Source organism: Roseateles paludis (assembly GCF_039872745.1).
Lineage (GTDB): Bacteria > Pseudomonadota > Gammaproteobacteria > Burkholderiales > Burkholderiaceae_C > Pelomonas > Pelomonas paludis.
Genome location: NZ_JBDPZD010000010.1, coordinates 1 through 55,230 on the forward strand (window position 1 = coordinate 1; position 55,230 = coordinate 55,230).

54 protein-coding genes and 1 riboswitch (1 of these 55 only partly in view) are annotated in these 55,230 nt (G+C 67.8%); of the genes, 20 read left to right on the top strand and 34 right to left on the bottom strand.

The genetic code is table 11. The features are described 5' to 3' along the window. The 4 genes from ABDJ85_RS19670 to ABDJ85_RS19685 all read left to right on the top strand — a co-directional run. On the top strand, positions 1-295 hold a 295-nt coding region (locus ABDJ85_RS19670; RefSeq protein ID WP_347706514.1), incomplete at its 5' end, for a hypothetical protein. 154 nt (positions 296-449) lie between these two features. Then, positions 450-695, top strand: a complete 246-nt coding sequence (locus tag ABDJ85_RS19675; RefSeq protein WP_347706515.1) for a hypothetical protein — start codon at positions 450-452, stop codon at positions 693-695. A gap of 423 nt (positions 696-1,118) precedes the next feature. Continuing rightward, a complete protein-coding gene (locus ABDJ85_RS19680) occupies positions 1,119-1,976 on the top strand; it encodes a methyl-accepting chemotaxis protein (protein ID WP_347706516.1) in 858 nt (285 codons plus the stop codon). Positions 1,977-2,056: 80 nt separating this feature from the next. Beyond that, entirely contained in the window at positions 2,057-2,584 is a 528-nt protein-coding gene (locus tag ABDJ85_RS19685) for a PaaI family thioesterase (RefSeq protein ID WP_347706517.1), read from the top strand. A gap of 137 nt (positions 2,585-2,721) precedes the next feature. Here ABDJ85_RS19685 and eda read toward each other — a convergent pair whose 3' ends face one another. Together eda and edd are read right to left on the bottom strand one after the other, a co-directional pair. Then, positions 2,722-3,342: a bifunctional 4-hydroxy-2-oxoglutarate aldolase/2-dehydro-3-deoxy-phosphogluconate aldolase gene (eda, locus tag ABDJ85_RS19690; RefSeq protein ID WP_347706518.1), complete on the bottom strand. Its 621-nt coding sequence runs from the start codon at positions 3,340-3,342 to the stop codon at positions 2,722-2,724. A 51-nt stretch (positions 3,343-3,393) separates the two neighbouring features. Then, positions 3,394-5,223, bottom strand: a complete 1,830-nt coding sequence (gene edd, locus ABDJ85_RS19695) for a phosphogluconate dehydratase (protein ID WP_347706519.1) — start codon at positions 5,221-5,223, stop codon at positions 3,394-3,396. Positions 5,224-5,345: 122 nt separating this feature from the next. Here edd and ABDJ85_RS19700 point away from each other — a divergent pair, with 122 nt between their 5' ends. Then, complete coding sequence (locus ABDJ85_RS19700; protein ID WP_347706520.1) at positions 5,346-5,936, top strand: gamma-glutamylcyclotransferase; 591 nt, start codon at positions 5,346-5,348, stop codon at positions 5,934-5,936. A 9-nt stretch (positions 5,937-5,945) separates the two neighbouring features. On the opposite strand, the gene ABDJ85_RS19705 is transcribed toward ABDJ85_RS19700, so the two are convergent. Then, on the bottom strand, positions 5,946-6,569 hold the full coding sequence (locus ABDJ85_RS19705) for a nucleotidyltransferase family protein (protein ID WP_347706521.1): 624 nt from the start codon (positions 6,567-6,569) through the stop codon (positions 5,946-5,948). 117 nt (positions 6,570-6,686) lie between these two features. On the opposite strand from ABDJ85_RS19705, the gene pdxH reads away from it, so the two are divergent. After that, positions 6,687-7,325, top strand: a complete 639-nt coding sequence (gene pdxH / locus ABDJ85_RS19710) for a pyridoxamine 5'-phosphate oxidase (RefSeq protein ID WP_347706522.1) — start codon at positions 6,687-6,689, stop codon at positions 7,323-7,325. A 1-nt stretch (position 7,326) separates the two neighbouring features. Here pdxH and ABDJ85_RS19715 read toward each other — a convergent pair whose 3' ends face one another. From ABDJ85_RS19715 to msrA, 4 genes are all read right to left on the bottom strand, one after another. After that, positions 7,327-7,770, bottom strand: coding sequence for a DUF3299 domain-containing protein (locus ABDJ85_RS19715; RefSeq protein ID WP_347706523.1), 444 nt, complete (start codon positions 7,768-7,770; stop codon positions 7,327-7,329). 96 nt (positions 7,771-7,866) lie between these two features. Next, positions 7,867-9,051 carry an ABC transporter permease gene (locus tag ABDJ85_RS19720; RefSeq protein ID WP_347706524.1) on the bottom strand — a complete coding sequence of 395 codons (1,185 nt, stop codon included), beginning with the start codon at positions 9,049-9,051 and terminating at the stop codon, positions 7,867-7,869. Beyond that, the gene (locus tag ABDJ85_RS19725) at positions 9,048-9,695 is read right to left on the bottom strand and encodes an ABC transporter ATP-binding protein (protein ID WP_347706525.1); all 648 of its coding nucleotides are present in this window, start codon (positions 9,693-9,695) and stop codon (positions 9,048-9,050) included. Before ABDJ85_RS19725 ends, ABDJ85_RS19720 begins: the two co-directional genes overlap by 4 nt. Then, the gene (gene msrA, locus ABDJ85_RS19730) at positions 9,692-10,222 is read right to left on the bottom strand and encodes a peptide-methionine (S)-S-oxide reductase MsrA (RefSeq protein WP_347706526.1); all 531 of its coding nucleotides are present in this window, start codon (positions 10,220-10,222) and stop codon (positions 9,692-9,694) included. Before msrA ends, ABDJ85_RS19725 begins: the two co-directional genes overlap by 4 nt. Positions 10,223-10,368: 146 nt before the next feature. Here msrA and ABDJ85_RS19735 point away from each other — a divergent pair, with 146 nt between their 5' ends. Further along, entirely contained in the window at positions 10,369-12,375 is a 2,007-nt protein-coding gene (locus ABDJ85_RS19735; RefSeq protein WP_347706527.1) for a S9 family peptidase, read from the top strand. A 12-nt stretch (positions 12,376-12,387) separates the two neighbouring features. On the opposite strand, the gene ABDJ85_RS19740 is transcribed toward ABDJ85_RS19735, so the two are convergent. The 6 genes from ABDJ85_RS19740 to rpsP form a co-directional block, all read right to left on the bottom strand. Next, positions 12,388-13,377, bottom strand: coding sequence for a CobD/CbiB family protein (locus tag ABDJ85_RS19740; protein ID WP_347706528.1), 990 nt, complete (start codon positions 13,375-13,377; stop codon positions 12,388-12,390). Between the two features lie 37 nt (positions 13,378-13,414). Beyond that, entirely contained in the window at positions 13,415-14,095 is a 681-nt protein-coding gene (locus ABDJ85_RS19745) for a CoA pyrophosphatase (protein ID WP_347706529.1), read from the bottom strand. Between the two features lie 71 nt (positions 14,096-14,166). Next, positions 14,167-14,520, bottom strand: a complete 354-nt coding sequence (gene rplS / locus ABDJ85_RS19750) for a 50S ribosomal protein L19 (protein WP_347706530.1) — start codon at positions 14,518-14,520, stop codon at positions 14,167-14,169. 84 nt (positions 14,521-14,604) lie between these two features. Further along, the gene (trmD, locus tag ABDJ85_RS19755) at positions 14,605-15,360 is read right to left on the bottom strand and encodes a tRNA (guanosine(37)-N1)-methyltransferase TrmD (RefSeq protein WP_347706531.1); all 756 of its coding nucleotides are present in this window, start codon (positions 15,358-15,360) and stop codon (positions 14,605-14,607) included. Then, on the bottom strand, positions 15,360-15,950 hold the full coding sequence (rimM, locus tag ABDJ85_RS19760) for a ribosome maturation factor RimM (protein WP_430765574.1): 591 nt from the start codon (positions 15,948-15,950) through the stop codon (positions 15,360-15,362). The genes trmD and rimM overlap by 1 nt, the downstream gene beginning before the upstream one ends. A gap of 7 nt (positions 15,951-15,957) precedes the next feature. Continuing rightward, on the bottom strand, positions 15,958-16,209 hold the full coding sequence (rpsP, locus tag ABDJ85_RS19765) for a 30S ribosomal protein S16 (protein WP_347706533.1): 252 nt from the start codon (positions 16,207-16,209) through the stop codon (positions 15,958-15,960). A gap of 201 nt (positions 16,210-16,410) precedes the next feature. Here rpsP and ABDJ85_RS19770 point away from each other — a divergent pair, with 201 nt between their 5' ends. Next, on the top strand, positions 16,411-16,956 hold the full coding sequence (locus ABDJ85_RS19770; RefSeq protein WP_347706534.1) for a GNAT family N-acetyltransferase: 546 nt from the start codon (positions 16,411-16,413) through the stop codon (positions 16,954-16,956). A 5-nt stretch (positions 16,957-16,961) separates the two neighbouring features. Next, positions 16,962-17,390 carry an NINE protein gene (locus tag ABDJ85_RS19775; protein ID WP_347706535.1) on the top strand — a complete coding sequence of 143 codons (429 nt, stop codon included), beginning with the start codon at positions 16,962-16,964 and terminating at the stop codon, positions 17,388-17,390. Between the two features lie 6 nt (positions 17,391-17,396). On the opposite strand, the gene ABDJ85_RS19780 is transcribed toward ABDJ85_RS19775, so the two are convergent. The 10 genes from ABDJ85_RS19780 to murJ form a co-directional block, all read right to left on the bottom strand. Then, positions 17,397-18,407, bottom strand: a complete 1,011-nt coding sequence (locus ABDJ85_RS19780) for an inorganic phosphate transporter (RefSeq protein WP_347706536.1) — start codon at positions 18,405-18,407, stop codon at positions 17,397-17,399. A 13-nt stretch (positions 18,408-18,420) separates the two neighbouring features. Further along, on the bottom strand, positions 18,421-19,071 hold the full coding sequence (locus ABDJ85_RS19785; RefSeq protein WP_347706537.1) for a DUF47 domain-containing protein: 651 nt from the start codon (positions 19,069-19,071) through the stop codon (positions 18,421-18,423). A 323-nt stretch (positions 19,072-19,394) separates the two neighbouring features. After that, on the bottom strand, positions 19,395-19,748 hold the full coding sequence (locus ABDJ85_RS19790) for a DMT family protein (RefSeq protein WP_347706538.1): 354 nt from the start codon (positions 19,746-19,748) through the stop codon (positions 19,395-19,397). 15 nt (positions 19,749-19,763) lie between these two features. Beyond that, positions 19,764-20,246, bottom strand: coding sequence for a 2-amino-4-hydroxy-6-hydroxymethyldihydropteridine diphosphokinase (gene folK / locus ABDJ85_RS19795; protein ID WP_347706539.1), 483 nt, complete (start codon positions 20,244-20,246; stop codon positions 19,764-19,766). Beyond that, entirely contained in the window at positions 20,243-21,790 is a 1,548-nt protein-coding gene (pcnB, locus tag ABDJ85_RS19800; protein ID WP_347706540.1) for a polynucleotide adenylyltransferase PcnB, read from the bottom strand. The genes folK and pcnB overlap by 4 nt, the downstream gene beginning before the upstream one ends. After that, entirely contained in the window at positions 21,787-22,455 is a 669-nt protein-coding gene (locus tag ABDJ85_RS19805) for a histidinol-phosphatase (protein WP_347706541.1), read from the bottom strand. The genes pcnB and ABDJ85_RS19805 overlap by 4 nt, the downstream gene beginning before the upstream one ends. After that, positions 22,452-23,150, bottom strand: a complete 699-nt coding sequence (locus ABDJ85_RS19810) for an HdaA/DnaA family protein (protein ID WP_347706542.1) — start codon at positions 23,148-23,150, stop codon at positions 22,452-22,454. Before ABDJ85_RS19810 ends, ABDJ85_RS19805 begins: the two co-directional genes overlap by 4 nt. Beyond that, complete coding sequence (locus ABDJ85_RS19815) at positions 23,147-24,211, bottom strand: AI-2E family transporter (protein WP_347706543.1); 1,065 nt, start codon at positions 24,209-24,211, stop codon at positions 23,147-23,149. The genes ABDJ85_RS19810 and ABDJ85_RS19815 overlap by 4 nt, the downstream gene beginning before the upstream one ends. 20 nt (positions 24,212-24,231) lie before the next feature. Beyond that, on the bottom strand, positions 24,232-25,089 hold the full coding sequence (locus tag ABDJ85_RS19820; protein ID WP_347706544.1) for a SirB1 family protein: 858 nt from the start codon (positions 25,087-25,089) through the stop codon (positions 24,232-24,234). Continuing rightward, the gene (gene murJ, locus ABDJ85_RS19825; RefSeq protein ID WP_347706545.1) at positions 25,089-26,651 is read right to left on the bottom strand and encodes a murein biosynthesis integral membrane protein MurJ; all 1,563 of its coding nucleotides are present in this window, start codon (positions 26,649-26,651) and stop codon (positions 25,089-25,091) included. Before murJ ends, ABDJ85_RS19820 begins: the two co-directional genes overlap by 1 nt. Before the next feature lie 124 nt (positions 26,652-26,775). Between murJ and rpsT the strand changes: the two genes are divergently transcribed. Continuing rightward, positions 26,776-27,072: a 30S ribosomal protein S20 gene (rpsT, locus tag ABDJ85_RS19830; protein WP_347706546.1), complete on the top strand. Its 297-nt coding sequence runs from the start codon at positions 26,776-26,778 to the stop codon at positions 27,070-27,072. 74 nt (positions 27,073-27,146) lie between these two features. On the opposite strand, the gene ABDJ85_RS19835 is transcribed toward rpsT, so the two are convergent. Both ABDJ85_RS19835 and ABDJ85_RS19840 read right to left on the bottom strand, forming a co-directional pair. Beyond that, the gene (locus tag ABDJ85_RS19835; RefSeq protein ID WP_347706547.1) at positions 27,147-27,947 is read right to left on the bottom strand and encodes an alpha/beta fold hydrolase; all 801 of its coding nucleotides are present in this window, start codon (positions 27,945-27,947) and stop codon (positions 27,147-27,149) included. 135 nt (positions 27,948-28,082) lie between these two features. Continuing rightward, the gene (locus tag ABDJ85_RS19840) at positions 28,083-28,415 is read right to left on the bottom strand and encodes a DUF3579 domain-containing protein (RefSeq protein ID WP_347706548.1); all 333 of its coding nucleotides are present in this window, start codon (positions 28,413-28,415) and stop codon (positions 28,083-28,085) included. Positions 28,416-28,532: 117 nt separating this feature from the next. On the opposite strand from ABDJ85_RS19840, the gene ABDJ85_RS19845 reads away from it, so the two are divergent. The 4 genes from ABDJ85_RS19845 to ABDJ85_RS19860 are packed head-to-tail and all read left to right on the top strand — an operon-like array spanning position 28,533 to position 32,996. Next, the gene (locus ABDJ85_RS19845) at positions 28,533-29,738 is read left to right on the top strand and encodes an aspartate aminotransferase family protein (RefSeq protein ID WP_430765575.1); all 1,206 of its coding nucleotides are present in this window, start codon (positions 28,533-28,535) and stop codon (positions 29,736-29,738) included. Next, positions 29,735-30,697, top strand: a complete 963-nt coding sequence (gene argF / locus ABDJ85_RS19850; protein WP_347706550.1) for an ornithine carbamoyltransferase — start codon at positions 29,735-29,737, stop codon at positions 30,695-30,697. Before ABDJ85_RS19845 ends, argF begins: the two co-directional genes overlap by 4 nt. A gap of 57 nt (positions 30,698-30,754) precedes the next feature. Continuing rightward, entirely contained in the window at positions 30,755-31,534 is a 780-nt protein-coding gene (locus ABDJ85_RS19855; RefSeq protein ID WP_347706551.1) for a metallophosphoesterase family protein, read from the top strand. Position 31,535: 1 nt separating this feature from the next. Further along, positions 31,536-32,996, top strand: a complete 1,461-nt coding sequence (locus ABDJ85_RS19860) for a protein kinase domain-containing protein (protein ID WP_347706552.1) — start codon at positions 31,536-31,538, stop codon at positions 32,994-32,996. Here the strand turns inward: ABDJ85_RS19860 and ABDJ85_RS19865 are convergent. Beyond that, on the bottom strand, positions 32,990-33,652 hold the full coding sequence (locus ABDJ85_RS19865; RefSeq protein ID WP_347706553.1) for a cupredoxin domain-containing protein: 663 nt from the start codon (positions 33,650-33,652) through the stop codon (positions 32,990-32,992). The two genes, ABDJ85_RS19860 and ABDJ85_RS19865, sit on opposite strands and share 7 nt — an antisense overlap. Before the next feature lie 72 nt (positions 33,653-33,724). Between ABDJ85_RS19865 and ABDJ85_RS19870 the strand changes: the two genes are divergently transcribed. Then, positions 33,725-34,063: a YkgJ family cysteine cluster protein gene (locus tag ABDJ85_RS19870; RefSeq protein ID WP_347706554.1), complete on the top strand. Its 339-nt coding sequence runs from the start codon at positions 33,725-33,727 to the stop codon at positions 34,061-34,063. Here ABDJ85_RS19870 and ABDJ85_RS19875 read toward each other — a convergent pair whose 3' ends face one another. From ABDJ85_RS19875 to ABDJ85_RS19895, 5 genes are all read right to left on the bottom strand, one after another. Beyond that, positions 34,064-35,284, bottom strand: a complete 1,221-nt coding sequence (locus tag ABDJ85_RS19875) for a tetratricopeptide repeat protein (RefSeq protein WP_347706555.1) — start codon at positions 35,282-35,284, stop codon at positions 34,064-34,066. A gap of 65 nt (positions 35,285-35,349) precedes the next feature. Next, positions 35,350-36,861, bottom strand: a complete 1,512-nt coding sequence (malQ, locus tag ABDJ85_RS19880) for a 4-alpha-glucanotransferase (RefSeq protein ID WP_347706556.1) — start codon at positions 36,859-36,861, stop codon at positions 35,350-35,352. 29 nt (positions 36,862-36,890) lie between these two features. After that, entirely contained in the window at positions 36,891-38,975 is a 2,085-nt protein-coding gene (gene glgX, locus ABDJ85_RS19885) for a glycogen debranching protein GlgX (protein ID WP_347706557.1), read from the bottom strand. A gap of 5 nt (positions 38,976-38,980) precedes the next feature. Then, positions 38,981-41,164 carry a 1,4-alpha-glucan branching protein GlgB gene (gene glgB, locus ABDJ85_RS19890; protein ID WP_347706558.1) on the bottom strand — a complete coding sequence of 728 codons (2,184 nt, stop codon included), beginning with the start codon at positions 41,162-41,164 and terminating at the stop codon, positions 38,981-38,983. Then, positions 41,164-43,662: a glycogen/starch/alpha-glucan phosphorylase gene (locus ABDJ85_RS19895; RefSeq protein WP_347706559.1), complete on the bottom strand. Its 2,499-nt coding sequence runs from the start codon at positions 43,660-43,662 to the stop codon at positions 41,164-41,166. Before ABDJ85_RS19895 ends, glgB begins: the two co-directional genes overlap by 1 nt. A 252-nt stretch (positions 43,663-43,914) precedes the next feature. Between ABDJ85_RS19895 and ABDJ85_RS19900 the strand changes: the two genes are divergently transcribed. Continuing rightward, a complete protein-coding gene (locus tag ABDJ85_RS19900; protein WP_347706560.1) occupies positions 43,915-45,033 on the top strand; it encodes an ABC transporter ATP-binding protein in 1,119 nt (372 codons plus the stop codon). A 4-nt stretch (positions 45,034-45,037) separates the two neighbouring features. Here the strand turns inward: ABDJ85_RS19900 and glk (ABDJ85_RS19905) are convergent, their stop codons facing one another. Continuing rightward, the gene (glk, locus tag ABDJ85_RS19905; RefSeq protein ID WP_347706561.1) at positions 45,038-46,045 is read right to left on the bottom strand and encodes a glucokinase; all 1,008 of its coding nucleotides are present in this window, start codon (positions 46,043-46,045) and stop codon (positions 45,038-45,040) included. A 236-nt stretch (positions 46,046-46,281) separates the two neighbouring features. Here glk (ABDJ85_RS19905) and glk (ABDJ85_RS19910) point away from each other — a divergent pair, with 236 nt between their 5' ends. Further along, positions 46,282-48,129, top strand: a complete 1,848-nt coding sequence (glk, locus tag ABDJ85_RS19910; RefSeq protein ID WP_347706562.1) for a glucokinase — start codon at positions 46,282-46,284, stop codon at positions 48,127-48,129. Positions 48,130-48,153: 24 nt separating this feature from the next. On the opposite strand, the gene ABDJ85_RS19915 is transcribed toward glk (ABDJ85_RS19910), so the two are convergent. Beyond that, a complete protein-coding gene (locus ABDJ85_RS19915) occupies positions 48,154-50,820 on the bottom strand; it encodes a glycosyl hydrolase 115 family protein (RefSeq protein WP_347706563.1) in 2,667 nt (888 codons plus the stop codon). A 141-nt stretch (positions 50,821-50,961) separates the two neighbouring features. Between ABDJ85_RS19915 and ABDJ85_RS19920 the strand changes: the two genes are divergently transcribed. After that, positions 50,962-51,729, top strand: a complete 768-nt coding sequence (locus ABDJ85_RS19920) for a YdcF family protein (RefSeq protein WP_347706564.1) — start codon at positions 50,962-50,964, stop codon at positions 51,727-51,729. Positions 51,730-51,895: 166 nt separating this feature from the next. Here ABDJ85_RS19920 and ubiD read toward each other — a convergent pair whose 3' ends face one another. Next, entirely contained in the window at positions 51,896-53,467 is a 1,572-nt protein-coding gene (ubiD, locus tag ABDJ85_RS19925; RefSeq protein WP_347706565.1) for a 4-hydroxy-3-polyprenylbenzoate decarboxylase, read from the bottom strand. A gap of 171 nt (positions 53,468-53,638) precedes the next feature. Here ubiD and ABDJ85_RS19930 point away from each other — a divergent pair, with 171 nt between their 5' ends. Then, positions 53,639-54,493 carry a lytic transglycosylase domain-containing protein gene (locus ABDJ85_RS19930; protein ID WP_347706566.1) on the top strand — a complete coding sequence of 285 codons (855 nt, stop codon included), beginning with the start codon at positions 53,639-53,641 and terminating at the stop codon, positions 54,491-54,493. Between the two features lie 20 nt (positions 54,494-54,513). Continuing rightward, a riboswitch (ZMP/ZTP riboswitch) is annotated at positions 54,514-54,638 on the top strand. Between the two features lie 66 nt (positions 54,639-54,704). After that, positions 54,705-55,230 carry the 5' end (the start) of a serine hydroxymethyltransferase gene (gene glyA / locus ABDJ85_RS19935; protein ID WP_347706567.1) on the top strand. Its footprint extends 725 nt past the window's final position, so the window shows 526 of its 1,251 coding nt (coding positions 1-526); its start codon is at positions 54,705-54,707; the stop codon falls past the right edge of the window.

Here is a 55,230-nt window from a genome sequence, read left to right on the forward strand (position 1 = left end):
ATGGCGCCGCTCGGGTACGTCCCGCCAGCTGAGTTTGAAGCCAACTACCATCGTCAACGCGCTGGTCAGGCCGCGCCCGTCTGACTTAAACCAACGGGCCTCCGCAATACCCGGGGCGCTTCATCGACGCGTCTTTCCAGTCGATGTACAGCTCGACCCCTTGCTCGGCGAGCAGCGCTTGCAACCCTTCCGCGAGCTTGTCGTCACGGTGGCTATGGCAGAGGAATGCCGTCTTTTGCAGGCCGGCACGGACCTGCGACTTGAGAAGCGGTCGCCGCTGACCGGCCCGCAGTAGTTCAGATTGAGCGATTGCCATCGGTTTGTTGTCCTATCCCTGCAGGCACAGTAGCCAAATGTCTACAGGCAGTCAATGCGGAGACATGCGGGCGGCAGTGGGCGGGCTTCGCCTGGGCAGAATGCCGACAAACACAGCATGGAGGGAGGCTGAAATGGGTGAGTGGGTCCTGGTCCTGGCACTGAACATCGCTAGCGGCACGCCAGGCGAAATCCGCGACGTGTCTCTTTCTACACTGGGTGGTTTCACGTCCAAGTCGACCTGCGAAGCTGCTGCCCAGACCATCGCGAGCCGCTCGGTCGCGGTGGTCGGTCAAGCGCGCATGCAAGCTGGCATGCAGGGCAACGGCGGGAAGTCGATGCCCGTGCTGAACTACGAGTGCGTCTTCGTCAAGAAGTGACCGGCCCCAGCCCGGCATTTCCGCAAATCCTGCTGAATGCGGAAGTTCCGCATCCAGCAGGAAAGCCGGGATTTGAGCGCCTGCACCGCCGGCGGCTCGAGAGCATCGCGGTAGCGGCGTGTCCCGACCATCGCCACGCCGCCTGGTTCCTGGTGCAGAAACTGACGGTCTGAGAAGCGCAGCTCAATTAAAACAATGAGTTATCGACGACGCTGTTTGAAGAGCCACTGGTGCACGGTGCAGAAACTGGCGCCCTCGAGCCACCGCTTGAGACTGAGCCCAGCGACCTAACGGTCAAGCCAGGAGACGCCCCCAACGCGGCGCAATGTTCCGAATATCAATCAAGGGTTTGCACTTATCTCAGACCGTCGGTTTTGGCACTCAAACCAAGATCACCCCGAAACGGCACTGGCGCAAGTGGCCGTGAACCTGCGCGCCATGATCCGCGACACGCGCGACGAGCTGGAGGCCTTCCGGGCGTTGGCCAACAGCCTGGCGGCAGACAGCCAGCAGTTGGAGTCACGCACCCTCAAACAGGCTGAGCAACTGGGCGCGGCCACCGCCAGTGTCGAGAGCATTGCCGAGACCACACGCAGCACGTCCAGCGAGGCCCATGCCGCGCGAGATCTGGCTGGCGAGCTGCGCCAGGTTTCTGACCAAAGCGCCCAGGTCGTGCACTCGGTAACGGACACCATGGGCGGCATCGCGCAGTCCTCGTCGCGGATTGGCGAGATCGTGCAACTGATCGACAGCATCGCGTTCCAGACCAATCTGCTGGCCCTGAACGCCGCAGTGGAGTCGGCTCGGGCGGGCGAGCATGGCAAGGGCTTTGCGGTGGTGGCGGGCGAGGTGCGCGCGCTGGCGCAGCGCAGCTCGGTGGCGGCGCGCGAGATCAAGAAGCTGATCGACGAATCCTCGTCGCGCGTGGGCGTTGGCTTGGGACAGACGCAGCAGGCGCGGCAAAGCATTGACGCGACCCTCGCGCAGGTGGAAGCCTTCCGCGCCCGCGTGGACGACATCGACCGCCGCACGCAGGCGCAGCTTCAAGGCGTGTCCCAGGTGCTGGGTTCGATGTCCGAGATGGACCAGATCACGCAGCAGAACGCAGCCCTTGTGGAGGAGCTGGCGCGCTCGGCCCGCAGCATGCAGGGCGACACCGAGATCGTGGCAGATGCGCTGCGGCTCTTCAGGCTGGACGACGCCGACACCCAGGCCATGCCGGACGCCGTGGATCTGCGCAAGGCCGCCAAGGCGCGTCGTGGCGACACCCACATCGACTGAAGGGTCGTGTCGCCTTAGCAGCAGCGGAGCGCCCGGCGCCCGCCCTACAGTGCCGCCCTCCCCTGGCTTCGCTCACGTCCATGTCTGACGACACCTTGCAACGCTGGCTTGCTGAAGAGGCCGAGGTCCGGCAACGGCTGCAAACCGAAACGGGCCTGGCAACACGCAGCCAGATCGAGGGCCTGACCGGCCTGCAACAGATGCAGGCCATGCTGTCGGGCCAGATTCCGGCGCCGCCGATTTCGCAGACGCTGGATTTCACCCTGGTGTCGGTGCGCGATGGCGAGGCGGTGTTCCAGGGCCGGCCGCTGTTCCGGCACTACAACCCCTTGGGCACCGTGCATGGCGGCTGGTTTGCCACCTTGCTGGACTCGGCCCTGGGCTGCGCTGTGCACACCACCATGCCGGTGGGCCGGGCTTACACGACGCTCGAGTTCAAGGTGAACCTGGTGCGTGCGCTGACCGAGAAGGTGCCTGCAGTACGTGCCGTGGGCCGAGTACTGCACACGGGGCGCCAAGTGTCCACCGCCGAGGCCAATCTGGTGGGGCACGACGGCACGCTCTACGCGCACGCCAGCACCACCTGCATCGTGTTCGACGCGAGGTGACTAGAGCCCCCGGCTGGGCGGGTACGCCCGACCGCCCCCCGAGGGGGCGAGGCTGATCGCGACATGGAGTCACGCTCAGCCTCAAGCGGGCCGGCTTGGGGCGGCCCGGCGCTCGGCCGGCTAGAGCCGCACAGGTTTCAGCGCAGCGCGGCTGCCTCGGCGGCCAGGCGGGTGATGCGGACCCAGTCCTTGGCGTCCACCGCGTCCTGCGGCGTCAGCCAGGAGCCCCCACAGACCTTGACGTTGGGCAGCTTCAGGAACTGCGGTGCGGTCTCCAGCGAGATACCGCCGGTCGGGCAGAAGGCTACGTCGGGGAAGGGCCCCGACAGCGCCTTGAGCAGGTTCACACCCCCCACGGCCACGGCCGGGAAGAGCTTGAGGAAGCCGTAGCCAGCGTCGTTGGCCATCATCACCTCGGAGGCCGTCGAGACGCCGGGCAGCAGGGGCAAGCCCTCGGCCTTGCAGGCATCGGACAAGGCCTCGGTAAAGCCGGGGCTGACCGCGAACTGGCAGCCGGCGGCCTTGGCATTGCGGGCATCCTGGGCCGTGCGCAACGTGCCGGCACCGACGATGGCGCCCGGCACCTTGGACATGGCTTCCATGGCCTTGAGCGCGACCGGGGTGCGCAGCGTCACTTCCAGCACGCGCACGCCGCCGGCCACCAAGGCTTCAGCCATGGGCACGGCATCTTCCAGTCGTTGGATGACGATCACCGGAATGACGGGACCGTGCTCAGCCAGGGATCGCGTATCGAGCATTGAAAACCTCTGCAGAGTTCGAAGGGGAGGCGGGCGGTGCGTCGCCGCGTCTCAGATCCAGGTGCAGGCGCCCTCTTCCGCGCTCAGCACATTGCGCCGCATGCCGGCAAACAGCTCACGGCCCAGGCCGTGCGCATTTTCGTCGGCCTCGCGGGGGTCGATGGTGGCGGCCGGACGTGCGGCCCACTCAGCGGCATCGACCTTGGCGATGAGTTCGCCGGTGACGGCGTCAAGCCGAATGATGTCGCCATCACGCACCTTGGCCAGCGGCCCGCCGGCCAGGGCCTCCGGGCTGACGTGGATGGCTGCCGGCACCTTGCCCGAGGCGCCACTCATGCGGCCGTCGGTCACCAAGGCGACCTTGAAGCCCTTGCCCTGCAGCACGCCGAGCGGCGGCGTGAGCTTGTGCAACTCGGGCATGCCGTTGGAGTGCGGGCCCTGGAAGCGCAAGACCACGACCACGTCCTGCTCCAACTCGCCGGCGTTGAAGGCCGCCAGCATGGCTTCCTGCGTGGTGAAGACGCGCGCCGGGGCCTCGACGACATGGCGGTCTTCCGGCACGGCCGAGACCTTGATGACGGCACGGCCGAGGTTGCCCTGCAGCAGCTTGAGGCCGCCGCTGGTGCTGAAGGGCGCCGTGGCGGGCCGCAGCACGCCATCGTCGGTGCTGGTGGCGGGCAGGTCTTCGCGCTCCACGCTGCCGTTGGCGGCCACGCGGGCGGGAACGCGGGTGTAGGCGCGCAGCGAATCCCCGCCCACGGCCAGCACGTCTTCGTGCATCAGGCCAGCGTCCAGCAGCTCACGGATGACATAGCCCGGGCCACCTGCGGCCTGGAACTGGTTCACGTCGGCCGAGCCATTGGGGTAGACGCGAGCCAGCAACGGCACGGCGCCCGACAGCTCGGAGAAGTCACTCCAGTCAATCAGGATGCCTGCCGCGCGGGCCACAGCCACCCAGTGGATCAAATGATTGGTCGAGCCGCCGGTGGCGAGCAAGGCCACCATGGCATTCACGATGCAGCGCTCGTCCACCACCTTGCCGATGGGCTTGGCGGGCTGGCCTTCGATGCGGCCCGAGATGGCCAGCGCAGTGGCCACAGCCTCGCGGGTCAGGGCGTCGCGCAGTTCGGCATGTGGGTGCACGAAGGCGCTGCCAGGGGTGTGCAGGCCCATGGCCTCCAGCAGCATCTGATTGCTGTTGGCGGTGCCGTAGAAGGTGCAGGTGCCTGCACCGTGGTACGCGGCGGATTCCGACTTCAGCAGTTCCTCGCGGCCCACCTTGCCTTGCGCATACAGCTCGCGCACCTTGGCCTTGTCGGCATTGCTGATGCCCGTGCTCATCGGGCCTGCAGGCACGAAGACGCAAGGCAGATGCCCGAAGTGCAGCGCGCCGATCAGCAGGCCGGGGACGATCTTGTCGCAGATGCCGAGCAGCAGCGCTGCGTCATAGACATCATGGGTCAGCGCCACGGCGGTGCTCATGGCAATGGTGTCGCGCGAGAACAGGCTCAGCTCCATGCCCGGCAGGCCCTGGGTGATGCCGTCGCACATCGCGGGCACACCGCCTGCAACCTGCACCGTGGCGCCCAGGCGCGCAGCCTCGGCGCGGATCAGGCCGGGATAGGTCTCGTAGGGTTGGTGGGCCGACAGCATGTCGTTGTAGGCCGTGACCACACCCAGGTGGGGCGACCGCTCGGCCACCACCTTGAACTTGTCGTTGCTCGGTAAAGCAGCAATCGCGTGCGCCACGTTGGCGCAGCCCATGCGCTCCATGCCTCGACGGCGCCCGCCAAACTTGGCCAGACGCTCCAGATAGGCTTCACGCGTCGCGGCGCTGCGGGCGCGAATGCGGTCCGTGACGGCTTTCAAGATGGCGGTCATGCGGCGCTCCTGTAACCAAAGTCAGAAATCGAAGTAACCATATTACATTCGCACCCTGGCCACTGGGTTACCAGCGGGGTACTGCCCAGCGCAGGCGCGATGCGCCTGACAATTTCGGCACGATGTTGCTCGACCCGACCCGCAGCCAACACCTGCTGCTGCGCACGCTGCGGGAGTGGAATCAGGCGCAGACCGACCTCTGGCTGTTTGCCTACGGCTCGTTGATCTGGCGCCCGGATTTTGAGCCCGCCGAGCGCCGTCCGGCCAGGGTGGCGGGCTTTCATCGCTGCCTGAAGATGCGCTCCCGCACCAACCGCGGCACGCCCGCTGAGCCAGGTTTGGTACTGGCCCTGGTATCGGGCGGCAGTTGCCGGGGCCTGGCCTACCGGGTGCCGCGCGATCAAGGCGCGGAGCTGCTGGCCCGACTCTGGCTGCGCGAGATGCCGAACGGTGTCTATGAGCCCCGCTGGCTGGCGTGCAGCACCCCAGCCGGCCAGGTGCGGGCGCTGGCATTCACGCTGCCTCGGTCGAGCCCGAGTTGGACGGGGGAGCTGACCGACTCCGAGCTGCTGCACATCCTGCGCCACGCACGGGGCCGCTACGGCACCACGCTGGACTACGTCGAGCGCACCGTTGCCGGGCTGCAAGCCGTGGGCATCCGGGACCATGAGTTGGAGCGCATCCTGCGGCTGGCCCGGCACCACGGGCTCTGAGTGCTGCGCTCAGCCCGCGCTTGAACACGGCGCCGCGGCAAGGCGCGAGAAGTCGTCCTGGGTGTCCACGTCGAAAAGCACGCCGGGGTCGTCAACCGGGAGGCCCTGCGCGCCAAATCGTGCGACCACGCGGCGCGCGCCTTCGTCGCCTTCGAGCGCGAGCAGCTCGGAGAACATTTCGGTGCCAAAGCCCACCGGATGGCCCTGCCGGCCACGGTACTCGGCAAAGCAGACCGGGTAGCGTGCCAAGCCATCGGCCACGGCCACCATGGTGGCGGGTTGCACCAGGGGCATGTCGCCCGGAAGGATCAACCAGCCGTCGGCGTCACCCGCCGCCGCCACGCCGGCCGCGATGGAATGGCCCATGCCTTGCGGCACAGCGTGCCCGCGCGCGTCCGTGGCCGGCAGCACGACGAGGTCGCGCCGGGCTACCCACCGCTGCACCACGGGTTCGATCAACTGGCTGGCCACCACCACCACCCGCAGCTGCGACTCCAGCGCGTGCCGCAGCGTGCGCGACAGGACGGTATCGCCTGCATCCGAAATGGGCTGCATCAGCTTGTGCTCGTGGCCTTTGAACCGATGCCCGTGACCTGCTGCTAACAGCACAATGGCGCGGTTTCCCTGGGTCATGCTTCACCTCACCGGCTTGCGCCGGGCCTGCCTCTTCGGAGGGAGCATCGGCTGGCGGCCCTGCAAAGTTAACTGGGATGTGTACTTAGGGTGTCGCCCGTCCCTGATACTGGCCCCATGAGCCGCCTGTCTGACTTCCGGAAAAATTACCAATGGGGTGAATTGGACGAGGCCGATGCCGCGAAAAGCCCCCTGCCCTTCTTCCAGCGCTGGCTGGACGAAGCCATTGCGCACGACGTGCCCGAGCCCACGGCGATGACGCTGGCCACCGTCGGTGCCGACGGCCGCCCCTCGACCCGCGTGGTGCTGCTGAAGGACTGCGATGAACGTGGCCTGGTCTGGTACACGAACTACCAAAGCCGCAAAGGCCGCGAATTGGCCGAACATCCGTTTGCGGCGCTGCAGTTCCATTGGGTCGAGATGGAGCGCGTGGTGCGCATCGAAGGGCGCGTGAGCCGCGTGGAGCGCGCGGAGTCCGAGGCCTACTACCAGAGCCGGCCGCTGGACTCACGCCTGGGCGCCTGGGCCTCGCCGCAGAGCGAAGTCATCAGCTCCCGCGCCGTGCTGGTGGCCAATGCGGCCAAGGCCGCCGCCACGCACGGGCTGCACCCGCCCTGCCCGCCGCATTGGGGTGGCTACCGGCTGGAGCCAGACCGCTTCGAGTTCTGGCAAGGGCGCCGCTCGCGCCTGCATGACCGACTGGTCTACCGCTTCACGCCCGAGCAAGGCTGGCGGCTAGAGCGACTCGCACCTTGAATCACTGCACGTTCGTGCCGTCCACCACGCGGTAGTAAAGGCCGTAGGGGTCGTCCGTCAGCACGGCCAACTGGCCTTCCACGACGACAGGCTCCAGCGTGTAGCGCACCGGCTGCTTGGTGCGCACCTCGACCAGGCCTTCAGGCCCTGCGGGCACGCAGAACGAGCACGAGGTGGGCACCGAGGACAGCAGGAAGTGGCGCTGCTTGTCGCCTGGCTCCAGCGGCATCATGAAGCCCTGGATCTTGACGACGCGCTTGTCGAGGCTCTGCACGTCAGCCGGGAAGCTGGGGATCAGCTTCTTCTTCTCAGCACGCACGCTGACCTGGGACAGCAGCTTCCAGGACACGATGTCGCTGCGCTCCTCCAGCGGCTTGAAGGGGCTGCGCGGATCGTGATAGCCCGGGCCTTGGCCAAAGGTGGGCGGCTGCTGGGCGTCAGCCACACAGGGCAGCATCAACGCGAGAGCGAGTGCGAATACTTGGATTGAGGCAAGGCGCGTCATAGCCCTGATTGTCTCGCTGCGGCGGACATTCAGGTTTCAGCGAGGGGCTTGGAGCAACTGCGTGACGTCGAGCCGGTAGGCCCGCCAGGCGGGCCACCCCGCGGCCAGGGCTGCGGCGATGAGCGCCAGGCCCACCACCTGCAATTCGGCAGCGCTGAACCACCGCCCGGTCAGCCGAACCGAGTGTCGCGCGGCGAGCAGTTGGCCGATGCCCTCGGCGGCCAGATGCCCAGCCAGCAGGCCGAGCACGGCACCCAGCACGGCCAGGCACAGGGCCTCGGCCAGCACCAGCAGTGCAACGCGGCGCGGCGGTGCGCCCAGCATGCGCAGCATGGCCAGGTCGGGCTGGCGGGCGCGCACGGCATGCAGCAGCGCCACGCCCACGGACAGCCCGGCCGCCGCCATCAGCACCCAGCCAAAGCCACGCAGCACCTCCTCGCCGACGCCCACCATGCGCATCAGCCGGGCTGTTTCCAGCGCGGGCGACGCGGCTTGTAGCGCATCCTGGGCGTTGACCCAGCGCGGCAGCGAAACCGCCGCCAGCGGGCTGCGGTAGCTGAGCAGCACAGCGGTGATCTCGCGCGGGCGGGCCTCGGCTGTAGGCGGTGCATGGTCCTCGTGCAGCGCCCAGACCGAGGCCAGGTCGGTGAGGACCAAGCGGTCGATCACGCCGCCGGTGGGAGCCAGCACGCCAATCACCTGGTAGTGATGCTCGTCGTGGTGGGCCCCGCCCTCACCCAGACCATGCGAACCCGCAAACTCGGCCCCAAGGTCCAGCCCGGTGCGGCGCGCCACCTCGGCGCCCAGCACGGCCTGCATGGGCTGCTGCCAGGCCTGGCCACGGGCCAGGCGGGCGCCGTAGAGGTCCAGGTAACCGGGGTCGGTGCCGACGACGCGAAAGCCCTGCACGCTGTCGCCCAGCGCCAGGGGTACGGCCTGCCGCACCAGAGGGTGGGCACGCAAGGTGTCAAGCACGGTGGCCGGCACATTGCCGGTGGGCGTGTCGAGGTGGAAGACCGAGGCCAGGATCAGCTGCATGGGGCTGCCCTTGGCCCCCACGACGAGGTCCACGCCGGCCAGGTCGCGGCGCATTCCAGCGTCGAGTTGCTCGCTGACCAGCAGCACCAGGCTCATGGCGGCCAGGCCCAGTGTCATCAGCAGCAGGTTGAGCCCCGCCGTGAGCGGCTGCGACCACAGGTAGCGCCAGGCCAGCCGGATCATGCGAGCCTCAGCTGGGTCACGTCGTCGCGCGCGGCCAGCTGCTGAATGACGCGCGCATCATGGCTGGCCAGCACCAGGGTGCATCCGCGCTGCCGCGAGGCGTCCAGCAGCAAGCTGAGCATGGCCTGGGCATTGGCGTCGTCAAGTGAGGCGGTGGGCTCGTCGGCCACCAGCAAGGGTGGCTTGCGAACCAGCGCACGCGCCACGGCCACGCGCTGGGCCTGGCCCACGCTGAGCTGGTGCGGCCGCTGCGCGGCCACGTCGGCCACGCCCAGCTGCAGCAGCACAGCGTCGATCTGGGCCGCGTCGGGCGTGAGGCCGGCTGCCACAAAGGGCAGGCCGACGTTCTGCGCCACGTTCAGCGCCTCGCTCAGATGGAGGCGTTGCGGCACGAACCCCAGGGTCGCACCGCGCCAGGCGTCGAGCGCCTGAGGGGATAGAGCGGCCAGGTCCTGCCCCATCACACTGAGCCGGCCCTCCCGCACGCGCAGCAGGCCGGTCAGCAAGGCCAGCAGGGTGGACTTGCCGCTGCCCGAGGCGCCGGTGATCAGCAGGTGCTGGCCGGACGGCAGGTCCAGGTCGGCGTAGGACAGGCTCGGCCCTTGAGCGTAGCGGTGGCGCAGGCCCTGCCAGCACAGGCTCATGAAGCGATCAAGGCCTTGAAGCTGGCCTCGAACTTGCGCACCTTGGGCGCCACGACATAGGCGCAATAGCCCTGGCCCGGGTTGCGCTCGAAGTAGCGCTGGTGATAGCCCTCGGCCGGGGTGTAGTTGGCCTCGGCTGCCAGCTCGGTCACAACGCGGCCACCCAGGGCCTCGTTGGCCTCACGCAGCACCTCGGTTGCCAGCGTGCGCTGCGCCTCGCTGTGCCAGTAGATGCCCGAGCGGTACTGCGTGCCTTCGTCGGCGCCCTGGCGGTTCAGCGAGGTGGGGTCGTGAATGTGCAGGAAGACTTCGAGGATCTGGCGCAGGCTGACCTGGGCCGGGTCGAAACGCACGCGCACCACTTCGGCATGCCCGGTGGCGCCGCTACAGACGGTCTCGTAGGTGGGAGACGGCATGTGGCCGTTGCAGTAGCCCGACTCGACCGACACCACCCCGCGCACGCGCAGGAACACGGCCTCCAGGCACCAGAAACAGCCGCCAGCCAGGGTGATCAGCTCAGTGTCCATGGGCGAGTCCGAGGGGGAGTGTGAAACGCAGCGCGCATCATGCCCGACGTAGGAGCGTGGGCGGCAGAGATCCAGGCCATGACATTCGCAAGGCTTGAATTAGCCGCGCCAGAATCAGTGGTTTCAGCCTGTTTCGGAAGTTGAACATGCGCACGCGTCTGCACCGTCTTCTGTCTCCCGTCCTGCTGGGCACCGTGACTGCCCTGGCGCTCGCCCAGGCCGGCGACCCCAATGCCACCGTCGCGCCCAACGCCAATCTGGTCGTGCAAGGCATACCGGCCATCCCGCAGAGTCTTGCGGAGGAAGTCGTCAAGTACAACGACTTCCGCGGCCACAACTTTGTGGACTGGCACCCCAAGCGGCGCGAGATGCTGGTCAGCCACCGTCGCAAGGGCGGCAATACCGCGCAGATCTACCGGCTCACCGAGCCCATGGGGCCGCTGCAGCAGCTGACCTACACGCCAGACCCCGTCTCGAGCGCCGAGTACGAGCCGCGCGACGGGCGCTACATCGTCTTTGCCAGGGCCACGGGCGGCAACGAGGTGGGGCAGCTGTACCGGCTGGCGCTCGACACGCCAAACGCCGAGCCTGCGCTGCTGACCAACCCGGACGAGCGCAACAGCTTCAACCTCTGGCTGCGTCAGAGCGGACAGATGGTGTTCTCGGCCGTGCCGGTGGACCGCACGTCAGCTAGCGGCACGCGCGCCAAGATCACGACCAGCCTCTACGTGATGGACCCCGAGAAGCCGCAGGACAAGCGCAAGCTGGGCGAGCTGGAAGGCGGTGGCTGGAGCGTCTCGGCGGCCAGCAATGATGAGAAGCAACTGGTGCTGCGCCGCTACCTGTCGGCCAATGAATCCCAGGTGTGGCTGATGGACGTGGCCAACGGGCAGACCCGCCAGCTGCTGCCCGCACCCGATGCCAAGGAGCCGGCCGCGAGCTACCACGCCGGCCGCTTCAGCCCGGATGGACGCAAGCTCTGGATCGCGACGGACCGCTTTGGCGAGTTCACTGAGCTGTCCCGCCTGGACATCGCCTCCGGCAAGTTGGAGCGCCTGTCGAGCCATATCCCCTGGGACGTCAGCGCGCTCACGCTGACCGAGGACGGCAAGACCGTGGCGGCGCAGTTCAATGTGGATGGCTGCGATGAACTGCGGCTGTTTGACGGCGAATCGGGCCGCGAGCTGCCGGCACCGAAGCTGCCGCCGGGCAATGTGGGCAGCACGGTGTACGACCGGGTGCGCAATGAGATCGCCTTCACCACCAACGGCGCCCGCGGCCCGAGCCAGATCTTCTCGCTCAGCCCAGAGGGCAAGGTCGAGCAATGGACGCAGGCCGCCACCGAGGGCGTCGATACGCGGCAGTTCAGCGAGCAAAGCATCGTGCGCTGGAAGAGCTTCGACGGCACGAGCATCTCGGGCTTGCTGAGCCAGCCGTCGGCCACGCGCTTCCCGGGTCGGCGCCCGGTGATCATCGCCATCCATGGTGGTCCCGAAGGCCAGGCCACGGTCGGTTTCATCGGCCGCAACAACTACTTCGTCAATGAACTGGGCATCGCGCTGATCCAGCCGAATGTGCGCGGCTCAACGGGCTACGGCAAGAGCTTCCTGGCGGCCGACAACGGCTTCAAGCGCGAGGACTCGGTCAAGGACATCGGCGCCCTGCTCGACTGGATCGCCACCCAGCCCCATCTCGACCCCAAGCGCGTGCTCGTCATGGGCGGCAGCTATGGCGGCTACATGACGCTGGCCGTCGCCACGCACTATGCCGACCGCATTGCGGGCGCCATCGACATCGTCGGCATCTCGCACTTCGTGACCTTCCTGCAGAACACCGAGAGCTACCGCCGTGACCTTCGCCGCGTCGAATACGGTGACGAGCGCGACCCGGCCATGCGCGAGTTCCTCGATCGCATCTCGCCACTGACCAACGCAGCCAAGATCAAGAAGCCGCTGTTCGTGGTGCAAGGCAAGAACGACCCGCGCGTGCCCTATACCGAGGCCGAGCAGATCGTGGCCAAGGTGCGTGAGTCGGGCACGCCCGTCTGGTACCTGCGCGCCGAGAACGAGGGTCACGGCTTTGCGCGCAAGGAGAACCAGGACTACCAGTTCCTCAGCACCATCCTCTTTCTGCAGCAGACGCTGCTGAAGTGAGCTGAGGGCCGGTCAGCCGACGAGGTTGGCCAGGGTCAGCAGCGCCAGCAGGCCCATCCACAGCACCACCGAACGCCAGACCAGGCCCACCACGCTTTGCAGGTGCCCGAGCTGGGGCGCCGCCCCAGAGGTGGAGCCCGCCGCGCCGATGGCGTCAGGGTCAGCGCCAGCGTCGAAGGTCTTGCTGCGATCGGGCGTCACCGTGGGCGCAGCAGCCCCGCCCAGGCGCAGGCCCAGCGCCCCGGCGGCTGAGGCGAGCAGAATGCCTTCGTTGGCTTGAGCCCAGAGCGCCGCATCTCGGCGCCAGCCATTGACGGCCTCCTCGAAGTTGCCGACCACGGCAAAGCCGGTGGCGGTGAGCCGCGCCGGCACGTGATCGATCCAGCCAAAGGCCTGGCGCGACACGGCCAGCAACTGGACATTGGTCGGGGCATCCAGCACCCGGCTCTTGAAGGCCCAGTAGCGGCTCGCAAATTCGGCCAGCCGGTAGACGACCGCGCCAGCGGGCCCAAGGCCCAGCGTCGAGCAGACGACAAACCAGAAAAACACGCCGAACACGTGGCGATGCGCGGCCAGCAGCGAATGCTCGATCACGTGCCGGATCAGCTCCACGCGAGGCAGTTCGCTGGCGTCCAGGTGGCGCCACTGCGCCAGGTGCTGGCGGGCGGTCTCGTCGTCGCCACGGTCCAGCGCATCGCGGATGTCCGTGAAGTGATGGCTGAACTGGCGGAACCCGAGCGTCAGGTAGAGCACCAGCACGTCCACGCCCAGGGCCAACAGCACGTGGACGTGATGCGCCAGCGCGTAGACCAGGGTGACGACAAGGCCCGGCACCAGCACCGTGATGCACCAGACCACCGCCGCATGATGCGAGGCACCGGCGTCGAAGTTGCGCCCGGTCCAGCGGATCCAGGAAATCACGGCCTCATGCACCCGGTTGCCATGCCGCAAGGGCTTGAGCTGCTCACACAGCAGGGCCAGCAAGACCGCAAAGAAATTCATGGCGGGCGATGATAGCGGCGGCCCCTGCCCCGCTTGCTCAGGCGATGAGCAGTCGGTAGAGATTGCGCAACATCGCCGCCGTCGCGCCCCAGATGAAGTACTCGCGCTCGGGGCCCTGCCAGGGCATGGAAATGAAGCGCCGCTCGATGCCGTCAAGCGTCACGGCGTGGTGCCGGTGATGGGCCGGGTTCATCAGGAAGTGCAGCGGCACCTCAAACGCCTCGGCAACCTCGGAGGCATCCAAGGTCAAGGCAAACGGCGGCCGCACCAACGCCAGCACGGGCGTGACCTGGAAAGAGGTCACCGTGGCGTAGACCGGCAACTGGCCGATGACGTCGATGTGCTCGCGGGCGAGGCCGATTTCCTCCTCGGTCTCGCGCAGGGCCGTGCCGACGGGGCCTGGGTCTTCGGGCTCAGACTTGCCGCCCGGGAAGCTGATCTGTCCGGCGTGGTCACGCAGGTGGTCGGTCCGCCGGGTCAGCAGCAGGTGCAGGCCATCGTCGCGCACCACCAGGGGCACAAGCACCGCAGCAGCGGCCGGCGTGCGGCCCGGCAGGCGGCTGCCATCGCCTGCAAACTCGGGCTGCCAGGACGGCGCCGACGCGAGCCTGGTCCGGATCGCAGGCTCCGAAAGCGCCGCGTCAGAGACGGCCGGCAGATGGGCATCGACGCCCACGACGGGCGCCTCCTGCGGTCGGAGGATCAAGGGGCGGCTCATGATGTGCCAAGCATAAAAAACAAAACCGCCCGGAGCAGAACTCGGGGCGGTTTGGCTGGTGGCGCTGAGGATCAGGCCAGCTTTTCCTTGATGCGGGCCGACTTGCCCGAACGCTCGCGGAGGTAGTACAGCTTGGCGCGGCGGACATCGCCACGGCGCTTGACTTCGATCGAGGCGATCAGCGGGCTGTAGAGCTGGAAAGTCCGCTCAACGCCTTCGCCGCTGGAGATCTTGCGGACGATGAAGCTGCTGTTGAGGCCGCGGTTGCGCTTGGCGATCACAACGCCTTCGTAGGCCTGGACGCGCTTACGGGTGCCTTCAACCACGTTGACGCTGACGATCACGGTGTCGCCAGGGGCGAAAGTCGGGATGGTCTTGTTGAGGCGAGCAATCTCTTCTTGCTCAAGGGTCTGGATCAGATCCATGGGGTGCTCCTGCAAGTCTTGGCTGGGGCTGTTGATGGAGGAAATGTCCACCAGCCAGAGGACGAAAGCCCACGAGTATAGCGACTACTTGGGTAATCCCGCAAGGAAGCGCTCGTCGGCCGGGCTGAGCTGGCCTGCCGCGCGGGCAGCCACGATCAGGTCGGGCCGACGCTGCGCGGTGAGGCGCAGCGACTGTTCACGCCGCCAGCGTGCGATTTCGGCATGGTGCCCGGACAGCAGCACCGGCGGAACCGGGCGCTCGGGGCCGGATTCGTCGGCAGGCAGCAGCTCCGGCCGGCTGAAGTGCGGGCAGTCGAGCAGGCCATCGGAGAAGCTGTCCTGCTGGTGCGATTGCGCATCACCCAGCACGCCGTCCTGCAGCCGCGCCACGGCATCCAGCAGCGCCAGGGCCGGCAGCTCGCCGCCGGACAGCACGAAGTCGCCGAGGCTGATCTCCAGCGTCACGTGCCGATCGAGCACCCGCTGATCGATGCCTTCGTAGCGGCCGCACAGCAGCACGGCACCGGGGCTTTGCGCGAGCTCACGGACCAGGGCCTGGTCCAGGACACGTCCCGTCGGGCTGAAATGGATGACCGGCGCGGCGCCGCGCTGCGCCTTCACGGCGGCCAGCGCACGTTCCAGTGGGCCGGCCAGCATCACCATGCCGGGGCCGCCGCCAAAGGGGCGGTCGTCAACGCGGCGGTAGGTGTCTTCGGCAAAGTCCCGCAGCGGCCACAGCCGCACGTCCACTTGCCGGCTCTCGAAGGCCCGGCGCGTGATGCCGACCGTCAGATGGGCGTCGAACAGCTCGGGGAAGAGCGTGATGACGTCGAAGCGCATCAGTAGTCGAGACCCCAGTCGACCTTGATCAGCCGCGCAGTCAGGTCCACCTCGTCGACGAAGGCGCCGACAAAGGGGATCAGGCGCTCCTGGTCGGGCTTCAGAGGCTCGGCAGCCCCGACGGGGGCGATGCGGAACACGCAATGCGGCCCCGTGTCGATGAGCCCGATCACCCGGCCCAGGGCAGCGCCGTCGCGGTTGACCACATCCAGGCCAATCAGGTCGACCCAGTAGTACTCGCCGTCGCCGGCCTTGGGAAACTCGCTGCGCGAGAGGTGCAACTCCCAGCCGCGCAACTGCTCGGCTGTATTGCGGTCGTCGATGCCCTCGGCCTTGGCCACGATGCCCTCGCCATGCTCGCGCACCGAGGTGATCGTGATCTGGCGCTGGCCCGGCTTGGGGCCGCTCGACCGCAGGCTCCACCGCTTGGCGTTGAAGAGCGCATCACCGTGACCGGAATAGGCCTGGACCTTGAACCAGCCCTTGACGCCCCAGGCGTCCAGGATGCGGCCGACCTCGATGGCATCCGCCGGCCAGGCATGAAAAAACGGCGCCGCAGCGCCGTCTTGTTCGGGCAAATGACTTGCCACTTCAGCTTCAGGCCGTGGCCTTCTTGGACTCACCCACCAGACGCTCGACGGTCGGCGACACCTGGGCGCCAACGCCGGTCCAGTAGGTCACGCGGTCCAGGGCCACGCGCAGCTTTTCGGCAGCGCCAGAAGCCACGGGGTTGTAGAAGCCCACGCGCTCGATGAATCGGCCGTCGCGACGCTCACGGCTGTCGGCGACGACGATGTTGTAGAACGGGCGCTTCTTGGAGCCGCTGCGGGAAAGACGAATGACGACCATGATGTTTCCTGTAAACGAATGTGGCGATCACCGCACCGGGAGACACTCAGGGCGAGCAGATCGAAAAGCGGCTTGCGGACTGAAAGCCCACTGGAGCCAAGTGTCGGCAACGTAGATACGCCAGAAACTGGCCGCTGCCGAAAACCCGGCATTATAGACTCGACTGATCTCTGCGAAAAGCCACTTGGCGCTCTCTTTCCGATGCCCCTGCCCCAATCCGCTTCACTGCTGCTGCGCCCCAGCACGCCCGATGACCTGCTCGCCATCCAGGCGATCTATGCACAAGCCGTCGAGAACGGTACCGGCACCTTTGAAACCGAGGCGCCAACCATCGAGGAGATGGCCCGCCGCCGCGACGAGGTGCTCTCGCGCGGCCTGCCCTGGTTGGTGGCTGAGCGCGGGGGTGTCGTGCTCGGCTACGCCTACGCCAACTACTTCCGGCCGCGCCTGGCCTATCGCTACTGCGTCGAAGACTCGATCTACCTGGCGCCAGCCGCGCGCGGCCAGGGCGTTGGGCGCTTGTTGCTGGCCGAGTTGATGGCCCGCTGCGAGGCGGCAGGCGCGCGCCAGATGCTCGCTGTGATCGGCGACAGCCAGAACGCAGGCTCGGTGGGCGTGCACCGCTGCCTGGGCTTTGAGCCTATCGGCACACTGCAGAACGTGGGTTGGAAGTTCGACCGCTGGCTGGACGTGGTGATGATGCAGCGCCCGCTGGGTCTGGCAGCCACCCAGGCGCCTTCGGCGTGATGGCGATGCGCAAGTCCAAGACCCTGGCGACCTGGCTGGCCCTGGTGGGTGGCGCCGTTGGGGCGCACCGCTTTTACCTGCGCGGCCTGCGGGACCCGCTGGCCTGGCTGCACCCTCTGCTGGCGCTGCCGGGCTATGTGGGTGTGCTGCGCATGCAGCAACTGGGGCAGGACGACCGCCTGGCCTGGGCGCTCATTCCCTTGCTGGGCCTCAGCCTCTGCATCGCCCTGCTGTCGGGCATCGTCTATGGGCTGACACCCGATGAGCGCTGGGACGCCCGCCACAACCCGGGGGCCGGGCCGTCCAAGCCCAGCGGCTGGGCGGCCGTTATCGGCGTGGTGGTCTGCCTGCTGGTAGGCGGCACCGCGCTGATGGCGACCATCGCCTTCAGCGCGCAGCGCTACTTCGAGAGCCAGGCTTCGTCGAGCGAGTAAGCGCGCTCAGAACAGCGCCAGGCTCAGGGCATAGCAGCCGGCTGCCACGGCGGCAGAGGCCGGGATCGTGAAGATCCACGCCCAGACGATATTGCCGGCCACGCCCCAGCGCACGCTGTTGACATTGCGCGTTGAGCCCACGCCGACGATGGCGCCGGTGATGGTGTGCGTGGTGGACACGGGCACGCCCAGGATGCTGGCCAGGAAGAGCGTCATCGCGCCACCGGTTTCGGCGCAAAAGCCGCCTACCGGCTTGAGCTTGGTGATGCGCTGACCCATGGTCTTGACGATGCGCCAGCCGCCAAACATGGTCCCGAGGCCAATGGCGGCATAGCAGCTGACGATGGCCCAGATCGGCGGCGACTTGTCGGCCGTGGAGGCGTAGCCCGTGGCGATCAACAGCATCCAGATGATGCCGATGGTCTTTTGCGCGTCATTGCCGCCGTGACCCAGGCTGTAGGCCCCGGCACTCACCAGTTGCAGGCGCCGGAACCACTTGTCCACGCGCAGCGGACGCTGCCCCCGGAAGATCCAGGCCACGATCACCATCATCAGCGAGCCCAGCACGAAGCCGAGCAGCGGTGACACGACGATGAAGGTGACGGTCTTCAAGATGCCGCCCGCGATCAGCGAGCCCGTGCCGGCCTTGGCCACCACGGCGCCCACGATGCCGCCCATCAAGGCGTGGGACGAGCTGCTGGGGATGCCGTACCACCAGGTGACGACGTTCCAGACGATGGCCCCGCACAGCGCGCCGAAGACGACGTGGGTATCGACCACGCCGGGCTGCACAAAGCCCTTGCCCACGGTGGCCGCTACGCTGAAGTTGAAGACGAAGATGGCGACGAAGTTGAAGAAGGCCGCGAACAGCACGGCCTGCTGCGGCTTGAGCACGCCGGTGGACACGACGGTGGCGATGGAGTTCGCAGCGTCGTGGAAGCCGTTCATGAAGTCGAACAGCAGGGCCAAGCCCACCAGGACCGCGATGACCCAGAAGGCGATTTCGGGAGTAGCCATCGAGCGCGAGCGATCAGGAGTTCTCGAGGACGATGCCCTCGATGAGGTTGGCCACGTCCTCGCAGCGGTCCGAGATCAGTTCCAGTTGCTCGTAGATCACCTTGAGCTTGATCAGCTCCCGCACCTCGACGCGCTCGTCGCGGAACAGGTTGGACATGGCTGAGCGCATGATGCGGTCGGCGTCAGACTCCAGCTTGTCGATCTCGCGGCAGGTCTTGATGGCGGCCTCGACGGTGTCGGGCTTGCTCAGGCGCGGCAGCAGGGTCACGGCGTGCTGCACGCGTTCGCAGCAGCGCACGCTGACCTGGCCCAGACGCAGCACGTCTTCGGGGATGGCGCGCACGTCGTAGAGCGACATGGTCTCCGACGAGTCCTGCAGCAGGTCCAGGATGTCGTCCATGGCGTTGATCAGCCCGTGGATCTGCTCGCGATCGATGGGCGTGATGAAGGTCAGGTGCAGCAGCCGGTTGACCTCGGCGGTCACGCGGTCAGCTGCATGTTCGGCATGGTCAACCTCGTCGGCGTATTTCTGGCGCAGCAGCGGGTCGGCATAGTTTTCGATCATCTGCATGAAGGCGCGAGCGCCCTCCGCGATGTGCGTGCCGTGCTGGTTGAACAGGTCGAAGAAGTTGCCCTCTTTGGGCAGGAGCTTGCCGAAAAGCATGGGCGTCCTTGGAAACTCGAATTCAGGAAGCCCGGGAGTGTAGCTAGGAGGCTGTCGGGCTTTGGGCCGGGGGCGCGTTGGGCCTGCAAGGGGGCTCAGCCAAGGCGCAAAGCACAGCTGGGCTCGATGCCCAGCGCGCATTTGCAACGCCGGATCAGCCCCCTTGCAGGCCCAACCCGAAGGGCCGGGGCGATTTGCGGGGCCATGCGTCGTTGTCGACTCGTTGTTGGGGCCGATCCAACGCCTCGCCGACGCCTAGCCTGGCCCCGCAACTCGCCCCGGCGCGCCCCCGGCCCAAAGCCCGACAGCCTCCTGGCAGATTTTCATGACCGGAAGATGAAGTACACCGCCCCCATCAAGCACAGGCCCGCCCACACGTAGTCCCACTTGAAGGGCTGGCCCATGTAGTAGATGCTGAAGGGCACGAACACGGCCAGGGTGATGACCTCCTGGCTGATCTTGAGCTGGGCGAGGCTGTAGCCGCCGGCGTAGCCGATGCGATTGGCCGGCACCTGGAGCATGTACTCGGCCAGCGCAATGCCCCAGCTCACCAAGGCGGCCACCCACCAGGGTTTGGCCGACAGGTCACGCAGGTGGGCGTACCAGGCGAAGGTCATGAAGACGTTGGACAGGGCCAGCAGTCCAAAGGTCTGGAGCGACACGGGCAAGGCACTCATGGTCATCAACGAAGGCTACAGGTTGAGGGGGCCAAATGGCACGCACGCCTGGGCCTGCCAGCCCGAAGCGTCATCGGCCAGGGTTCGCAAAGTCGGGTCCAGCTCCAGCAAGGGGCGCAGCACAAAGGCGCGTTCGCCCAGGCGCGGGTGCGGCAGGGTCAGCCGATCGGTGCGCAGGTGCTGCTGACCGTAGAGCAGCAGGTCCAGGTCCAGGGTGCGCGGGGCGTTCAGGTAGGGGCGCTGGCGGCCGTGCTGCTGCTCGATGGCCTGCAGCGCATCAAGCAAGGCCTCGGGGGGCAGCGTGGTTGCGAGGCGTGCCACGGCGTTGAGGAAGTCGGGGCCTGTCGCCTGCACGGGTGCCGAACGCCAGGCGCTCGACACCGCCACCAGGCGCGTGGCAGGCAAGGCGGCCAGCGCTTGCAGGGCAGACTGCAGCGTGGCCGTCAGGTCGTCACCCAGGTTGGCCCCAAGGCCGACGTAGGCGCACTGCGTGTTCACTCGGCGGCGGGGGCGGCGCCACCAGCGCCATCAGGCTTGCGCGGGCGACGGCGACGGCGGCGCTTCTTGGGCGCGTCACCGGCACCCTCCGGGCGGTCCGCGCTGGGCTCATCGGCTTCAGCATCGGCGCTGGGGATGCCACGCGGGTCTGCCTTGATGGCACGCGGCCGCTGCTGCTGCGAGGCGCGCACTTCGGCCAGCAGGGCCTGGCGGTCGTCGTCGCTGCCCAGGGCAAAGTCTTCCCACCAGTCCGCCAGGGCGGCGTCGGCTTCGCCGGCATCGGCGCGCAGGCGCAGGAAGTCAAAGGCGGCCCGGTAGCGTGGCTGTTCGATCAAGCTCAAGGGCCCGGAGCCCGTGCGGCGCTCGAACCGGCCCTGCATCATCCAGATCTCGCGCATATCCGTGGCCAGCTTGCCACGGCCGGAGATGTCGCCGATGCGGGCATCGAAGACCGCGTCGATGGCCTGGGCCATCGCGGGTGCGGGCGGCTCGCCGTCGTTGCGCAATTGGCTCCAGCGCGCCTGTACTTCGTGCCACAGCATGCAGGCCAGCATGAAGCTGGGCGACACACCGAGGCCCTCTTGGACGCGGCGATCCGTGTCCTGGAGGGCGAGGCGCACGAAGGCGCCGCGAGAGCCATCAGGCAGACTGCCATCGGGTGTCAGCACCGCATCCAGCACCGGGAAGACACCGCGCGCCAATCCCAAGCGCTTGAGCGACGCAAGGCTGGCCAGTGCGTGGCCGGTCTGCAGCAGCTTGACCATCTCGTCGAAGAGCCGCGAGGCCGGCACATCGGCCAGCAGGCGCGACGAGGCGCGCACTGGGGCCGCCGTCTTGGCCTCCAGCTCAAAGCCCAGCTTGGCCGCAAAGCGCGCAGCGCGAATGATGCGCACGGGGTCTTCGCGGTAGCGGGTCTCGGGGTCGCCAATCATGCGCAGCACCCTGGCTCGCGCGTCGGCCAGGCCGCCGTGGTAGTCCACCACCATCTGGCGGGCGGGCTCGTAGTACATGGCATTGACGGTGAAGTCGCGCCGCGCGGCGTCTTCGATCTGTGGGCCCCAGACGTTGTCACGCAGCACGCGGCCACTGGCGTCCACCGCGTGGGATTTGCCTTCCAGTTCGCGCTTGGACGTCTTCTCGTTGCCTTCCACGGCATCGGACTCGGTCATCAGGGCACGGAAGGTCGAGACCTCGATCACCTCGTGCTCGCGCCCCCGGCCAAACACCACGTGGACGATGCGAAAGCGCCGGCCAATGATGAAGGCCCGGCGGAACAGACCCTTGACCTGCTCGGGCGTGGCATTGGTGGCCACATCGAAGTCCTTGGGCACCATGCCCAGCAGCAGGTCGCGCACGGCGCCGCCCACCACATAGGCCTCGAAGCCGGCGTCCGTCAGCGTCTTGACGACCTTGACCGCGCGGTCGTCCAGCAGGCTGGGGTTGATGCCGTGCTGGTCGGCCCCCACCTCGACGCGCTTGCCAAGCGGAGAGGCCGGTGCGCGTGCGGGCTTGCCGAGCAGCTTGTCGATGAACTTCTTGATCATGGGAAAAGTTGCAGGATGGGCCAGGCCCGTTCGCGGGCCACTGCAGCCAGGGACTCGCCCGGATTGGTGGCCACGGGGTGCGTGGCGCGCTCCATCAGGGGCAGGTCATTGATCGAGTCGCTGTAGACAGTGATGCGCTCGAAGTCCTGCCATTGTGCCCCGCGTTGCGCCAGCCACTCGCCCACGCGGACGACCTTGCCCTCTTGAAGGCAGGGCACGCCGTCCATCTGCCCGGTGTAGCGGCCGGCGGCGTCGCGCGCCAGGCGGGTGGCGATCAGGTGCTCCACGCCCAAGGCTGCGGCGATGGGGGCGGTGACAAAGTCATTGGTGGCCGTCACGATGGCGACCAGATCACCCGCCGCCTGGTGCTGCGCGATCAGCGCGCGTGCGGGCGGCAGCAGCTGCGGCCCCAAGCGCTCGTCCATGAAGCGCTGGCGCACGGCCAGGGCCTCTTCCAATGGGCGATGCCGCCAGGCGGAGGTGGCGAAGTCGATGTACGCGACCTGGTCGAGCCGGCCGGCCAGGTATTGCTCGTAGAACTCGTCGTTGCGGCGCTTCCACTCACCGCCATCGGCCCAGCCGATCTCGATCAGGTAGTCGCCAAAGCTGTGGTCGGAGTCGATCGGCAGCAAGGTGCCGTCCAGGTCGAAGAGGGTCAGGTTCATGCGGTGGGGTCGGTGGGCGGGCTGTCGGGGTCGGCCAGCATCTGTTTGAGCAGGGGCAGCGTCAGGCCGCGCTTGTGGCTGAGGGCGAAGGTGTCGAGCCGGACCAACAACTGCATCAGGCCGCCGAGCTGGCGGTCAAAGCGGGTGAGCAGGTAGTCCAGCAGATCGTCACCCAGCAGCAGGCCGCGGCGGTCGGCCTCGCGCCGCAGGACGGCCCGGGTTTCGGCTTCGCCCAGATGGACCAGCGCGTAGCTGGGCCCCCAGCCGAGACGGGTGCGCAGGTCCTCGCGCACGGGCAGGTCCACGGCCGGTCGGTCGGCGCTGGCGACGATGGCGACCCCCTGGCCGGCAGTCTCGACGAAGAGCGTGAAGGCCGCGTGTTGACGCGGCTCATCGAAGGCCTGGCAGTCATCAAAGAGCAGCAGGCTCGCCTGCGGCGGCCAAGCCCAGGGCAGCGGTGTCGTGGGGTCGTACCAGGCCACCTGCTCGCCAGCGTCCATCCAGCGGCGGGCCAGGGCGCGCAGCAAATGGCTCTTGCCGACACCGGCTGCCCCCCACAGCAGCACCGGCGCAGAACCCGGGCGCAGGCCGGCCAGCTCCGCCAGGGCGGCGTGGTTGGCCGCGTGGGTGCCGGGGAGGTAGCTCTCGAAACTGAAGTCGGGCGGCGCCTGGATGGCGAGCGGCAACTGCTTCAACTGCGACCTCGGTACAGACTGCTTGCCAGGTAGGCTGCATGCAGCCGGCGGCCAGCCACCACGCCCACCGCACTGAGTGGCAGCGCGACCAGCACGCCCACAAAGCCGAGCAGATGCCCAAAGGCCAGCAGCGCAAAGATCACCATCAGCGGGGAGAGGCCGATGCGCTCGCCCACCAGGCGCGGCGTGAGCACAAAGCTCTCCAGCAACTGGCCCAGCCCGAACACCACAGCCACAGCCACCACGCCATAGAGCGATTGGAACTGCAGCAACCCGGCCAGCAAGGCCAGCACCAGGCCCAGGCCAAAGCCCACGTAGGGCACGAACACAGCCAGGCCCGTGAACACGCCGATGGGCAAGGCAAGATCAAAGCCCGCCAGCCCCAACCCGGCGCTGTAGTACAGGGCCAGTGCGCCCATCACCAACAACTGCCCGCGCAGGTAGCTGCCGAGCATGATGTCGCACTCGGTCAGGAAGCTCCAGACGCGATCCCGCGCGCCGGGGGGTACCAGGCGCCCTGCCCGCTCCATCAGCTGAGGCCAGTCGAGCAGCAGATAAAACAGCACCACCGGCAGCAGCACGGCATTGCCCACCAGCGCCAGCAGGAAGCTGCCGCCCACGCGGGCGGACTCGAAGGCCGCAGCACCCCAGTCCTCCAGGTTGGCATTGAGGTACTTGAGCACAAAGGCCTTGACGCTGGCGATGTCGAGGCTGACCTGCGCGCCGTGCTGGGCCAGCCAGGGCGCCAGGCTGTCATTCAGGGCCTTGGCCAGGCCGGGGATCTGCTCGCGCAGCGCGGGCAACTCTTTGTTGAGGATGGGCAGCACCAGCAGCAGCACGGCCAGCAGCGCGATCAAGGCCGCGGTCTCGACCAGGCCAACCGCCACCATGCGTGGCACGCGGCGCCGGGCCAGCCAGTCGACGCTGGGCGACAGCGCATAGGCCAGCACCCCGGCAGCGATGAAGGGCGACAACACGGGCGCCAGCGCCCAAAGGACGAACACCGCCATGGCGGCAACGCCGAGCCAGGCGAGCAGGAGACGCTGAGGGTGGGTCAACATGCGCGCGGATTGTGGGGGATTCAGCGGCGGCGCGGCGGGTGCCGGCGGCCCAGCGCCTTCAAGCGCTCGCGCAGTTGCGGGGCATCAACCGCCTCGGCCTGCCGGCGCAGATAGGCATCCAGATCGTCAGCGGCCGCTTCCCACTGCCCCAGGGCTTCCAGGGCCAGCCCCCGGTCACGCAGCTCGCCCGCATCGTCTGGCAACAGGATGACGAGGCGCCGCTGCACGGCCAGGAAGCGGGGCCAGTCCTCGGCGCTGCGGTAGATCTCCTTCAGGTTGCGCAGCAGGCGCGCCAGGATGTGGCGCCGGGGCGTGCCGCGCAGGAAGAACTCCAGCGGCAGTTCCAGGTCATCCGGCAGGCCGCTGCCCCGGCGGTAGACCTGCAGACGCTCCTCCAGGCGGCTCTGCGACAGCGCCTCGCCCGAGAACGGGTCCATCACCACATCGCCCAGGCCGACGCGGAACTTGACCAGGAAGTGCCCTGGAAAGGCCACACCCGCCGCACGCAGACCGGCCTGCTCGGCCAGCTCCAGCAGCAGGATGGCGAGCGAGATGGGCAGGCCCCGACGGGTTTCCAGCACATGGTGGATGAAGCTGTTCACCGGGGCGTAGTAGTCGTTGACATTGCCCTGAAAGCCCAGCTCGACGTGGAAGAACTGGCTCAGCGCGGCAAGCCGCTGCGGCGGCGTGGCCTCGCGCGGCAGGCGCGCACGCAGTCGCTGGCCCAGTCGGTCCACCTCGGCCAGCACGCCCTGGACGTCGAGGTCCGGGACTTCGTCCTGCGCCACGCTGACCGCCGCTTCAAGCAGCGGCAGCCGCGCGTCCTCGTGGACGAGGTTGGCAAAGTAGTCCAGCGGTGAGAACGAGGGCAACCGCATCAGACGGGGCGCCCGAGCGCGCGCAGGTTCATGCCGGTCAGCAGCAAGGTGGCGAAGTAGACAACCGCACTGGCGCCCAGGCAGGCCGCCATCGTCAGCGCACGCTGCCATTGGTGAGCCCCCAGGCCGATCCAATCCACCCAGGTCGCGAGCCAGAACTGCAGCGCCCCCATCGCCAGGCAGGCGGCGGCCACTCGCAGCGTCAAGGCGCCCCAGCCCGCTTCAGGCACATAGCTGCCGAGCCGCTTGAGGCCGCGCAGCAGCCAAGCCGCGTTGATCAGCGCGCCCAGGCCGATGGACAGGGCCAGGCCCGCCACGCCGATGAAGGGCACCAAGACCGCGTTCATGGCCTGCGTCAGCACGAGCACCGCGACGGCCGTACGTGCCGGGGTACCGGTGTCCTGCCGCGCATAGAAGCCCGGGGCTAGCACCTTCACGGCGATCAAACCCATCAGTCCCACGCCCCAGCCCTGCACCGACAGCGAGGTCTGCACCACGTCATGGGCGGTGAAGGCATGGCGGTGATACAGCACGGCCACCAGCGGCTCGGCAAACACGATCAAGGCCACGGCGCAAGGCAAGGCAAACACCATCACCATGCGCAAGCCCCAGTCCAGCAGCTTGCTGTAGCGCACCGTGTCCCCGCTCGATTGAGACGCCGACAACTGCGGCGTCAGCACGGCACTCAGGGCCACACCCAGCAGGCCGATGGGGAATTCCATCAGCCGGTCGGCATAGTTGAGCCAGGAGGTGGCGCCCTCGGCGAGGTGGCTGGAGATCTGGGTATTGATCATCAGCGACACCTGAGACACCCCCACCCCCAGCAGCGCCGGCGCCATGCCGGTCAAGGTGCGCTTCACACCCGGGTGCCCTGCTGCCGCCTTGATGGCACTCGGACGCATGGAAATGCGCGGCATCGCGCCAACCGCCCGCAGGGCCGGCCACTGCACCAGCAGCTGCAGCACGCCCCCCAGCATCACGCCAACGGCCAAGGCATACACGCCGGGGTACCCGGCCTTCACAAAACTGGCTTGCAAGCCCCAGCCGGTGGCGATGACGCTGAGGTTCAGCAGCACCGGCGTCACGGCCGGCACCATGAAGCGCTTCCAGGTGTTGAGGATGCCGGCCGCCAGCGCCACGCCCGACATGCACAGGATGTAGGGGAACATCCAGCGCGTCATCACGATGGCGGCGTCCATGCTGCTGCCCGAGAGGCCCGAGGCCAGCAGCCACACCAGCAGCGGTGCGCCCAGCACGCCCAGCACCGAGGTTGCCAGCAAGGCCCAAAGCAGCACGGTGGCCACGGCGTCGATCAGCCGCAGCGCAGCCTCTTCGCCCTCCTGCGCCTTGACGCCCGCGATGATCGGCACGAAAGCCTGGGAGAACGCGCCCTCGGCAAACAGGCGCCGCAGAAAATTCGGGATGCGAAATGCCACCAGGAAGGCGTCAGTCATCGCCGTGGCACCAAACAGGCTGGCCACCATGGTTTCCCGCACGAGGCCGGTGACCCGCGACAACAAGGTGAGCACCGAAATCGTCGAGGCCGCGCGCAACACATTCATGCGCGGCATTATCTCGACGTGCCAGCGGGTACCCGGCGCCACTGCCGATACTGGCCGGCTGCTTGGCAGGTCCTTGGTTGACGGGTTATACTCGCGGTCTTTGCACCTATTGGGTTAATTCGCAATGGCCACCAGTTCCAAAGCCAAGAAAAAAACCGTTCGCCTGGCATCGGGTCGCAAGCGCGCTCGCCAGGACGTCAAGCTGAACGCCGCCAACACGGCACTGCGTTCCAAGTTCCGCACGGTCGTCAAGAACGTGCAAAAGGCCGTGGTCGCGGGCGACAAGTCCAAGGCTGCCGAGCTGTTCAAGACCGCTCAAGCCGTGATCGACTCGGTCGCGGACAAGGGCATCTTCCACAAGAACAAGGCTGCTCGTCACAAGAGCCGCCTGTCGGCCAAGATCAAGGCGCTCGCCGCCTGATAAAAACCCCCCAGGTGCAAAGTGAAAAGGCCCGCGTCAGCGGGCCTTTTTGCTGGGCGCTCGGGATTGCAGCGTCAGCCAAAACCAGAGTCCAGCCCATGGCGCTGGCGCTCGGCCAGCCAATCGGTGATGGCGCCCGCCACCCACTCGGGGTCATCCAGCGGCAGGTCGTGCCCAGCCTGGGTGTGCAGGCGCAGCGGCGCCCCCCATGCCCGGCTCATCGCCTGGGAGCAGCGCCAGTCCACCAAGGTGTCACCCTTGCTGCACAGCAGCAGGATGGGTGCGCCAGGTCGCGTGCGACTGGCTCGGTAGCGCCAGGCCGCATACAGCTGCCGGAAGCTGTTGCGCACGCCCAGCGGCCGCTCGCGCGCGAGCGCGACCCAGTGGTCCAGCACCGCCTCGCGTTCCACCAGTCGCGTCGTCAGGCGCAGCACACGGGCCTCGCGCGGGCGGGCGCTGAAACGGCTCAGGCTCAGCAGCATCAGCGTCACGTAGCTCATCGGCCGCACCATGCGGAACCGCTCGCTGAAAGGGCGCACGCTGGCATTGATCAAAACGCCGCCCGCGACTTCGTCAGGGTGGTGGGCGATCCAGTCGGTGGCCACCATGGCGCCGAGCGACATGCCGACCAGGTAGACGGGCCCTCGCACGCCGGCAGCGGCCAGTTGCGCGCGGCATTCATCGACGATGGCACTGACGCGTGTCGGGCTGGTGTCGCCGCGCCGCTCGCCCATGCCGGGCAGGTCGAGCATGCGCAACCCGGAGCCGGGCTGGGTACTTTGCAAAAAGCTGCCAAGAGTTTGCGGGAAACGCCCCCAATGGCCGCTCTCGCGCGACATGCCGCGCAGCAGGACCCACGTGGGTTGCCCTGGCAAGGCCCCCCATGACGCCGTCCCTCTGGTCGATTTGTTCCTCGCTGCGGCGTGCTGCTGCAGTGTCATTGACAGACCACCCTCATTCCTTGACCCGAGCTTAGAAGGAACGGCTGGCGATGCCCATCCGGGCTCGGCCTAGCTCGTAGAGCTGCCCGGTTCGGGCAACAGACAAGCCTCGACCACCTGCAGATGGTTGTCGCTTGCAAAGTTCATGACGAAATCCCACGCCATGGGTTCCACCGACTTCAACGCCTCGCTGACGATGACGCACTTGACGCCATTGACCACACGGGGAACGCAGAGCGGCGAGTAGCCGATGTGGGCCCCAGGCCGAGTCGGCACGCCGCCAGGGCGGAAGCTCGACATGGCGCCGGCCAGGCGTTCCGCCCAATCGCTGGGGCGGAAAGTCTTGCCCTCCAGGGTGACCCCCTGGATGAAGACTTCGCGCGGCTTTTTCGGGGTTTCCATCAATTTGCAAACTGCGGTTCCAACTATTTTGCCTTGGATGTGCTGCGCCGCAGCAAAGTTGCGGAGCGAACCCTAGAATCGCGGCCCCATCATCCTTTCCTTTTCAAGGAGACCTCGTTGAATCCTGCGTCGCCGTCGTCAGAACCTCACGTCATGCCGGTTTTCGGTCGCTTGCCCGTTGCGCTGTCGCACGGCCAAGGCTGCTGGGTGTGGGACGTGGAGGGTCGACGATATCTGGACGCGCTCGCGGGGATTGCCGTCAACACGCTGGGGCACAACCACCCCAAACTGGTGCCGGCCTTGCAGGACCAGGCCGCCAAGCTCATCCACTCGAGCAACTACTACTACGTGCCGCTGCAGGAGCAACTGGCGGCCCTGCTGTGCGAGGCCTCGGGCCTGAGCAATGTCTTCTTCTGCAACAGCGGGCTGGAGGCCAATGAGGCCGCGCTCAAGATCGCCCGCAAGTTTGGGCACGACAAGGGCATCGACGAGCCTGCGGTGATCGTCTTCGAGGGCGCCTTCCATGGCCGCTCCATCGCCACGCTGTCGGCCACCGCCAATCGCAAGATCCAGGCGGGTTTTGGTCCGCTGGTGCCTGGCTTCGTGCGCGTGGCCCTCAATGACCTGGCGGCCGTCCAGGCTGCGCTGGACGCCAACCCGTCCGTGTCGGCCATCTTCCTGGAAACCATCCAGGGCGAAGGCGGCATCAACCCGGCCCGCATCGAGTTCCTGCAAGGCCTGCGCCGCCTGTGCGACGAGCGCAATCTGCTGCTGATGCTGGACGAGGTGCAATGCGGCCTGGGGCGCACCGGCAAGTGGTTTGCCCACCAGTGGGCCGGCATCCAGCCCGACGTGATGCCCCTGGCCAAAGGCCTGGGTTCTGGCGTCCCCATCGGCGCCGTCGTTTGCGGCCCGCGCGCGGCTGGCGTGCTGACGGCAGGTAGCCACGGCAGCACCTTTGGCGGCAATCCTCTGGCGATGCGAGCCGGCGTCGAAACGCTGACGGTGATGACCGCCGATGGCCTGCTGGGCAACGCCGCCGCCCGTGGCGCGCAGTTGCGTACGGCGCTGGAAGCTGGCCTGGCTGGCGTGGCCGGTGTCGTTGAAATCCGCGGCCAGGGGCTGATGCTTGGCATCGAACTCGACCGCCCCTGCGGCGTGCTGCTGTCACGGGCGCTGGGTGCCGGCCTGCTGCTGAGCGTCACCGCCGACCGCGTGGTGCGCCTGCTGCCGCCTTTGATCATCAGTGCGGACGAGATCGACGAAGTCGTGCGTCGCCTGCAGCCCCTGATCAAGGACTTCCTCGCGGAACCGAGGGCATGAAGCCCGGGATGAGCCTGATGCGCCACTATCTCCAGTTCAAGGACCTGCGCGCCGAGGAGTACGCCTACCTGTTCGACCGAGCCGCCAGCATCAAGCGGCGCTTCAAGAACTACGAGCGTTACCAGCCGCTGCAGGACCGCACCCTGGCCATGATCTTCGAGAAGGCCAGCACGCGCACGCGGGTGAGCTTCGAGGCGGGCATGTACCAGATGGGCGGCTCGGTCGTGCACCTCACCACGGGCGACAGCCAACTGGGCCGCGCCGAGCCCATCGAGGATTCGGCCCGCGTCATCAGCCGCATGGTGGACCTGGTGATGATCCGCACCTACGAGCAAAGCAAGATCGAGCGCTTTGCCGCCCACTCGCGCGTGCCGGTCATCAATGGCCTGACCAACGAGTACCACCCCTGCCAGATCCTGGCCGACCTCTTCACCTTCCTTGAAGCCCGGGGCATGGACCGGCGCGGCGCCATTGACCTGGACGCCCTCAAGGGCCGCGTGGTGGCCTGGGTGGGTGACGGCAACAACATGGCCAACACATGGCTGCAGGCGGCCGAGATCCTGGGCTTCACGGTGCATGTCAGCACGCCCAGTGGCTACGAGATCGACCCGGCCGTCGCGGGCGTCAAGGATGCCGGCTGCTACCGTGTCTTCCAGGACCCGCATGAGGCCTGCGCTGGCGCCGACCTCGTCACGACCGACGTCTGGACCAGCATGGGCTACGAGGCCGAGAACGAAGCCCGCAAGGCAGCGTTCGCCAACTGGTGCGTCGATAGCGCCATGATGGCCCGCGCCAAACCGGACGCCCTGTTCATGCACTGCCTGCCTGCCCATCGCGGCGAGGAAGTGACCGCCGAGGTCATCGACGGCCCGCAGTCCGCGGTCTGGGACGAGGCGGAGAACCGGATGCACGTGCAAAAGGCGCTCATGGAGTACCTGCTGCTCGGCCGGATCGGCTAGTTCAACGCATCGGCCCGACATCAGCCCGACGTCAGCCGGCCCTGGCATGCTGGATCAATGACCTGGGCCCTGATCACTGACCTTCACGCCAACCGCCAGGCCCTTGAGGCCGTGCTCGCGCATGCGCGCCAGCAGGGGGTCGAGCGATTCGCGCTGCTGGGCGACTTCGTCGGCTACGGGGCCGACCCCGCCTGGGTGGTGGAACAAGTCCAGGCCTTGCAGGCGCAAGGCGCAGTTGCCGTGCAGGGCAACCACGATGCGGCCGTTGCGGCCGGCGCGCGTCCCGGCATGCACGCCGATGCCCGCGCCGTGGTGGAGTGGACGCGCCAGCAGCTTGGGGCCCCATCATTGCAATGGCTGGCGGAGCTGCCCCTGCGCGTGCGCGAGGACGCAGGCCTCTTCACCCATGCCAATGCCTACGACCCGGGCGGCTGGGACTATGTGATGGGCCGCTCCGAGGCCATGCGCAGCCTGCAGGCCGCGCGCAATGCCCAGGCCCGCGTCAACGTCTGCGGCCACATGCACGAGCCCATGCTCTACCACCTGTCGGGCGTGGGCAAGGCCGGTGACTTCCGGCCGCAAGCCGGCGTGCGCGTGCCCCTGCCCTGCCACCGGCAGTGGCTGATCATTCCCGGCTCCTGCGGCCAGCCGCGCGACGGTAACCCGGCCGCCTGCTACGCCGTCTGGCACCCCGGCGATGGCGTCACCGAAGACGGCTGGATCCGCTTCGAGCGCGTGCCCTATGACGTCGAGGCTGCCGCCGATGCCCTGCGCCAGACCACCCTGCCCGGCCCCTTGGCCGAGCGCCTGGCGCGCCGCCTGATCGCGGGAGAGTGAGATGACGACCGCCGACGCCAGCATGGCATCCCAGCCCCTGCAGCCCGGCCAGGTCCTGGACGGCTTCCGGCTTGATGAGCGCATCCACCAAGGTGGCATGGCCAACCTCTGGCGCGTCTGCCGCGTGGACCCACAGCCCGGTGACACCCTGCCGCTGATCATGAAGGTGCCGCGCATCAAGGGCGGCGAGGACCCGGCCACCATCGTGGGCTTCGAGGTCGAGCAGATGCTGATGCCCCAGCTCAGCGGGCCGCATGTGCCGCGCTTCGTCGCGCGGGGCGACTGGACGCGCCAGGCCTACATCGTGATGGAGCACATCCCCGGCGAGAGCCTGCGGCCGCGCCTTGATGATGCCCCCCTGCCGCCCGAGGAAGTGGCCGACATCGGCGCCCGCGTGGCCACCGCGCTGGCCGACCTGCACCGCCAGCATGTGGTGCACCTGGACATCAAGCCCAGCAACATCGTCTTCAGGCCCGACGGCACCGCCGTGCTGGTGGACTTTGGCCTGTCGCGCCACGAGCAGCTGCCCGACTTGCTGGAGGAGGAGTTCAGCCTGCCCATGGGCACGGGGCCCTATATGTCGCCCGAGCAGGTGCAGTTCGTCCGCAACGACCCACGCAGCGATTTGTTTGCGCTCGGCGTCATGCTCTACCACCTCGCCACCGGCGAGCGGCCCTATGGCCAGCCCAGCTCGGTGCGTGGCCTGCGGCGGCGCCTGTGGGTGGACCCGGTGCCGCCGCGCGCCATCGACCCGAGCATCCCGCCCTGGCTGCAGGAAATCATCCTGCACTGCCTGGAGGTCAAGCCCGAGCGCCGCTACCAAAGCGCCGCCCAGCTGGCGCTGGACCTGCGCGAACCTGCCGGCGTGGTGCTGACGGCCCGCGCCGAGCGCGTGCAGGTCAGCAGCCTGTCGCGCCGGTTGCGGCGCTGGTTCTTTGCGATGGGGGCGGAGGCCCAGTCCAGCTACCAGCCGGGCGAGCAATTGGCCCAGAGCCCCATCATCATGGCGGCGGTGGACATCGAACACGCCACCCAAGGTCTGCTCAACCAGTTGCGCGACACCGTGCGCCGCATCGTCCAGACCGAGACCGGCGCCCGCCTGGCCTGCGTGAGTGTGATGAAGACCAACCGCATCGGCGTGGATGAGCTGACCGACAAGGCCGGCAACAGCCTGCACGTCAAGCAGCTGATCGGCCTCAAGCATTGGGCGCGGCCCATCAGCAAGGCCTTGAACCTGGAAGATGGCCGGCTGACCTTCCATGTGCTGGAAGCCCCGGACCCGGCGGCGGCCATCATCGACTTTGCGACCCGCAATGGGGCCGACCACATCGTCATGGGTGCGCGCGCCTCGTCGGCGTTGCGGCGCTATCTGGGCAGCGTGTCGGCCCAGGTGGTGGCCGAGTCACCGTGCACGGTGACGGTGGTGCGCGAGACCGAACGCGCAGCCTCGAAAGATCAGTAGTGGTCGAAGTTCTGCGCCGTGCGGCGGCGCTGCGGCGCGATCTGCGTGTTGACGACCAGGGCGTTGCCCGTCGCCGCCACCTGCGCTGACACCGCGGCACCTTCCACCAACTGGTCGGCGTGCCAGACACGCACCCGCACCGGCCCTTCGGGCAGGCCCTGCACCACCGCCTTGCCCTCGCTGTTCGTGAGCTTGGCCCATGGTGAATCAGCCACGTAGACATGCCCGCGCATCGAGCCATGGATGTGGCAGCCCAGCAGGTAGGCGCCCGGTTGCGGCAAGGCCCGGGTCTCGCTGGCGGTGCGCACGCCCGTGCGGCCGGCCAGGCGCATCTGGGTGTTCTGCCCCGGGTCCAGGTAGACGCCACCAGCGCCCATCAGGCCCAGGATGATGTGGTGGTCCCAGCCGTCACGGTTGCTGAAGGTGATCCTGGCCCCCGGCGACACCACGGTCACGGCGGGCACGAACTTCAGGTACTCCTGCGTGATGCTGGCCTCCAGCACCGGCGCCGGCCGCGTGCCCTGCACGCTGCTGTCCACCAGCACCACGGCCTCTGGCAGCGGCTTGCCGTTGCGGTCGAGCACGCTGACATTGAGGTCGGCCGCCCCAGCAAGCGGGGCGATGGCCAGGAGGCAGGCAGTCAGGGCAAGGCGCATGGTCGTCAGGCGTGAGGGAAGACGCCGGAGTGTCTCACTCGCGTGGCGGCGGCCTCAATACACTCGCGCCGCATGAACGTCCCCAATCCCTGCCTCAGTTGCGGCGCATGCTGCGCCAGCTTCAGGGTCGATTTCGACGCCAGCGAACTGCAGAGTCAGGGTGGCTGCGTGCCTGACGGGCTGACGGTGCCTGTGACCAGCCACATCGTGCGCATGCGTGGCACCGACCATGCGTCCCCGCGCTGCGCAGCCTTGGTGGGCCGTGTGGGCGAGGCCGCCAGTTGCGGGATCCACGAGTGGCGCCCTGCGCCCTGCCGAGAGTTCGGCCTGCGGGCGCCGATGGGGCTGGGCGACGAGGCCTGTGACCGCGCTCGTGCCCGCATCGGGCTCAAGCCCCTGACGCTGGCCTGATCAGCGCTGGCGAAGGTGGGCGTCCAGCCGGCGCTGGGTGTCGGTGTCGCTTTCCTGGCCAAGCTCGGTGTTCCGCTTCAGCCAGGCCAGTTTCGCGGCGTAGAGCCGGCGGTCTTTCTGGGTGGCGCTGTTTTCCATCGCCTGTGCGATGTGCTCGCGCGTGGCCGTCGGGTCGCCCAGGCCCCAGTTGGCCAGGCCCAGCCAGAAGTGGAACTCGGCCACATAGGCAGCGCGGGCCAGTTCGCGTTCAAAGCGGTTCTTGGCCGTCTTGTAGTCGCCCACGCGCATGGCGGCCACGCCCTCGTCGAAGTACTTGTAGGGCGGCACCGGCTGGATCAATGAGAGCTGATGCGTGACCCGGTCGGCCTCGGCCTTACGGCCAGCGTCGTTCAGCACCAGGGCCAGGTTGGACAGCGCCTGGACGTTCTCGTGCTCGCGGTCGAGCACAAAGCGCAGCGCAGCCTCGGCCGGGGCCCCCATGCCCTTGCGGCGGTACAGCACGGCCAGCGTGTTGAACGAAGCCATCCAGCGCGGGTCGGACTTGATGGCCGCACGGGACCACCAGTAGGCTTCATCCAGGTCGTTGGTCGCAAGCGATTCAGCCGCCCGGTTGTTGGCATACATCGCCAGCAGGGTCCGCTCGTCAATGGCAGTCGCCCGCTGGCGGCGGGTTTCTTCGATCGGCACGAAGTCCAGGGTCACCATCTCTGGCTCGTGGTACACCGTGTCTCCGTTGGGGTTCACCGGGCGCCCCAGCGTGATGTTGACGTGCCCCGTCACGAAGAAGAGCCCGTTGTTGCGCGTCCAGGTCTCGTCCAGGTAGACGCTGTTGTAGCGCACCGGCAGGTTCAGATGGCGCGCAAAGGCGGCGGTCATCAACACCAGCGACAAGCAGTTGCCGGTGCGAGCCTCATAGGCCTCGCCTGCCGTGCGGGTGCGTGCGGAGTCGTAATCCAGCTTGAGGCCCGAACGGGTGTTCATCGCTGAGATCAGCCCCCCGCGCGCGCCGTGCATGCGCACTTCGGCCGCCAGTGGCCCAGCGGCAAAGCGCGCCATCTCATCGCTCATCACCATGGCCTGGCGCACGTCGACCGGCTTGCTGGGCGCCGCAAAGGCGGTATCCACCAGCAATCGGTCCGCCTGCGGCGACGTGGGTTCAGGGCTGGCGCAAGCCGTGAGCAGCAGCGTCAGGACGAGCAAGCAGGTGGTTGGCGTACGCATGATGAAAACATGCTAACGCTGTCATTCACCCTGCGCCAGCGGATTCCCTCGGGGAGGGACCCCCCTCAAGTCGGGAGTCTCAGGAGCGTGAAATCTCCACGGCCAGCCGCCGCCGTGATCAAGCCCAGGACGCGCGCCGGCTCGGCGCCCACCATGTCCCAGTGGAAGCGCCACTCCCAGTTGCCGCCCATGATGCCGGGCACGTTCATGCGGTGCTCGGTGGGCAGGCCCAGCACATCCTGCATCGGGTAGATGGCGATGCTGGCGACCGAGTTGGCGCAGGCGCGGATCATGGCCCAGTGGACGTCGCGCTCGCTGCAGGCGAGGTAGGAGCCGGCGTAGGCGCGCTCACGCGGGCTGGTCTTGCGCCACCAGCCGAGCACGGTGTCGTTGTCGTGCGTGCCGGTGTAGGCCACGGTGCCGGGCTTGAGGTTGTGGGGCAGGTAGGGGTGGTCGCCCCGGCCGCCAAAGGCGAACTGCAGGATGGCCATGCCCGGGAAGCCACAGGCCTCGCGCAGCGCGTGGACGTCGTCCGTGATGATGCCGAGGTCCTCCGCCACGATGGGCAGCGGCCCCAGCGCCGCGCGGATGGCGGCAAAGAGCGGCAGGCCGGGTCCTTCGACCCAGCGCCCCTCGGTCGCATCCGGGCAGGTGGCGGGGATCTCGAAGTAACCGGCGAAGCCGCGGAAATGGTCGATGCGGAACACGTCGGCCTGCGTGAGGGCGCGGCGGATGCGCGCCGTCCACCAGGCAAAGTTCTCGGCCGCCATGTGGTCCCAGCGGTAGAGCGGATTGCCCCAGCGCTGGCCCAGGGGGCCGAGGTCGTCGGGCGGCACGCCGGCCACGACGGTGGGCTGGTAGCCCTCATCGAAGAAGTAGAGGTCAGGCCGCGCCCAGCAGTCGGCGCTGTCGTGGGCGACGAAGATGGGCAAGTCGCCCATCAGGCGCACGCCGCGTTCATTGGCGTAGCGCTTGAGCTGACCAAACTGCTCGTCAAACTGCCATTGCACGAAGCGCCAGAACGACAGCTCCCGCGCGTGCTCGTCGGCTGCGGCGCGCAGTGCCACGGGCTCGCGCCGTGTGAGGGGCGAACCCCAGCGCCACCACGGCTGGCCGGCATGGGCCGTGCGCAGGGCCATGAAGAGGGCGTAGTCGTCCAGCCAGTCCGCCTCGCGGGCGCACCAGGCCGCGAAGGCATCCCGGTCTGCCTTTGAAGCCTGTGCCGCAAAGCCGGCTGCAGCAGCACGCAGTTGGCCCTCGCGCCAGGGCAGCACTTCGCGGTACTGGACCTTGTCGGCCCAGAAGCTGGGCGCAGCCGGGGCGGGCAGCCAGCCTTTGGCCACCAAGGGCTCCAGCGCCACCATCCAGGGGCTGCCGGCAAAGGCCGATTCGCCCTGGTAGGGGCTGTCGCCAGGGCCGATGGGCGTGGTGGGCAGCATCTGCCAGATGGTCTGGCCGGCGGACACCAGCCAGTCCACGAAGCGGTAGGCCTCGGGCCCGAGGTCGCCGGAGCCATGGGGGCCCGGCAGCGAGGTGATGTGCAGCAGCACCCCAGAGCAGCGTTCGGTCAGGTCCATGGGGCGGCTCTCGATCGGTGGTGTGAAGTTCAGGCGCGGCGCAGCACCAGCACCGAACGGGCGGGCACGGCGAGGGGTTGGCCGACAGCGACGCGGCTGCCCGGCGCGAGCTCGCCGCTGCTGTCCAGCAGCAACTGCCAGGGCGCAAAGCAGAGCAGGAAGGGCAGCGCCTCGCGCTCGGGGTTGAAGACGATCATCAGACGCGGCAGCGCAGCGTCGGGCTCGCTGAGCTGGGCGGCAAAGGCGAGCTGATCGGTGCGGTGCCAGTCATGGCCGCGCATCTCGTGGCCGCTGGGCGCGTACCAGCGCACCGCGGCCTCGCCCGGTGGCGGGGTTGCGGCGGCAAACCAGTGCTCGTGGCGCAGCAGGGGCTCGTCGCGCCGCAGGGCCAGCAGCGCAGCCACGAAGTCCAGGGTCCCGGTGTCGGCGGCAGGCCAGTCCAGCCAGCTGATGGGGTTGTCCTGGCAGTAGGCGTTGTTGTTGCCGCCCTGGGTGCGGCCAATCTCATCGCCCGCCGCCAGCATGGGCGTGCCCTGGGCCAGCAGCAAGGTGGCGAGCATGGCGCGCTGCGCGCGGCGCCGCGCGTTGCGCACGGCGGGGTCTTGCGTCGGACCCTCGGCGCCAAAGTTGCAGCAGATCTCGCCGTCGCGGCCGTCGCGGTTTTCCTCGCCGTTGGCGAGGTTGTGCTTGCGCGAGTAGCTGGTGGCGTCGAGCAGGGTGAAGCCGTCGTGCGCAGCGATGAAGTTGACCGAGGCCGTGGGCGGGCGCGTGCCGTGGTGGAACATGTCGCTGGAGGCCATGAAGCGCCGCACCAGCTCGCCGCGCCCGACGCCCGTGCCACTGCGCAGCCAGTAGCTGCGCACGGTGTCGCGGAACTTGTCGTTCCACTCCAGGAAGCGGCCCGGGAAGCGGCCCACCTGGTAGCCGTCGGGGCCCATGTCCCAGGGCTCGGCGATCAGGTGTGCACCGGCCAGCACCGGGTCCTGACGCAGCGCGGTGAAGAAGGCCGCGTGGGTGTCGAAGCCAAAAGGCGTGCGCCCCAGAGCGGGCGCCAGGTCGAAGCGGAAGCCATCGACGCCCATCACCTCGACCCAGTAGCGCAGCGAGTCGAGCACGAACTGCGTGACGCGGCCGTGGTGGACCTGCAGCACATTGCCGCAGCCGCTGTGGTTCTCGTAGCGGCTGGGCTCGTCGGGCACGAGGCGGTACCAGCTGCGGTTGTCCAGCCCCCGGAAGGACAGCGTGGGCCCGAGCTCGCTGCCCTCGGGCGTGTGGTTGTAGACGACGTCGAGCACGACCTCGATGCCGGCCGCGTGCAGCCCATCCACCATGGCGCGGAACTCGGCGTTGACGCGGCTCGGGTCATGCCGGTGGGCCTCCTGGGCGAGGCGCGGGTCCGGGCAGAAAAAGCCGAGGCTGTTGTAGCCCCAGTAATTGGTCAGGCCCAACGGGGCGAGATGGGCCTCATCCACGGCGTAGTGGACGGGCAGCAGCGACAAGGTGTTGACCCCGAGCTTCTGGAAATGCGCGATGGACGCCGGGTGCGCGAGGCCGGCGTAGCTGCCGCGCAGCTCGGGCGGGACGCCGGGGTGCAGCATCGAGAAGCCCTTGACGTGCACCTCGTACAGCACCAGCTCGCCCACGGCACGGCGCGGGCGGCGGATGGGCTGGGGCGCATCGGGCGGCGCGACGCGGGCCTTGAGCGCATGGGCGGCGTTGTCGCGGGTGTCGAGCGAGCGGGCACCATCCACATGGCCCATCTCGAAACCGTGGTGCTCGGCCCGCCAGTCAAAGCGCCCGACGATCTCGCGGGCATAGGGGTCGAGCAAGAGCTTGTGCGGGTTGAAGCGCTGGCCCTGCTCCGGCGAGTAGGGCCCGTAGGCGCGCAGACCGTAGACAAGACCCACGCCCGCGCCCGGCAGAAAGCCGTGGAAGACGCCATCACGCGGCCCATACAGCCGGTGGCGGGCCAGCTCGTGGCGGCCATCGGCATCGAACACGCAGACGTCGATGGCCGTGGCGTTCTCGGACATCACCGCGAAGTTCACACCACCGTCGCGCAGCTGCGCGCCAAAGGGCTCGTGCCAGCCGGGTTGGAGGAGTGAAGCAAGCATGGGCGTCAAGCCGGGGTGAGGAAGAGCGTGGCCAGGGGCGGCAGGGTGAGCGCGATGGACTGGCGCCGGCCATGGGCGCCTCGGTCCTGCACGTGCAGCGGCGCGGCGCCGTTGCCCACGTCACTGCCGCCGTAGTGGCGCGAGTCGGTGTTCATCACCTCGCGCCATTCCTGCGGGCCTTCAGGCACGCCGAGGCAATAGCCCTCACGCGGCACGGGCGTGAAGTTACAGACCACCAGCACCATCTGCCCTTGCCCGTCGCGGCGCAGCCAGGCGAAGACGGAGTGGTCGGCATCGTGCGAGGTGATCCATTCGAAGCCTTCGCTCTCGCAATCGAGCCGATGCAAGGCCGGCAGCTCGCGGTAGCTGCGGTTGAGGTCGCCCACCAGCAACTGCACGCCACGGTGGCGTGGATCGTCGAGCAGGCCCCAGGGCAGACCTTCTTCGTGCCGCCACTCGTGGCGCTGCGCAAACTCCTGGCCCATGAAGAGCAGCTTCTTGCCCGGGTGGCCCCACATGAAGCCGTAGTAGGCGCGCAGGTTGGCAAACTTCTGCCACTCGTCGCCGGGCATCTTGGTCCACATCGAGCCCTTACCGTGCACCACCTCGTCGTGCGAGATGGGCAGCATGAAGTTCTCGCTGAAGGCGTAGATGAGCCCGAAGGTCATCTTGTCGTGGTGCCAGCGGCGGTTGATCGGGTCCTCTGCCATGTAGCGCAGGGTGTCGTTCATCCAGCCCATGTTCCACTTGTAGTGGAAGCCCAGGCCGCCCGCGTAAGTGGGCGCGGAGACGCCGGCAAAGCTGGTGCTCTCTTCGGCCACGGTGATGGCGCCCTCGATCTCGCCCACGCGCTCGTTCATGTCGCGCATCAGGGCGATGGCTTCGAGGTTCTCGCGGCCGCCGTGCACATTGGGCACCCACTCGCCGGCCTCGCGCGAGTAGTCGCGGTAGAGCATGGAGGCGACGGCATCGACACGCAGGCCGTCCACGCCCCAGCGCTCGATCCAGTACAGCGCATTGCCAATCAGGAAGGCGCGCACCTCGGTGCGGCCGAAGTTGTAGATGGCGGTGTTCCAGTCCTTGTGGAAGCCCTCGCGCGGGTCGGCGTGCTCGTAGAGGTGGGTACCGTCGAACTGGCGCAGGCCGTGGGCGTCCGTCGGGAAGTGCGCAGGCACCCAGTCGATCAGCACCCCGAGCCCGTGCGCGCGGCACGCGGCCACAAAGCGCGCAAAGCCCTCGGGCGGGCCGTAGCGGGCTGTGGGGGCGTAGAGGCCCAAGGTCTGATAGCCCCAGGAGCCATCGAAAGGGCTCTCGCTGATGGGCATCAGCTGTACGTGCGTGAAGCCGAGGCCGGCGACGTAGGCCGGCAGCGCGGCGGCCAGTTCGTCCCAGCTTGGGAAGCCGCCGTCCGGGCCGCGCCGCCAGGAGGACGCATGCACCTCGTAGACGCTGATGGGCGAATGGCGCTCGTTGGCGCGTGCGCGGTCACGCGGAGGCGGGTTCTCGGGCGGCAGCGGTGCGACGCGGCTGGCGGTACTGGGCCGCATCTCGGCGGCAAAGGCGTAGGGGTCGGCCTTGAGGGGCAGGAGCGTGCCGTCAGCCGCGACGATCTCGTACTTGTAGAAGTCGCCCACGCTGACGTGGGGGATGAAGATCTCCCACACCCCGGCGCTGTGCCGGTGGCGCATGGGGTGGCGGCGGCCATCCCAGCTGTTGAAGCTGCCAACGACGCTGACGCGCCGGGCATTGGGCGCCCAGACGGCGAAGCGCACGCCGCTGACCTCGCCATGCGTGACAAGGTGCGCACCGAAGAGCCGGTAGGCGCGCAGCTCCTGCCCGCTGGCAAAAGCCTGCAGCTCGCGCTCTTCGAGCTGGGGCCAGTAGGCGTAGGTATCGGCGTAAATCTCGGCTTCAGCGCCCTCCACGCCCGCGTGCCAGGTCACGGCCAGCCGGTACTCGAAACGCCGCTTGCGCCGGGGCACGCTGGCCTCGAAGAAGCCGTCGCGCCGTTCGGCCAGGCTCATCACGCGGTTGCCGGTGTCGGCATCAAGCACGTCCACGCTTCGCGCCCCTGGCAGCAGGGCGCGCACCCATAGCCGGCCGGATTCATCGGCATGCAGGCCCAGGCAGGAGAAGGGGTCGGTGTGCCTTGCCTCAAGCAGGGCGGCCAGATCGTGCTCAGCCAGCATCAGTGATTCAAGCTATCCAAGGACCAAACGCGGTCCACATACTCGGTGATGGTGCGATCGGACGAGAACCAGCCCATGCCAGCGATATTGCGCAGCGCCCGCTCGGCCCAGCCGCGCCGGTCGCGGAAGAGCGCGTCCACCTTGGCCTGCGTGGCCACGTAGTCGGCAAAGTCGGCCATCAGCAGGTAGGGGTCGCGCTCCAGCAGGTTGTCCACCAGGCCACGATAGCGCTCGGTGTCACCGTGGCTGAAGTCGCCCTGCGAGATCGCATCGATGACGCGCTTGAGCTGGGCGTTCTGCTCGACATAGAGGCGCGGGTCGTAGCCCAGCGACTTGATCTTGGCCACGGCATCGGCACGCAGGCCAAAGACGAACATGTTCTCGGGGCCCATGTGCTCGGCCATCTCGATGTTGGCGCCGTCCCAGGTGCCGATGGTGAGCGCGCCGTTCATGCCGAACTTCATATTGCCAGTGCCCGAGGCCTCGGTGCCGGCGGTGGAGATCTGCTCGGACAGATCCGCCGCCGGGATGATGCTTTCGGCCAAGGTCACGCTGTAGTTGGGCAGGAAGACGAGTTTGAGCTTGTTGCCCACGCGCGGGTCGCTGTTGATGACGCGGCCCACGTCGTGCGCCAGGCGCACGATGCTCTTGGCCATCTGGTAGGCCGAGGCGGCCTTGCCGGCGATGACGACGACGCGCGGTACCCAGTCGGCGCCGGGGTTGTCGCAGATGGCCTGGTAGCGGCTGATGACGTGCAGCAGGTTGAGCAGCTGGCGCTTGTACTCGTGGATGCGCTTGATCTGGATGTCGAAGAGGCTGTCCACGCTGACGACGACGCCCAGGTCGCGCCGGATGCGCTCAGCCAACCGCTCTTTGTTGGCGCGCTTGACGGCCAGGAAGGCGTCGCCCAACGCCCCGTCCTTGGCGTGGGCCGACAGCTTGGAGAGCTCGGCCAGATCGCGCCGCCATTCGGTGCCGATGGCACCGTCGATCAAGGCCGACAACTTGGGGTTGGCCTGCTGGAGCCAGCGGCGCGGCGTGACGCCATTGGTCACGTTGTGGAAGCGCTCGGGCCAGACCTTGGCGTAGTCGGCAAAGATGGTCTGCACCATCAGCTCGGAGTGCAGCGCCGCCACGCCATTGACGCGGTGCGAGGCCACCAGGGCCAACGACGCCATGCGCACGCGGCGTTCGCTTCCGTGGCCCCAGCCTTCGTCGATCAGCGAGACGCGCGAGGCGAGCGCCTCGTCGTCTGGGAAGCGCTGGCGCAGCTCAACGAGGAACTCGTGATTGATGCGGTAGATGATGTCGAGGTGACGCGGAAGCAGCACCTCGAACATGCGCACCGGCCAGGTCTCCAGGGCCTCGGGCATCAAGGTGTGGTTGGTGTAGGCGATGGCCTGGCTGGTGATCTTCCAGGCCTCGGCCCAGGCCATGCCGTGTTCGTCCATCAAGAGGCGCATCAACTCGGCCGGCGCCAGCGCGGGGTGGGTGTCGTTCAGGTGGATGGCATTGGCGCGGCCGAGGGATTGCAGCTCGCCAAACTCGCGCAGATGCCGGGCCACCAGGTCCTGCAGCGAGGCGCTGACGAGGAAGGCTTCCTGCTTGAGCCGCAGCATGCGGCCCTCTTCGGTCGAGTCGTCGGGGTAGAGCACCCAGTTGATGGCGTCGGCCAGCACCTGGTGCCGCGCGGCGCGGCTGTAGTCACCCTGGCAAAAGGCCCCGAAGGCGATGGGAGCGGCCGTGGCCTGCCACTGGCGCAGCGTGGCCACGCGCTCGGTGTGGTGGGCGGGCACGATGAAGTCATAGGCCTGGGCCTCGATCTCCTCGGCCGGCTCCCAGTGGTGCACGCCGGCGGCGTCCACATGGATGCGCCCGCCGAAGCCAACCTTGAAGCGCAGGTCAAAGCGCGGCATCTCCCAGGGCGGGGTGTCGCGCGTCCAGTCGTCAGGTTGCTCCAGCTGCCGGCCCTGCTGGATGACCTGGGCAAAGGTGCCGTAGCGGTAGCGCAGCCCGTAGCCGAAGGACGGCAGGCCGAGCTCGGCAAACGAGTCCAGGAAGCAGGCCGCCAGCCGGCCCAGGCCACCATTGCCCAGCGCGGCATCGGGCTCGCGCTCCAGCACTTCGCCCAGGCTCTGGCCGGTGGCAGCCAGCTTGGCCTCCAGGGCCGACGTGAGGCCCAGGGCGGCCAGGGCGTTGGACAGCGCCCGGCCCATCAGGAACTCCATCGACAGGTAATGCACCCGCCGCACCGTCGCCTTCAGCCCGCGCTTTGCGTCTTGAGCCTGTGTGCTGGCCCAGCGGCTGGCCAGCAATTCGCGGCAAGCCAGCGACGCGGCGTTCAAGACGGCCTGGGCCGTGGGGCCGTGGCTCGACTGAGCGAGCTCCCGGGCGTAGGCTGCTTCAAACGCCGCGACCAAGGCCGGGGCCGCGCCCCCGGCCGCCGGCTCGGCGCTGTCGGTGGACGAAAGGGCGACGGGAGCACTAGGGGTGTTCATGGCGTGTGCAAGCAAGCGACGACGCTGAAAATACTAATCGAACCGAGGAAAAGCGCGACGAGGATTTGGCGGGATCAATTTGTAGTTTCCCTAGTCTTTGCAGGCCGGGTCACCCGCAGATGCATGGGAAGTTACGGTGATCCGCGCGAATTCTCTGTAACTGCAAGCGCTTTCATTTGTGTATATTGACTACATAGCGTGGCGCAAATGTTGAAGTTGGCGGTCGCCACCGCATCAAGCAGGAGTGAGTTGATGGCAGACGTGCAGATCCGGTCCGTGGTCAAGAGCTACGGCGAGAGCCAAATCCTCAAGGGCATCGACCTGGACATCCAGGACGGCGAGTTCGTCGTCTTCGTCGGCCCCTCGGGCTGCGGCAAGTCCACGCTGCTGCGCTCCATCGCCGGGCTGGAAGAGGTGAACGGCGGCGAGCTGCGCATTGGCGGCCGCGTGGTGAACGACGTGCCGCCGGCCGAGCGCGGCATCGCCATGGTCTTCCAGTCCTACGCGCTCTACCCGCACATGAATTTGTTCGACAACATGGCGTTCGGGCTCAAGCTGGCCAAGGTTCCCAAGGCCGAGATCGAAGCGGCCGTGATGAACGCGGCGCGCATCCTGCACATTGACCACCTGCTCGAGCGCAAGCCCAAGGAGCTCTCGGGCGGGCAGCGCCAGCGCGTGGCCATCGGCCGCGCCATCGTGCGCAAGCCGGAAGTCTTTTTGTTTGACGAGCCGCTGTCCAACCTGGACGCCGCGCTGCGCGTGCAGATGCGCTACGAGTTCGCCAAGCTGCACCAGGACCTCAAGGCCACCATGATCTACGTGACGCACGATCAGGTCGAGGCCATGACGCTGGCTGACCGCATCGTCGTGCTGTCGGCCGGCCGCATCGAGCAGGTGGGCTCGCCGCTGGAGCTGTACGAACACCCGGCCAATCTCTTTGTGGCCGGCTTCATCGGCAGCCCCAAGATGAACTTCCTGGACGCCGAACTCGTGGCGGCCAACGGCGAGATGGCGCAGGTTCAACTGCCCAATGGCGCGCGGCTGACCGCTCATGTCGACGCAAGCCGCGCGCAGCCCGGTGCGCGCGTCAAGCTGGGCATCCGCCCCGAGCACTTCGAGCGCGACCAGCCCGAGAACGCGTTGGGCGCCACGGTGTCCTTCGTGGAGTCGCTCGGCGGCGAGACGGTGGCCTACTGCGAGATCGACGGCACCAACACCGCCCTCACCTGCAGCTTCGACGGCCGCACCCGGCTGCGCAGCGGGCAGGCGCTGGCGCTGTCACTGCCTGCCGCGTACTGCCATTTGTTCAATGAGGCCGGCGTGGCCTTTCCGCGCCGCGCTGCCGCAACCGAAACGGCAACCGCCCATTGAGCGCTCAGGCGCGGAACTGCTCCAGCGCCAGCGAGGCGCCCGACAGCGCCGCCAGGGTGTCGGTGATGACCGCCGTAGGGATGGCCGACATATAGGTGTCGAAGCGCCCCTTGGCGTCAAAGCGCTGGCGGAACTCCGACTGGAAGAACAGCTCGCCCAGTCGCGGCACGATGCCGCCGCCGATGAACACACCGCCGCGTGCTCCCAGAGTGATCGCCACATTGCCGGCGTGGCTGCCGAGCATTGCGCAGAAGGTCTGCACCGTCTGCACGCAGACGCGCGAGCTGCCGTCCAGCGCCTTGCCGACGATGACTTCAGGCGTGTAGGCCGACACATCCTCGGCGTCGCCCAGGACCTCAGCCACCGAGCGGCACAGCGTGGGCATGCCGATGCCCGACAGGAAGCGCTCGGCCGACACATGGCGGAAGGACTTGCGCGCCACGGCCAGCACCTCGCCCTCGAAGTCATTGCCCGGCGCCAAGGTGGCATGGCCGCCCTCGCCCGGCAGCGCGAGCCAGAGGTCGCGCGTGCGCACGACGCCGCCCACGCCCAGCCCGGTGCCCGGGCCAAGCACGGACAGCACCGTGCCCACCGGCGCATGGCTGGCCGCCACCACCGGGTGATCCGCCGACCAGGAGCGTGCCTGACCAGCCCCCAGACGGGGCAGCGACAGCGCCTGCGCCTCGAAATCATTCAGCAGGATCAGCACATCCAGCACCAGGGCCTGGGCCACCGCCTTCTGCGAGAAGTCCCAGGCCGCATTCGTCAGCACCACGCGGTCGTCCGTGACGGCTGTGGCCACGGCCAGTGCCGCGCTGCGGGGGCGCTCAAAGCCCTCGAAGCGCGCCGCCAGACCAGCCAGGTAGGCCTGCGCCGCTTCGGCCGGGCCAGCGTGCCCCTTCACCGACAGCACCTCGATGTGCTCGACCGGTGCGCCCGGCGCCTTCACGTAGCCGAAGCGGGCATTGGTGCCCCCGACGTCGGCCACCAGCCAGGGATAGGGCGCGCTCATGTTCGGACCTCGGCAAGCCGCCGTGCGGACGTCAACAAGGGAAGGGTAGCCATGGGTTGATGCCCCAGAGAAATCTTGATGGAATGGGAGGTAGTTCGACTACAGCCAAACCGAATATTACCCGTCGACTCTCTCGATTCCAAGGCTACGCATCACGGATCCACCCCGTTTGCGTGGCACCTGTGGACACCGGCCGCCTGTAGTTGGCTTACACATTCACCCTGATTGACGACCCCATGCCGCGATTCGACAGCCCTCGCCTGCTGGCAGACATAGGCAGCAATTTCGTCCGTTTCATGCTGGAGGTGCAGCCCGGCGAGTTCGCACGCGCCTACAGCCGGCCCACCGCCGACTGCCGCGACTTCCCCAGCGCCGTCGAGGCCTATTTGCGCCAGTTGGACGACACCGATGCGCAGGAGATCCTGCATGCCGGCGTGGCCGTGGCCGGCAGTGTCGAGGGCGACCTGGTGCGCATGGTCAACCTGCCCTGGCAGTTCTCCATCGAAGAGCTGCGCCAGCGCCTGCGGCTGGACACGCTGCTGGTCATCAACGACTTCACGGCGCTGGCCATGGCCCTGCCTCGGCTGACCGAGGTTGATGTGCGCCAGGTGGGCGGCGGGCTGGCGCGGCGGCCGGCCGTGATCGGGCTGCTGGGCGCGGGCGGCGGCCTGGGTGTCTCGGGCCTGATCCCGACCGGCGAGAGCTGGGTGGCGCTGGGCACCGAAGGCGGCCACGCGGCCTTTGCGCCGCGCGATGAGCGCGAGGTCGAATTGCTGCGCTACGCCTGGCAGCAGCATGGCCATGTGTCGTTCGAGCGCCTGCTCTCCGGCCCCGGGCTCGAACTCATCCATGAGGCCTGTTGCGCGCGGCATGACCTGCCCATCACGCAGCGCTCGGCACCGCAAATCTCGCAGCGCGCGCTGCAGGACGCCGACCCCGTCTGCCTGGAGAGCCTGGACGTGTTTTGCTCGGTGCTGGGTACGGCGGCGTCCAACCTGGCGGTGAGCCTGGGGGCGCTGGGCGGCATCTACATCGGCGGCAGCGTGGTGCCCGGCTTGGGCGAGTTCTTTGACCGCTCCAACTTCCGCACCCGCTTCGAGGACAAGGGCCGCCTGAGTGACTACGTCAAGGCCATCCCGACCTTCGTGATCCAGGAGGCGCAGTCCACCTTCAAGGGCATCGCCGCCGCGCTGGACAACCAGCTCAAGGCGCACCGGCAGCCGGTGGGCTCGGCCATCCTCGGGCAGATCCGGCGGGCTCGCAGCTCGCTCACGCCGGCGGAGCTGCGCGTGGCCGAGCACGTGCTGGCCCACCCACGCACCGTGCTGGCCGACCCGATTGCCGAGATCGCGCGGGCGGCCAATGTCTCGCAGCCCACGGTGATCCGCTTTTGCCGCTCGCTCGGCTGCGAGGGCCTGTCGGACTTCAAGCTGCGACTCGCCTCGGGCCTGACGGCCGCGATCCCGGTGACCCACGCCCAGGTCAGCCAGGAGGACTCGGTGCTGGAGCTGGGAGCCAAGGTGCTGAGCAATACGGCCAGCGCCATCCTGCAGGTGCGCAACCAGCTCAGCCGCGAGATGACCGAGCGCGCTATCGACGCCCTGCAGCAGGCACGGCGGGTGTCCATCTTTGCCTCGGGCCACTACTGCGTGGTGGCAAAGGACGCCGAATACAAGTTCCTGCGCTTGGGGCTGCCCTGCGGCGCCTACGTGGAGCCGCGCCTGCAGCAACTGGCTGCCGAACTGCTGGGGCCGGGCGATGTGGCCATCCTGACCTCGGGCGGCGGCCGCGCGCCCGAACTGCTGAACGTGCTGGACATGGCCCAAGCGCGCGGCGCCAAGGTCATCGCCATCACAGCCGGCCAGTCACCGTTGGCCAAGCGGGCTGATGCCTCCCTGGTGGTGGACCACCTGGAGGACACCACCACCCACCTCCCCATGGTCAGCCGCGTGCTGCACCTGCTGATGGTGGACGTGCTGGCCCTGGGCCTGGCCATGCGCGGGCATGCCCCGCTGGCCGCCGAGGACGGCGCCACCCCGGTCACGACCGTGAGCCTCGCCGCCCTCACCGCGCACAGCCGCTGACGCGGCTGCGGGGCGTCAAGCCATTCAGTACGCCAAGTAGGACGGCGGCACGCCACCCACGGCGGCCACCACGCGCTGCAGCACCACGTTGTCGTCCAGGCGCCAGACCTTGATGCGGTGTGCCCCTGGCTGCACGCCCTTGAAGTGGGCCGACAGGCCGCGCGCATTGCTCATGACGGCCTGATTCCAATTGCGCTGCTCGTCCCTGGTGGTCGTGGTGGGGGCCGGGATCTGATGATCCTGCAGCACCTGCACCTCGCCATCGTCAATCGACACGCCGACACGCAGCGTGGCCTTGCCACTGGTATCGAGCGTGGGCACGAGGATGAGGCGCACCTCCAGGTCGCCGCCCTCGGCCAGGTCAAGCGGGTACTCCAGGCGCACGCCGTCCTGTAGCGTGGTGGCCGGCTGGGCCTGCGGGAAGGCCGTCACCGCGCCCGCCGTGCGGCCCAGGTTGGGAATGACGCGCCAGGTCAGGCCGCGCCCGTTCTGCGCGGCGGCAAAGTCAGGTGCCTCGAAGATCTTGAGGCGCGACGCAGCCGGCTGCGGCAGCGCGCCAAATCGCGGCGTGGGGGCCACACCATCCACCGACACCTGCTGCACAGCCGGCATGGTCTGCTTGGGCGGGTCGTTCCAGTAGGTGTAGCCGATATGGGTCTGGGCCATCATGCCGTCCCACTTGCCGTCGTTGATGCGGTGGTAGGTGTCGGTCAGCGCCTCGTCCTGCCGGAACGCGCGCTCGGCCGTGTCGGCAAAGGCGTTGGCACGCGCATCGCCCTGGGCGGCCAGCAGGCGGTTCCAGGCCACCGAGTAATAGAGCCGGTAGAGGTTGGCCATCGCGCGGATGGGGTGGGCCACCAGTTGGAAGAAGGCCGACTGCTGCGCCGGCTGCACTTGGGCCTCAGCGGCCGCTAGTTGCGCCTCCAGGGCTGCCCACTCGTCCACCATGCGGCCAAACTCACCGCCGTCCAGCACGTCAGGGCCCGCCCCGCCGAGCTTGAAGCTGCCGGCGTCGATCAGCTCGGGTTTGCGGCGTGCAACGAGCTGGCTGTAGCGCGTGACGAGCCGGGCCACCGGCTCGGCCAACGCATCGCCAAAGCTCTGGCGCGCCCAGTGCTGCGGGTAGCGGGCCAGCTCGGCCAGGCCCATGCGCTCGGGGTTCCAGGCCTGTTGCATGAAGAAGCTGAGCGGGAACTCGACCGGCTTGATGTCGCCGACGTTCACGATCCACAGCGCACGCGCGCCAGCCGCATAGGCCAGGTCCATCTGCTGCCAGGCCTTCTCGATCTGGTTGGTGTTGAGCCACTTGTAGTTGCGTGGCGCACCGACGTAGTCGAAGTGGTAGTACACGCCATAGCCGCCAGGCCGCGCGGCCCCCGGCGCGGGCAGGCGGCGGATCTGCCCCCAGTTGTCGTCGGCAAAGAGCAGGGTCACGTCGTCGGGCACCTGCATGCCGTGGTCGTAGTAGTCCTGCACCTCTTTGTAGAGGGCCCAAACCTGCGGCGTGCTGGCAGCGGGCTTGCGCGTCACGTCCTCGAGGATCTTGCGCTGCGCGGCCACGACCTGCTCCAGCAGGCCGATGGCGGAGTCCTCGGCCATTGCCTCGTCGCCATCGCCGCGCATGCCGATGGTGACCAGGCTGTCATAGCCCTTGCCATCGCCCTTCTGCATCATGCGTTCGATGCCTCCGCGCCAGAACTCGCGCAGGTTGGCGGCGTTGGTGGCGTAGTCCCACTTGCCACCGGCCGCCGGGCCGGACTTGCCGTTGTGCCACTCATGGTGGGCGCGCATCAGGGGCTCGTGGTGCGATGTGCCCATCACCACGCCCATGGCATCGGCCAGCACCATGTTCTGCGGGTCGTCCACGTTGAAGGCTTTGGGCGGCCACATGGCCGGCCACAGGTAGTTGCCCTTCAGGCGCAGCAGCAGCTCAAAAACATGCGCGTACATCTGGGCGTTGATGCCGCCGAATTTCTTCTTGGCCCATCCGGAGAGGCCTGGGTCTTCGTCATTGATGAAGAAGCCCCGGTACTTGACCTTGGGCGCGTCCTCGCGCACGCCGGGCGCCACGGTCACGTCGGTGCGGCGCGTCACGGGCACGTCGGCAAACCAGTGCCAGGGCGATACGCCGATGCGCTCGGACAGGTCGTAGGTGCCAAACACGGCACCGCGCCGGTCCGACCCGACGATCACGAGCGCACGCCGCACGCCGGGCCAGGGTTGCTCCAGCACCAGTTGCCGAAAGGCTTCCCATCGCCCGGTCAGGCGCTCCGCCCCGATCGCGGCGCGCGCCCTGCCGAGCGAGTCAAGCAACTTGGACTGGCCCGCCACGGCGATCAGCACCACATCCCGCCCCGCCGGCAGCTGAGCCACGGCCTGCACGAGCGGGGCCGGCTGGCCTGAGACACGTTCAAGGTCTGCCGCCAGCGACCGTGCGACGTGCTGAAGTGCGGCGTCAGCGCCCGCGTCCACCAGCACGGCAGCCGGCTTGCCGCCCTGCACCAGGGCAACGCCAGCCACCTGGGGCTGAAAGATCACCTCGGCGGGCAGCGCCGCGTGGGCGGGCAGCAGCCCGGCCGCCACCAAGAGGCATGCTGCCCATCGTCGAACGATGGGGGCGAGCGGCAACGCGCCCCAGCGGGCGGCAAAGGCTTTCAGGCCTTGGGATGTGGCAAGAGGCAATGGGTTCATGGGGCGGCGATAGCGGCTTGAAGAGACTGCGTTGAAGGCTCAATGACAGGAAAATATGGTAGCGCTACCTAAACATCAAAACCAAGCCGTCACAATGCCGCCCACCTCATCGTCATCCCTGACTTAAGAAGAACCGCTGCCGTGGATTTCGGCCTCCTCAAGACGCTGGTGCTGATCGTGCTACTGCCGCCGGTCTCGCCGATGCTGGTCATCGTGGCTGCGTGGTGTTTGCGCCGTCGCCGGGGTGCTGGTGCGCTCTTTGGCTTGGGGCTGGCATTGCTGTGGTTCAGCGCCACCGACGCGGCGGGGCAGTGGCTCACTCAGCAGGTGCTGGCACCGCCGCCCGCGTTGCGGCCGGCCGATCTGCCACGAGGCCCCAAGACGGCCATCCTGGTGCTGGGCGGCGGCATCCGCCAGCATGTGCCGGAGTACGACGCCGCAGGCCTGCAGGCCCTGACGCAGGAGCGGCTGAACTACGGCGTCTGGCTGGCCCGCCAGACGGGCGACGCGCTGGCCTTCAGTGGCGGCATTGGCTGGGCCGCGCGAGACCAAACCCTGTCTGAAGCCGAAGTCGTCAGCCGGGTGGCGAAGGAGCAGTACGGCATCACCCTGGCCTTGGCCGAGAGCACCTCGCGCGACACACGAGAGAACGCGCAGAACACCCTGCCCTTGCTGACCCGCGCGGGGTTCCAGCGCGTCATCCTGGTGACGCATGACCTGCACATGCCGCGCGCCTTGCGGGCCTTCAAGAACGCCACCGGCGCGGAGTCACTCGAAATCATTCCGGCACCGCTAGGCATGAACGACGGGAACTACAGCGCCCTGACCGACTGGTGCCCGTCTGATGCTGGCCTGCACCGCGTGCGCTACGTCATGTACGAAGCCCTGGCGCGGCTGACCGGACGCTAAGCCCACAAAGAGAAAGCCCCTCCGGGCCGTAGCCGGGAGGGGCGGGTGGGCATGGCCACCACTTGGGGGCTCCAAAGCGTCTGCTTCGGGGCTCCTGGCGCGCAAAGATTGCGCCAGCTGGTTTGCCTGACAGGCCTTTGGAGATTAGGTCAGGCCCAGACCAAATTCAAGGACGATCTTGGGGTGGCATCTGCCCGAACAGCGTCTCGAACAGCGCATCGGCGCGGGCGCGCACGGTGTCAGGCAGATGGATCACCCGGCCCCACTCACGCTCGGTTTCACCGGGCCATTTGTTGGTGGCGTCCAGCCCCATCTTGCCTCCAATGCCGCTCTGGGGCGACGCGAAATCGAGGTAGTCAATGGGCGTCTGCGACACCAGCGTGGTGTCACGCACCGGGTCCATGCGCGTGGTGACGGCCCAAACCACGTCCTTCCAGTCCCGCACGTCCACATCGTCATCCACGACGACGATGAACTTGGTGTACATGAACTGCCGCAGAAAGCTCCAGAGCCCGAACATCACCCGCTTGGCGTGACCGGCATAGGCCTTCCGGATCGACACCACGGCCATGCGATAGCTGCAGCCCTCGGGCGGCAGATAGAAATCCACGATCTCGGGAAACTGCTTCTGCAGGATGGGCACGAAGACCTCATTGAGCGCCACGCCCAGCACCGCGGGCTCGTCGGGGGGCTTACCGGTGTAGGTCGAGTGGTAGATCGGGTCCTTGCGGTGTGTCAGGCGCGACAGCTCAAAGACCGGGAACCAATCCTGCTCGTTGTAGTAGCCGGTGTGATCGCCAAAGGGGCCTTCCAGCGCGTGCAGATAGCCGCCCTTCTCCTTGAGGGGCACGCCCAGCTCGCTGACACCCGTGTAGCCCGGCGCGGCCACCGGGATGTGCCCTTCCAGCACGAACTCGGCGCTGGCCGGGGCCTGCAAGGCCAGGCCGTCGCCCACGGCGGTGTTCACCAGCTCGGTGCGCGCGCCGCGCAGCAAGCCGGCAAATTGGTACTCGGACAGCGTGTCCGGCACGGGCGTGACGGCCCCGAGGATGGTGGCCGGGTCAGCCCCAAGCGCGACGGCAATGGGAAACGGCTGCCCGGGCTTGGCAAGCGCAAAGTCGCGGAAGTCCAGCGCCCCACCCCGATGCGCCAGCCAGCGCATGATGACTTGGCGTCGCCCGATCAACTGCTGCCGGTAGATGCCGAGGTTCTGCCGGCTGCGCGCCCGGGGCCCACCCTGCGGCCCGCGGGTGATGACGAGGCCCCAGGTGATCAGCGGCCCGGCGTCGTCTGGCCAGCAGGTCTGGATGGGCAGGCGCTGCAGGTCGATGTCCGGCCCGTCAACGCACACCTGCTGGCAGGGTGCGGCGCGCACGAGCTTGGGCTTCATGTCCCACACCGCGCGCACCATGTCCAGCAGCTTGCCAGCCTCCTTGAGTCCCCGGGGCGGTTCGGGCTCTTTGAGCCGGGCGAGCAGTTCGCCGATGCCTCGCAGCTCGGACACCTGCTCGGCCCCCATGCCCAGCGCCACACGGCGCGGCGTGCCGAAGAGGTTGGCCAGCACCGGGACGTCGTGGCCCGTCGGGCGCTCGAACAGCAGGGCCGGCCCGCCGGCGCGCAACACTCGGTCGCTCAAGGCCGTCATTTCAAGCACCGGCGAGACCGGTTCGGCCACGCGCCGCAGCTCGCCCTGACGCTCCAGGCCGGCCATGAAATCTCGCAGGTCGCCGTATTTCATATGACTCCAAATTATTTAAGACCAATCTCTCTAGCTTGACTGGTTATTGTTGGCACCTAGAATCTCGGCCTATTCGGGTTTTCATGAGGTGGCTTCCAGCCTCGCTCCCCGCGGCGCCCGTCAGGCATGACGGGCTCAAGACGGGCATTATGGAGACCCGATCCGTGATCCATGTCACACACCAAGCATCAACCCCCTCTGCTGAAAACCGCCCTTGAACTCCGGGCGGCTGGTTCGCTCTTCCTGCGCGACGTGGCGCAGGGCGTGCTGCTCTTCAGCCACAACACCCTGGCCCTGGTGGGCCTGGCAGTGCTGGCCGTGGCCTTCGTGTTTGGCAGTCAGGCGGACCTGCGGATGCGGCTTGAGTCTGCCGCCTTGGGCTGGTTGCACGCCCGCCATGAAGCCCGCGCGGCGGCTGAAGGCGACGTGCTGTCGGTCTCGGCCGAGCCGGACGCCATCTCTCGCGCCACCGTGCTGAGCCCTCAGGAGTTGAGCAAGCAACAGGCCGCCGTGGCGCTTTGGCTGGCCCGCCGCTACCAAGTCGCGCCCGAGCCCGTCAGCCGCCTCGTCAAAGAGGCCTGGGAGCTGGGGCCGCGCGCCAAGTTGGACCCTGCCCTGATCCTGGCGGTGATGGCCATCGAGTCGCGCTTCAACCCCTTCGCCCAGAGTTCGGTCGGCGCTCAGGGCCTGATGCAGGTGATGAAGCGCGTCCATGACGACAAGTTCGAGGTCTTTGGGGGCTCGCTGGCCACCTTCGACCCGGTGACCAACCTGCGCGTCGGCGTCCAGGTCCTGCGCGACTGCATCGCCCGAGCGGGCTCCGTCGAAGACGGCCTGCGCTACTACGTCGGCGCCGCCAATGCCGAGGAAGACTCTGGCTACGCAGCCCGCGTGCTGGCTGAGCTGGAACTGTTGCGTGGCGTGATCCAAGGCCGCGCCGTCCCGCCGAACAGCCCCAACAAACCGCGTGAGCCTAGCCCTCCCGCAGCCGTGCCGCCCGGCGAGGTCGCGTTGAATTCCCGCTGAAGCGGGCCCCGTAATACACTGGCGCCTCACGCGACTGGCGATCATGGCCCCGACCCGAGAGGGTTTGCGCGGCCGGAGGTGGACAACCACTGGGGAGCGTGAAGTGGCACCTGCCGCTTTTAAGCCGTTCGCCTGGGCAACTCCGCTCGATGCTGCACGCTTGCGCGCCGCACCGCTGCCGGAGCACACCGCCACCGACTGATCACACACCATGTTTGACCGCCGCACCGCGACCCTGGCCCTGACGGACCCCGAAATCTTTGCTGCCGTCCAGCAAGAGAACCAGCGCCAGCAAGACCACATCGAGCTGATCGCCTCCGAAAACTACACCTCGCCCGCCGTCATGGAGGCGCAGGGCAGCCAGTTGACGAATAAGTACGCCGAGGGCTACCCCGGCAAGCGCTATTACGGCGGCTGCGAGTACGTGGACGTGGTCGAGCAACTGGCCATCGACCGGGTCAAGCAGCTCTTCGGCGCCAACTTTGCCAATGTGCAGCCCAACTCGGGCTCGCAAGCCAACCAGGCGGTGTTCTTTGGGCTGCTTCAGCCGGGCGACACCATCATGGGCATGAGCCTCGCCGAAGGCGGCCACCTGACGCACGGCATGCCGCTGAACATGAGCGGCAAGTGGTTCAAGGTTGTCAGCTACGGCCTCGACGCCCAGGAAGCCATCGACTACGACGCGATGGAACGCCTGGCCCGCGAGCACAAGCCCAAGCTCATCATTGCCGGTGCCT

Coding starts and splice junctions, on each gene's coding strand:
- ABDJ85_RS19675 (WP_347706515.1), top strand. CDS start 450: ATGGGTGAGTGGGTCCTGGTCCTGGCACTGAACATCGCTAGCGGCACG.
- ABDJ85_RS19790 (WP_347706538.1), bottom strand. CDS start 19,748: ATGAGTGCCTTGCCCGTGTCGCTCCAGACCTTTGGACTGCTGGCCCTG.
- ABDJ85_RS19720 (WP_347706524.1), bottom strand. CDS start 9,051: ATGATCCGGCTGGCCTGGCGCTACCTGTGGTCGCAGCCGCTCACGGCG.
- ABDJ85_RS19725 (WP_347706525.1), bottom strand. CDS start 9,695: ATGAGCCTGTGCTGGCAGGGCCTGCGCCACCGCTACGCTCAAGGGCCG.
- ABDJ85_RS19685 (WP_347706517.1), top strand. CDS start 2,057: ATGTCTGACGACACCTTGCAACGCTGGCTTGCTGAAGAGGCCGAGGTC.
- ABDJ85_RS19915 (WP_347706563.1), bottom strand. CDS start 50,820: ATGAACCCATTGCCTCTTGCCACATCCCAAGGCCTGAAAGCCTTTGCC.
- msrA (WP_347706526.1), bottom strand. CDS start 10,222: ATGGACACTGAGCTGATCACCCTGGCTGGCGGCTGTTTCTGGTGCCTG.
- ABDJ85_RS19820 (WP_347706544.1), bottom strand. CDS start 25,089: ATGCGGTTGCCCTCGTTCTCACCGCTGGACTACTTTGCCAACCTCGTC.
- ABDJ85_RS19895 (WP_347706559.1), bottom strand. CDS start 43,662: ATGAACACCCCTAGTGCTCCCGTCGCCCTTTCGTCCACCGACAGCGCC.
- ABDJ85_RS19870 (WP_347706554.1), top strand. CDS start 33,725: ATGAACGTCCCCAATCCCTGCCTCAGTTGCGGCGCATGCTGCGCCAGC.
- ABDJ85_RS19775 (WP_347706535.1), top strand. CDS start 16,962: ATGCGCAAGTCCAAGACCCTGGCGACCTGGCTGGCCCTGGTGGGTGGC.
- ABDJ85_RS19805 (WP_347706541.1), bottom strand. CDS start 22,455: ATGAACCTGACCCTCTTCGACCTGGACGGCACCTTGCTGCCGATCGAC.
- ABDJ85_RS19785 (WP_347706537.1), bottom strand. CDS start 19,071: ATGCTTTTCGGCAAGCTCCTGCCCAAAGAGGGCAACTTCTTCGACCTG.
- argF (WP_347706550.1), top strand. CDS start 29,735: ATGAAGCCCGGGATGAGCCTGATGCGCCACTATCTCCAGTTCAAGGAC.
- murJ (WP_347706545.1), bottom strand. CDS start 26,651: ATGAATGTGTTGCGCGCGGCCTCGACGATTTCGGTGCTCACCTTGTTG.
- trmD (WP_347706531.1), bottom strand. CDS start 15,360: ATGCGCTTCGACGTCATCACGCTCTTCCCCGAGCTGTTCGACGCCCAT.
- ABDJ85_RS19770 (WP_347706534.1), top strand. CDS start 16,411: ATGCCCCTGCCCCAATCCGCTTCACTGCTGCTGCGCCCCAGCACGCCC.
- ubiD (WP_347706565.1), bottom strand. CDS start 53,467: ATGAAATACGGCGACCTGCGAGATTTCATGGCCGGCCTGGAGCGTCAG.
- rpsP (WP_347706533.1), bottom strand. CDS start 16,209: ATGGTCGTCATTCGTCTTTCCCGCAGCGGCTCCAAGAAGCGCCCGTTC.
- ABDJ85_RS19900 (WP_347706560.1), top strand. CDS start 43,915: ATGGCAGACGTGCAGATCCGGTCCGTGGTCAAGAGCTACGGCGAGAGC.
- ABDJ85_RS19745 (WP_347706529.1), bottom strand. CDS start 14,095: ATGAGCCGCCCCTTGATCCTCCGACCGCAGGAGGCGCCCGTCGTGGGC.
- ABDJ85_RS19705 (WP_347706521.1), bottom strand. CDS start 6,569: ATGACCCAGGGAAACCGCGCCATTGTGCTGTTAGCAGCAGGTCACGGG.
- pcnB (WP_347706540.1), bottom strand. CDS start 21,790: ATGATCAAGAAGTTCATCGACAAGCTGCTCGGCAAGCCCGCACGCGCA.
- pdxH (WP_347706522.1), top strand. CDS start 6,687: ATGAGCCGCCTGTCTGACTTCCGGAAAAATTACCAATGGGGTGAATTG.
- ABDJ85_RS19865 (WP_347706553.1), bottom strand. CDS start 33,652: ATGCGCCTTGCCCTGACTGCCTGCCTCCTGGCCATCGCCCCGCTTGCT.
- ABDJ85_RS19700 (WP_347706520.1), top strand. CDS start 5,346: ATGTTGCTCGACCCGACCCGCAGCCAACACCTGCTGCTGCGCACGCTG.
- ABDJ85_RS19735 (WP_347706527.1), top strand. CDS start 10,369: ATGCGCACGCGTCTGCACCGTCTTCTGTCTCCCGTCCTGCTGGGCACC.
- glgB (WP_347706558.1), bottom strand. CDS start 41,164: ATGCTGGCTGAGCACGATCTGGCCGCCCTGCTTGAGGCAAGGCACACC.
- glk (WP_347706562.1), top strand. CDS start 46,282: ATGCCGCGATTCGACAGCCCTCGCCTGCTGGCAGACATAGGCAGCAAT.
- ABDJ85_RS19780 (WP_347706536.1), bottom strand. CDS start 18,407: ATGGCTACTCCCGAAATCGCCTTCTGGGTCATCGCGGTCCTGGTGGGC.
- glgX (WP_347706557.1), bottom strand. CDS start 38,975: ATGCTTGCTTCACTCCTCCAACCCGGCTGGCACGAGCCCTTTGGCGCG.
- ABDJ85_RS19740 (WP_347706528.1), bottom strand. CDS start 13,377: ATGAATTTCTTTGCGGTCTTGCTGGCCCTGCTGTGTGAGCAGCTCAAG.
- malQ (WP_347706556.1), bottom strand. CDS start 36,861: ATGGACCTGACCGAACGCTGCTCTGGGGTGCTGCTGCACATCACCTCG.
- edd (WP_347706519.1), bottom strand. CDS start 5,223: ATGACCGCCATCTTGAAAGCCGTCACGGACCGCATTCGCGCCCGCAGC.
- ABDJ85_RS19855 (WP_347706551.1), top strand. CDS start 30,755: ATGACCTGGGCCCTGATCACTGACCTTCACGCCAACCGCCAGGCCCTT.
- ABDJ85_RS19930 (WP_347706566.1), top strand. CDS start 53,639: ATGTCACACACCAAGCATCAACCCCCTCTGCTGAAAACCGCCCTTGAA.
- ABDJ85_RS19840 (WP_347706548.1), bottom strand. CDS start 28,415: ATGGAAACCCCGAAAAAGCCGCGCGAAGTCTTCATCCAGGGGGTCACC.
- ABDJ85_RS19860 (WP_347706552.1), top strand. CDS start 31,536: ATGACGACCGCCGACGCCAGCATGGCATCCCAGCCCCTGCAGCCCGGC.
- ABDJ85_RS19815 (WP_347706543.1), bottom strand. CDS start 24,211: ATGTTGACCCACCCTCAGCGTCTCCTGCTCGCCTGGCTCGGCGTTGCC.
- rplS (WP_347706530.1), bottom strand. CDS start 14,520: ATGGATCTGATCCAGACCCTTGAGCAAGAAGAGATTGCTCGCCTCAAC.
- ABDJ85_RS19875 (WP_347706555.1), bottom strand. CDS start 35,284: ATGCGTACGCCAACCACCTGCTTGCTCGTCCTGACGCTGCTGCTCACG.
- glk (WP_347706561.1), bottom strand. CDS start 46,045: ATGAGCGCGCCCTATCCCTGGCTGGTGGCCGACGTCGGGGGCACCAAT.
- eda (WP_347706518.1), bottom strand. CDS start 3,342: ATGCTCGATACGCGATCCCTGGCTGAGCACGGTCCCGTCATTCCGGTG.
- rpsT (WP_347706546.1), top strand. CDS start 26,776: ATGGCCACCAGTTCCAAAGCCAAGAAAAAAACCGTTCGCCTGGCATCG.